We start from the raw sequence: 57671 nt of genomic DNA, 5'->3' as shown, positions 1-57671 counted from the left end.
CAGGCGTTGAGCTATGCGATCGACACCCACGCCATCATCAAGAGCGTGCTGTACGGCGTGGGCGAACCGCTCGGTACGATGATCTCCAACTACTACCCCTACGGCGCGGACCACTCGATCAAGCCGTACCCGTACGATCCGGCCAAGGCGAAGGCGCTGCTCGCGGAAGCGGGCTATCCGAAGGGCTTCGACACGACGCTCAACATTCAGGGCGACATGCCGCAGGGCGTCGCCGAAGCGATCGCGGCCTACTGGGGACAAGTCGGCGTGAAGGTCAAGCTCAATCGACTGACCTACGCGACCTTCCAGCGCCTGAATAACACGCACACGTCCGGGCCGCTCGCCTTGAGCCAGTTCACCAACGCGCTGTACGACCCCGTGCATCCGGTGAGCGGCGCGTTCGCATCGAACGGAAGCTGGTCCGACTATTCGAATCCGAAGGTGGATGCGCTGCTCGCCGATGTCTCCAAGGTGAGCGACACGGCGAAGCGCGGCGAAGTCTTCCAGCAGATCGGCCGCGAGCTTCACGACGATGCCGCCGCCTTCTTCATCTCCGAGTTCACCTATGTGTACGCGAAGAAGAAGACGCTGCAATGGCAGCCGCAACAAGGCGGCGGCTTCCTGAACTTCCGCACCATCCAGTGGGCGCCGCAGAGCGTGGCCGGGAACTGAGCGATGCTTTTTTATGCCCTGCGGCGCCTCGGCTCGGCCCTGATCACGGTCTGGCTGATGTCGGTCCTGATCTTCGTGCTGGTGCGCATGGTGGGCGATCCCGCCTATCTGTTGATGCCGCCCGAAGCCACCGAGGCGGACCGCCAGCTATTTCGCGAGCAACTGGGTCTTGCTGATCCCGTGCCGTTGCAATACGTGCGCTTTCTGGCCGGCATCCTGCGCGGGGATATGGGCAACTCGTTCCACTTCGGCGCCCCGGCGCTGTCGATGGCGCTAGGCCGGCTGGGTTCGAGCCTCGTGCTCGTGGGGATCTCGCTCGCACTGGCGCTTGCCGTCGGGCTGCTGCTCGGCGTTGCGTCGGCGGTGCGGCGCGGCTCGTGGATCGATCGCTCTGCGTCGCTCTTCGCAGTGCTCGGACAGGCCGCGCCGCCGTTTTTCGTCGCCCTGCTGCTGATCCGGCTCTTCTCCGTGCAATGGGGCTGGCTGCCCACCGGAGGGCACGGCACCTGGCGCCATCTGGTCCTGCCCGTGATGGCGCTCGCGTGGTATTCGGCGGCGGGCATCGCGCGCCTCACGCGCGCCAACTTGCTGACCGTGCTTGAAGCCGACTACATCCGCATGGCGCGCATCAAGGGCCTGCCCGAGCGTGTCGTGATCGGCACGCATGCACTCAGGAACGCGGCGCTGCCGATCGTCGCGTTCACCGCCTCGCAGTTCGGCGTGTTGATCGGCGGCGCGGTGGCGATCGAAACGGTGTTCTCGTGGCCCGGCTTTGGCAGCCTCATGGTCGAAGCCATCAGCACGCTCGACTTCACCGTGGTGCAGGCCGCCGTGATCGTGTCCGTGCTGCTGTTCGTCTCGATCAATCTGGCAGTCGATGTGCTCTATGCGCTCATCGATCCGCGCATCCGGTATCGCTCATGAGCGCACGCTTTCTTTCCCTTGACCCTGAGCACGCTGGTGCCCGCATGAGCGTGACGTTCATGGCCGGCGTGCTCGCGGCGATCGTCGCGGGATCGGCGCTCGCGCCCTGGCTCTCGAGTGTCGATCCCAACGCGATCGATCTGTCGGCCACGTTCCAGGCGCCCGGCTGGCACCACTGGTTCGGCACGGACCAGATGGGCCGCGACGTCTTCACGCGCACGCTGTTCGGCGGCCGCATCTCGCTGTCGATCGCGTTCTGCGCGGTGCTGCTGGCGGGCTTCTTCGGCGCGCTGGCGGGTTTGCTGTCGGCCTATCTCGGCGGACGTTTCGATGCGACGCTGATGCGCATCGTCGACGCGCAGTACGCGCTTCCGCCCGTGTTCCTCGCGATGCTGATCGTCGGCATCTGCGGGCCGAGCATCGCGAACATCGTGATCGTCGTGACGCTGGCGAACTGGGGGCGCTTCGCGCGCATCATCCGCGCCGAGGCGCTCAGTCTGCGCGAGCGCGACTTCATCCTGATCGCGAAGCTGGCGGGCGCGTCGCCGCTCTACGTCGCGTTGCGCCATCTGTTGCCCAATGTGCGCAACACCTTCGTCGTGCTGCTGACGCTCGACATCGGCCTCGTGATTTTCATGGAAGCGGCGTTGAGCTTCGTCGGTCTCGGCGTGCAGCCGCCCGATCCTTCGTGGGGCGGCATGATCGCCGAAGGCCGCAATTATCTCGATACCGCGTGGTGGCTCTCCGCGCTGCCGGGGCTCGTGCTGATCGCCACCGTGCTATGCAGCAATCGCATCGGTGAGTACCTGCAAGGCGGCGAACGTGCCGATGGAGACTGGCAATGAGCGGCACAGTGCTGACAGTCGACAATCTCGTGGCCGAAGCGCGCTCTTCGGATGGCCCCGTGCGTCTCGTCGATGGCGTGAGCTTCGCCGTGCGCGCGGGCCGCACGCTCGGTCTCGTCGGCGAATCCGGCTCCGGCAAGAGCGTGACGTGTCTCTCCGTGCTCGGCTTGCCGCCGCGCGGCGTGCGCATCGCCGGGGGCCGCATCCTGCTCGGCGGCCACGACTTGCGCGGCAAGACGCCCGCCGAACTGAACACGCTGCGCGGCCGCGAGATCGGCATGATCCTGCAAGACCCGATGACTTCGCTCAACCCGCTCCTGACGATTGGCCGGCAGATCACCGAGATGTTCCGCTATCGCGACGGCATCAAAAGCCGCGAGGAACGGGAGGCGCGTGCGATCGATCTGCTGCGGCGGGTGCGCATTCCCGCGCCCGAGAGCCGCTTGAACAGCTATCCGCATCAGTTCAGCGGCGGCATGCGACAGCGCGTGGCGATCGCGATGAACCTCGCGTGCGATCCGCGCCTGTTGATCGCGGACGAGCCGACCACCGCGCTCGACATCACCGTGCGCCTGCAAATCCTCGATCTGCTTCGCGACGTGCAGGCCGAGCGCGGCACCGCAATCGTGCTCGTCACGCATGACCTGCACCTGGTGCGCCGCTACTGCGACCACGTCGCGGTGATGTATGCGGGACGCATCGTTGAGCAGGGTCCGGTCGAGAAAATCTTCGCGCGGCCCCGGCATCCTTATACGAAGGGGCTGCTCGGGGCGGTGCCGCGTCTGCATGGCGTGCAGCATCGGCTGACTGTGATTCCGGGGCAGCCGCCCTTGCCGGGCAGCATCGCGGAGGGTTGCCGGTTCGCGCCGCGTTGCCCGCGCGCGCAAGCCGACTGCCTGAGCGCGTACCCCGCCACCCGCGAACTGGACGAACACCGCAGCGTCGCATGCTGGCATCTCGAACCGAACGAGATCGCGGTGGATTCTCTCCTCGCGACGGCCACCTTATGAGCACGCTGGAATCGCAGGCATCGGCCATCCGCGTCTCGGACATCGGGCGCACTTTCCCCGTGCGCGGCGGCCTCTTCTCACGGCCGAAGATGCTGCGCGCCGTGGAGAATGCGTCCTTCGTGCTGCCGCGCGGCGGCACGTTCGGGCTGGTCGGCGAATCGGGCTCCGGCAAATCCACGCTCGCCAGGATCATCCTCGGCGCGGATGAACCGACGCGCGGCGAAGTGCGCTTCGGCGAGCGCGTATTCGGCAAGCGTGCGCGTGAGAGCGACACGCGCTGGCGGCAGCGTGCGGTGCAGGCGGTGCTGCAAGACCCGTTCGGCTCGCTCGATCCGCAGATGCGCATCGGCGAGATCGTGCTCGAACCGTTGCGCATCCAGCGCAGAGGATTCGCGCGCGACGCGCTGGAGAAGCGCCTCCTCGAACTGCTCGCGCAAGTGGGCCTGCCCGCCGAATTCAGGCGCCGCCGCCCCGGCGAACTGAGCGGCGGCCAGCGTCAGCGCGTGGCGATCGCACGCGCGCTCGCGCTGGAACCGGAGATTCTCGTGCTCGACGAGCCGGTCTCGGCGCTGGACGTATCGATTCAGGCGCAAGTGCTCAACTTGCTGAAAGACCTTCAGGACGCGCTCGGCCTCTCCTATCTGCTGATCTCGCATGATCTCGCCGTCGTCGCGTTCATGAGCAGCCATATCGGCGTGCTCTATCTCGGACGCTTCATGGAGCAAGGCACGCGCGACGACATCGTGGAGCGCGCGGCGCATCCCTACACGCATGCGCTGATCGCCGCATCCGAGCCGGATGCGCTCGACGTTCAGGCGATCGGCGGAGAGATCCCGTCGCCGCTTGCGCCGCCTGCGGGATGTGTCTTTCACACGCGCTGCCCGGCCGCACGAGAGGTGTGCCGCAAGGAAGCGCCGCCCGAACATCGGCTATCGGCGACCCATCGCGTCACATGCCACTTCCCCATCACATCGAAGGCATAAAGGACTTGCGCCATGTCGAAGGAAATCCGCATCAACGCCTTCCTGGCCTTCGCGCCGACGCATCTGTCGCCTGGGCTCTGGGCGCATCCGCGCGACCGCGCGCTCGCCTACAACTCGCTCGCGCTCTGGACCGACCTTGCGCGCACGGCCGAACGCGGCGGCTACGACGCGCTTTTCTTCGCCGACGGCATCAGCCAGTACGACGTCTACGGCGGATCGAATGCCGCGGGCGTGCGCTGGGGATTGCAGTTTCCCCGGCTCGATCCGCTCCTGCTCGTCTCCGCGATGGCGCAAGTCACCGAGCATCTCGGCTTCGCCGTCACGAGCAGCGTGAGCTATGAGGCGCCGTTCCTGTTCGCGCGCCGCATGTCGACGCTCGATCATCTGACGCGTGGACGCATCGGCTGGAACATCGTGACGAGCTTCGGGCAAAGCGGCTCGCGCGCGATCGGCCAGCAGGATGCGCGTCCGCACGACGAGCGCTACGACCTCGCCGATGAATACATGGAGATCGTCTATCGGCTGTGGGAGGAAAGCTGGGAAGAAGGCGCGGCGGTACGCGACGCGCAGGCACGCGTGTTCGCGGACCCGCGCCGCGTGCATGAGATCCGGCACGAGGGCAAATTCTTTTCGATGCAGGGCACGCATTACTCGGAGCCTTCGCCACAGCGCACGCCTTTGCTTTATCAGGCGGGCACATCGAATCGCGGCAAGGCGTTCGCCGCGCGCCACGCCGAATGCGTGTTCCTGAGTTCGCCGACCGCCAGTCTCGTCGCGCGCGATGTCGCGGAGATTCGCGAGCGCGCCGCCGCGCTCGGGCGCGATCCGGCGTCGGTGTTGTTCTTTGCGCTTGCGACGGTGATCGTCGCGCCGACTTCGGAAGAGGCGCAGGCGAAATGGCAGGACATCCAGCGCCACGTGAGCCTGGAAGGGGCGCTCGCGCTCTTCTCACGCTGGAGCGGCATCGACCTGTCGAAGTACAGTCCCGATGATCCGCTGCGCTATGTGAAGAGCGAAGGCATGCAGTCGGCCATCGAAGCGTTCACCGTCGCCGATCCCGAGCGTGTGTGGACCATCGGCGAACTGGCGATCTTCAACGCGATCGGCGGCAAGGGGCCGGTGTTCATCGGCTCGCCAACCGAAGTGGCCGATGCGCTCGAACGCTGGAAAGCGCAGACGGGCATCGATGGCTTCAATCTCAGCCACGCGCTGTTGCCGGGCACGCACGAGGACTTCGTCGATCTCGTCGTGCCCGAACTGCGGCGGCGCGGCGTCTATAAGCCCGCGTACCGCCCCGGCACGCTGCGAGAGAAGCTCTACGGCGAAGGCGCCGCGCATCTCGCAGCACCCCATCCCGCCGCCCGGCATCGCGCCGCCCATCATCCCTCTGATTCCCGCACTGCACCCAGCAAGGACGAAACCCATGCTTGATACCGCTTACGAGACCATCACCGTAGAGCCGCTCACGCGCCGTATCGGCGCGCAGATCGGTGGCATCGACCTGACCCGGCCGCTCACGCCCGAGCAAGTGTCGGACGTGCGCCGCGCACTGCTCGCGCATCAGGTCATCTTCTTTCGGGATCAGCCGATCAGCCTGGACCAGCACCTTGCGCTCGGCCGCTACTTCGGCACGCTGCACGTGCATCCGAACAGCCCTGGCCCCGATGGCTACCCCGAAATCCTGCGGATTCACAGCGATGCGAGCTCGAAGGCCGTCGCGGGCGACCGCTGGCATTCGGACGTCTCGTGCGACGAAATACCGCCGCTTGGCAGCATCCTGCACCTGCACACGCTGCCTTCGCACGGCGGCGACACGCTCTTTTCCAGCTCGTATGCGGTGTACGAATCGCTCTCGCCGGGCTTGCGGGCCTATCTCGAAGGCCTGAGCGCCACGCACGACGGCGAGCCGACCTACCGGCAGCGCAACCGCCTGCGCGGCATCGACGATGCCGGGAAAAAATTCCCGAAGGCCTCGCATCCGGTGGTGCGCACCCATCCCGAGACAGGACGCCGGGGGGTCTTCGTCAATTCGAACTTCACGACGCATATCGACAACGTGCCGGCAGCCGAAAGCGAAGGCATCCTGCGCCTGCTCTTCGCACGCTTCGCGGCGCCCGAGTTTCAGGTGCGCTTTCGCTGGGAGCCGCATTCGATCGCTTTCTGGGACAACCGCGCGGTCCAGCATCTCGCCGTGTGGGACTACCACCCCGAAGTGCGCTCGGGCTATCGCGTGACGATCAACGGAGACAAGCCGTACCTATGACTTCCGCCGCATCGAATCCGAAAAAGGAAATTCGCGTCAACGCGTTCGCGCTGCATAGCCCGGTGCATCACTCGCCGGGCATGTGGCGGCATCCGCGCGACCGCTCCCTGCACTACAACACGCTCGACTACTGGGTCGATCTCGCTAAGACGCTGGAACGCGGCCTGATCGATTCGCTCTTCATGGCCGACAGCGTGGGCGTGAACGACGTGCACGGCGGCAGCATCGACACCGCCCTGCGCCATGGCGCGCAGGTGCCCAAGCAGGACCCGGTCATGTCGCTCTCCGCGATGGCCTACGCCACGCACGATCTCGGCCTCTGTGTGACGAGCAACGCCAATCACGAGCCGCCCTACGTATTCGCGCGCCGCATGTCGACCCTCGATCATCTGACACGCGGGCGCATCGGCTGGAACATCGTCACGGGCTTCGCACAGAGCAGCGTCAAGGTGCTCGGCAAGGACGCGATCGCCTCGCGCGACGAGCGCTACGACATCGCCGATGAATACATGGACGTGGTCTACAAGCTGTGGGAAAGCAGTTGGGAAGACGGCGCGAGCGTACGCGATACGGCCACCGGCGTGTTCGCCGATCCTTCGAAGGTGCATCGCGTCGATCATCAGGGCAAGTACTTCAGGGTGCAGGGCATCCACATGACCGAGCCTTCGCCGCAGCGCACGCCGGTCCTGTTCCAGGCGGGATCGTCCGCACGCGGCCAGCGCTTCGCGGGACGTCATGCCGAAGGCATCTACCTGAGCGGGCCGAGCAAGAAGGTGCTGACACCCGTGGTCGCGGGCACGCGGGCTGAAGCGGTGAAGGCCGGCCGCGACCCGCGCGACATCCAGTTCTTCACGATGGCGACGATCATCACGGGCCGCACCTCACGCGAGGCGCGCGACAAGTACGAGGACTATCGCCGCTACGTGACGCCCGAAGCCGCGCTCGCGATGTTCTCGGGCTGGACCGGCATCGACTTCTCGACCTACGATCCCGACGAGCCGATCCGCTACATGCAGCTCGACGCGGGCACGTCGTCGGCGCTGGAGGGCTTCACGCGGCTCGATCCGGAGCGCGTCTGGACGGTGCGCGAACTCGCACTGCACAACGCGATCGGCGGACGCGGGCCGGTTTTCATCGGCGCGCCCGGCGAGGTGGCCGACGCGCTCGAAGACTGGGTCGATGAAACCGGCATCGACGGTTTCAACCTGAGCTATGCGGTCACGCCGGAAGCCTACGAAGACTTCGCCGAGTTCATCGTGCCCGAGTTGCAGGGGCGTGGACGCTACAAGACGCGCTACGCGCCCGGCACCCTGCGCGAAAAACTCTCCGGGCACGGCAGGCTGCTCAACCCTCGTCATCCCGGCGCTGCTTTCCGCCGATAACCTTCCCATCTTTCGCGAATCCCGACATGAGCATCGAACCCTCCAGGCGTCTCTCCGACGCGCTCGCCACCCTGCCCGCGCTGGCGGAAGAAATCGGCGTCGACGCGGCCCAACGCGAAATTCGCCGGGAACTGCCCTTCTCGGCCTTCGACGCGTTCCGGCGCTCTGGCCTCGGCGCGCTGCGCATTCCCGTCGAACGCGGCGGACTCGGCGGCACCCTCGAAGACGCGATCCACGTCGTCACGACGCTGGCCGCCGCCGAATCCAATGTCGCGCACGCATTGCGCGTGCATTTCGACGTGGTCGAGTCGATGCGCCTCGCGCCGCATACGCCCTTTCACGACCGGCAAGTGAGCCGCATCGTCGAGGGTGCGCTATTCGGCGGCGCGTCGGGCGAACAAGGCACGGCGCGCGCGGGCGAGATCGAAACCGTCCTGCGGCGCGACGGCGACCACTTTCGCGTTACGGGCAAGAAGTACTACACGACCGGCACCGCTTACGCCGACTTCGTGCGCACGAACCTCGTGGACGAACAAGGCCACGGCGTGACGGCGGTCATCCCCGTACGCTCCAAAGGGCTCGAGGTGCTCGACGACTGGGACGGCATGGGCCAGCGCATGACGGCGAGCGGCAGCGTCGTGTTCGACGACGTCAAGGTCGATCCGAACGAAGTGGTCGCGAAAGGCTACGCATCGCTCGTCGGACGGCATGGCGGCGCGTATCGGCAACTGCATCTGGTGGCGGTGGCCGCGGGCATCGTGCGCAATATCGTGTCCGATGCGCGTGCCTACGTCACGGCTCATGGCCGTCCGGTGTTGCACTCCACCGCGCCGACGGCCCGCGAGGACGTGTTCATCCAGCAGGTCGTGGGCGAGCTCTCGGCACTCAGCCACACCATCGACGTGCTGGTGCGCGACAACGCACGCACGCTCGGGATTTCGTCGGATGCGATCCTGCGCGGCGATGCGGCGGCGGACGAACTCGCGCTGCAAGGCGCACTCGCAACGGCGCGCACGCAGATCATCGTGGGCAAGCTGGCGCTGCAAGCGGGCGAGCGTCTGTTCGATGCCGGCGGCGCATCGGCGACCTCGCGCAAGCATAACTTCGACAGGCACTGGCGCAACCTGCGCACGATCTTCAGCCACAACCCGCTGCATCACAAGGCCAAGGTCATCGGCGACTATGTGCTCAACGGAGTGAAGACGCACCTGGTGGAAGGGCGCACGTTCTAGGCCGGTGACGCTCGGGGGGTGTTGCTTGCCCCCCGGCAACACCTCGGAAAAACAGCAGCGTGCGCAACTCGATGCTGCGGCGAGGCCGCGCATCGGACGGCGAGGTCGGATCGTCGAAGGCGGTATGCGCCGTGAGACGCACGATGCCGTCGCCCGCTGAATCGTAGATCTCTCTCGATGGCTTGGCGATCAAGCGCGGGCACGAGGCTCCAGAGAAGGCGGTTCGACCATGAAGTCATAGGGCAGCACGGACGTTTGCCGCAGGCATTCGGCCAGTCCACAGGCATCCGCGAAACGCGTAGGTGCTTGCCAGGAGCAATCGGATGCGATCCCGGATTCGGCGCGCGGTGGAGTCGCTGATCCCGACGCTGAGTTGTCTATCGACTGCCGCGTGACGTCGGAGCGGAGCTCACCGGCTTCCGGTTTTGGACAGGCGAAAGACCGCTTTCTCTGGTATGTCGCTTGGTGAGTGATTAAGCGCTGCCAGGACAATGTCTTGTCGAAGAGTGTCACCCACCTCGTGCGCAAAACGGGGAATGTGTTACCGCGCATGGCGCCGAAGAGAACACGCTCAGCATCAAGTTCACGAAGTTTCGAGATGATGCTGGGGTAGCAGGACCGTCACGCCGTACACGCCACCCTCTTTCCACGAGACCCGATCACTCACCGCGACGTCGACCATCCTCAACGGGTGGATCAACGGGTCAACGAGCAGTCGCCACCCGCGCAAGGTCGCATCCGACGGACGCATGACGCGAAACATCGATGTCAAGTTTTGCCACCAATCCAGCCTATTTAAGACTTATCGCATGGACGCATTCAAGGCTTGACTAACACCGTTTTCGACGTGTTGCATTCATGCCCGGATTGCTTATTTAGGATGGCGTAGTCCATTACAATACGCGCCTTGAATCTTTGCCCGTTCGCGGGCGCGGGGGAATTGCCATGTCTTTGCTCGACGTGGACTCCATCGATTACATCGGCGTCAACATCCTTTTAAAAAAAATAGGAATAAAGGCCCGTTAATTATTATAGTTCAATGACTTAGCCATTCTTCTGGCATCGTTAAAACCAACAATCCTGCACACTTACACACACGTAAAAACAACGACTTACAACGTGGTTTTGGACCGTTGAACGGACCATCGAACAAGTCGCCCGACTCGAATTTCTGCGGCCTCTCCCGGATACGATTCAAGCTTTAGAGTTTCTCGGCCAGTCAGTTCCGGATAATTCCGATATCGGCAAACAAAGCTGATAAGCCACCGGCAGGATTACCTCTTCGGTGGCCATCGACAGGCTCACGGCCATCTGGCAATTATCCTGCCTCCCAATTGCCCACAGTATTCCCGCGCCAACGCCGACCGATGCTTGACCTTCTTCGGGAAGCCCGTGTGGTCGACAAATCAGTACAAGCTCTTTGCCGAATCCATGTGCGGCAGCACCCAGCGACGCACTTGCTCGTGTAACGTGGCGTCAGACCATTCCACTTCGACACGAAGTGATGAAGTGATTGATTCCGCGCACGCAAGCGCGGAGGTTCCAGATGTGCCGCCAACAGCTCCACCTCCTACGCCGAATCGGCAGCATCAACCCCTGACAATAGCCAACCAACCCGAGTGGCGATCGCTATGCTGACTGCCTCACCTAGATGTTCCAGATATTCGTCGAACGACGTCTCCCAGTCCATCACTTCCTCATGCAAAGGATGAAGAAGTGCCTACCCTGACACAGTAAGGCTAAAGGCGTCACGCTGGCCCCCTCTCCTCCCTGAACAGATAAAGCGCCTCCTGAACAGGCCGATCTGAAAACGAAAACAATACGCTGTCTTCGTCAGCCTCGTGGCTCACCTGATGCCACGACGGAACCACGAAGATATCCCGCTTGCTCCACTCCACGATGATGTCTTTTCCGATGCGGCTACGGCCCCGTCCTTCGATAGGCACAAAGACTGTCGCGTCGGTGGAACGGTATGCGGCAGTGGAAAAGCCCCGAGGCAGCAATTGCATGAAAGTTGCCATGGTCGTCATCGCATACTTGCCGTTACTCGGGTTGACGTACCGCATTTTCAGCCCGTGACAGGGATCCCACGCATTCGTACGGCGCATCCGTTCCAACGCCTCGCGCGTTCGCGCGTACGGATAGTTGAAGATCGGCGAAGTGCCGCCGTTCGGATGATGATCTACCGGGAGGAGGTTTGCGCCGTAGCGGACATCACTGTCGCCGATGGGTCGCGTAATCGGTTGCTCGTCCTCGCCAAGATGCTCGGCGAACGAGGTATCCAGGAACTGCACCATGGGTATGTCAAGACCGTCGAGCCAGAAGATCGGCCTGTCGCTTTCATTGCCATGGTCGTGCCACGCCATCGGTGGCGTGATGATGAAGTCCCCTTCGTTCATCATGGTGCGCTCGCCATTCACCGATGTGTGGGCGCCACCGCCTTCCATCACAAAACGCAAGGCCGTTTGCGCATGACGGTGAGCAGGCGCAACTTCGCCGGGCAGGACGAGTTGCACGCCCGCATACAGATCGGTTGTGATCTTCGATCCGCCGCGCAGGCCGGGATTCTCCAGCACCAGCACGCGTCGCTCAGCCTCTTTCGCCGTAATGATGCTGCCCGCTTCCATCATCGCTTCGCGGACATCCGCGAAGCACCAGTGTGCCGGCACGCATTTGCTGCGAGGCTCGGGCGTGATCAGGTCGTTGAGCGAAGTCCAAAGCGGCGCGAGATTCTTCTGACCGATTCGTTCGTAAAAAGCCTCGCGCTCGGACGTCTCCATCAGGTCTGCCGTGCCGGTGTTATCGGACATCATGTCCTCCTTTCTCGCCCGGCTCGCTCACGCGCTTACCGCATATCCGGGCAGGAGCGGTTTCCTTCAACGCTACGACTGCGATGGCTCCCGCGCAGATCGTCCAGAGCGGCATGGTCACCGCATGTTCGATGCCGAAATGCTTCGCCAGATAGCCCGCATAAGCAGGCGCCGCGCCGCCGCCAAATACTTCGCCGATACCGATGATCATGCCCGATGCGGTGGACATCAGTTGCGCCGGCACAGCCTCCGCCGCGACCGGACCGACGGTCAGTGTGATCAGGCTATACAGACAACCCATCGCGACCATCAGGCAGACGAACAACGGAACTGGCGCCGCACCCGTTCGCAGGAAGATCCACAGCGACAAAAATACGCCCGCGGCCGAAAGCAGCATGACGGGCTTGCGGCCGACGCGGTCTGACAGCGCCGGCAGCACGAGTGCGCCGATCGCGCCGCCAAAGCCGAGCGACGAAAGAACGAAACCCATCTGCTGCATGTCGAGATGCAGATAGTCGACAAGATAGTTGGGAAACAGCGCAGCAATGACGATCTGGCAAGCGAGCCAGCACAGCATGCATATGATGCCAAGCGGCACATTGCGATAACGAAACACTTCGTACCAGCGATGTTGGGAAGTGTCGTGTGTCGCCGTGTGCTTTGCGATATCAGCCGGCGACGGCCGGCGCAATACCCGTTGTGCAAGGAACGCGACGATGAAACCCGGAAGTGCCACCAGCAGGAAAATCCATGGCCAGTTCATCACCTTGAGAAGCTGCGTCACCACGATCGGTGTGAGACCGAGCCCAAGCAGGGCCGGCATCATTTGCTGGATCCCCACATTGCGCCCGTGCCGGCTCGGCGGTGACGCATCCATGGTTGCAATGATGCTCGCCGGCGTGAACGCACCCTCCGCCACCCCCATGAATGCGCGGATGGCGATCAGGCTGCCGACCCCCGTCGCAAGTCCGCCGAGGCCTGCCAGCAACGAAAAACCTATCATCGCCGGTACGATGACTCGCTTGAAGCCGATCCTGTCCGAGAGATTGCCTGTCAGGAGCGCCGACAACCCCCATGCGAGTGCCAATGCTCCGGTGATATGGCCGAGATCCTGATAGTCGAGCTTCAGATCGCGCATCAGTACCGGCATCAACGGCACGATCAGGAAGCGATCGATGCCGACCAGCCCCATTCCGAAGGCCATCAGCGTGACGGCCTTCCATTCATAGCTCTTTGACGGCTCGACATGTGACGGCGCATCCGTAGAGGGCGTCAGCGGAGGGTTGATGTTCATTCGAAATCCTTCTGGTTGGAGGGCATCGCGCGTTCGAACTCAGGCAGTGCCAACGCCGCATCCGAGGTTCGCTGCAAGGTAGGAAAGGGAGTCATGTCCAGATCGAAATTGCGGGCATTGAGCACCTGAGGAACGAGGCAGGTGTCCGCGATGGTGACCTTGTCGCCGTGGCAAAAGCGATCATCTTCGTCTCCTGCTCGTATTGCGTTGCTACCCACTATCGACGCTGCCGTAATCACTGTCCAACGATATAAATCGACTACATGATCTCGACAATCGATTACCGGATATCCGAACTCAACGCGCATTCATCGCGATAGCGATTTGTAGCGAACCTCGCGATTACCGCTCTATTGCATACACACTGAGCCGATTGTCGACCGACGAAACTCCCGGAACGCTCCTGGCGATCTCACCAGCGCGATCCACCTGATTGCTCTTCGGCACGGAACCCGACAACGTCACAACGCCGCCCTTCGCGTAGACGAATAGTTGCGTCATGTCGATTCCCTTTGCCTTTGCCATTGCGGTACGCACGCTCTTGGCGAGCCTGCGGTTGGCCTCCCTGACCGACTTGGCGCTCGGTGCGCTGCCTGCGTCCGCCGACGCTACGACCCCGCTGCTATTGCCGTCCTGCGCGAACGCTGCGAACGGTGCGATAGCGACTGCCAATGCGACAGCTAATCCAATCTGTACGACTGCTCTCATTTGGGTTTTCTCTATGTTGGAGATATTGGGAACCGGCTTGATTCACGCGGCAGCTTGCGAGCTCAATGCCTGTCTTTTTCGTGAGGGAGGCGCCGCCGATGCAGCACCTCCCTCAAAACAGGCCACCATTCGTCAAGCGATGTGTCCGACCTCCTTGTTCCTTAGAACGTATGCCGCATGCCGATCTGCACGCCGGTCTGACTGCTATCGGAAGACGCCGTCCTATACGCAGCAGCCGTTCCGTTGTAGGAGTCAAAGTTAAGTGCCGAGTGCCGCGAATAGCCCACAACCAGGTACAGGTCGGTGCGCTTCGACAGCAAGTAATCGCCAACGGCCATAACCTGCTGCGGGCTGGCGGGCCTCGTCACCTCGCCATTGGCACCGGTCGCTGTGCGGATGCGGTCGTAGTAGTACGCAACGGTCAGAGTCTTGTCGACCGCGAACAGGTAGCGCGCGCCCACCCAGAAGTAATCGTCGCGAGCGGCGTACCCGGCGAGCGGATCATTCTTTCCATAGCGATACCCTCCCATGAGCTTGAGTGCGGCGGTCGAATACGTGACACCGATGGCCGCTTTTTCGAAGCGCGTATAGCTGCCGTCGACACCGTCCGAGCGATGGAAGTTGTCGTATCCCACGCTTACGGTGAACGTGCCGTTATCGAATGAGGCAGCACCGCCATATCCCGAACCATTCGAGAACTGCCCTGCAAGGTTGCTAAAGGAATAGTGGCCGATCAGCGTCACCGGCCCGAAAGCGTTCTTGTATTTGACGACGTTGCTTTCCCAAAGGTTGGCGCCGACTTCCGCGACGACGGGTTCATATGTGCCCGAGAGGTCCGTAGGCGACGACGGGTAAAGTGCATCCACGAGGGACGTGTACTGCCGCCCAAAGCGAAGCGTGCCAGCCGTCGGCGATGTCAGACCGAGCCACGCGCTACGACCGAAAAATTCCTGCATCAGAGCGCCGTTAGGAACCAGAAACCCGCTCTCCAACTGGAATTCCGCCTTAAGACCCCCTCCGAGGTCCTCATTGCCCGTCAAGCCCCAGCGGGAGCCACCGGAGCGAGCCCCGTCCGCCATCGACCAGCGGTTGCCTGACGCCGAGGGCTGGTCGGGATTGGTTGGCCAATGATTGGTGAACTCAATCGCGGTGTCGAGAATGCCGTAGAGCGTTACACTCGATTCGGCATGTCCACAAACCGCAAACGCCCCGGCCACCAAACCAGCTAACATCTGCCTCTTCATCAAAAGTCCCCTCCATTTAGAATTGCCAACTCGAAACTTTTCGTACCCCACGTATTTGTTTTTTTGTGGCGGGCGCTCTTTCGGTTGCCTGAAACTTTCGGCAGTAGTAGTGCCTGCGGCAAACCTTCGTCGCCGGCCTCTATTTCAGGCGCGCAGGGACCTCCCGGACATCGTCGGATGCCGGCATTCAAGGATTCTGGAATTTGTCGCGATTGGGGTTTAAGGCAGAACTGAAGCGCCAATCATGGGAGGGCTTCCGATCGTCTTTGTCTCCGCATTGCGTTTTGCATTGCTGCAAACTATCGGGGTAGCCGTGATCGCTGTCTAACGATTAAAATTAACCACGTGATCTCGATGAATAATCACCGCATCCCGATTTCGGATGGAAGAGTCGAATTGAACTAAAGGGCGTAGAGGCTACAAGAGCATCTGACCGGCGATCCCGGCTGCGAGTTGGCGAAAGTTCGCGACTGCCGGATTGTCCGTATTGGGATTCCATGCGACGATCAGTTCGTAAGGCGTGACAAGATCGTCGAGGGGTATGTAGATGACGCCGAGTTGCTGAACGCGTGCAACCCACTGAGGCACCAGCGTAACGCCAAGGCCCGCGCTAACAAGCGCAACGAGCGTATGAAGCTGTTCGGCTTCCTGGACGACGCGCGGTGTAAATCCGGCCGAAGCGCAGCACCCGACGATGATCTCGAGAATCCGACTGTTCATGCTTCGGGGAAACAGGACAAACGGCTCGCTCTCAAGATCGACGATCGCCAGCGTCGACCGTGCGGCAAGCGGATGACCCTCCGGGATCGCGGCCATCAAAGGACCCGCGGCGAGCGCTGCAGACTTGAGCGCATGGCCAGGGAACGGCGAGGGCATGATACCGATATCGATGACTGACGTCCGGAGCGCCTCGATCTGTGCGCTTCGATCGAGCGGATGCAAGGTCAACTCGACTTGCGGCCACCTCTGGCGAAAGTCCCGGAGTATCGGCGGCAGTATGGACCAAAGCACATTATCGACGAAGGCGATCGCTAGCCGCCCGACCGTACCCTCCGCCGAAGCGCGGGCGCGACGCATGGCCTCATCCGCCCGACGAAGCAGGTCACGCGCTTCAGGCAGGAATATCTCACCCGGAACCGTGAGCCGAACGTTGTGGCGTGAACGCTCCAGCAGCGAAAAGCCAAGCTCTTCTTCAAGCAGTTTCACCTGGTGGCTCACTGCTGACTGCACCACATGCATTCGCTGTGCGGCCCGGCCGAAATGCAACTCCTCGGCGACTGCCATGAAATACCGAAGTCTACGCAGGTCCATGATTGAGAGCGACACAGGTCGCCGAAGTCCCGTCGAAGTTGAATTCCGTAGACCGCCCAAGCAGGATCACCGGGTCGCGTCGAGCACGACCTTGCCGCGCGCATGACGGGTCAAGCTCTTTTTCAGGGCATCGGCGGCACGCGAAAGCGGAAAGACCGTCTCAAGTTCAACCTTGAGATCGCCCGATTCGAAGTGTGCTGCGAGTGCAGCCAACTGCTTGCCGTCGGAGCGGGTTGCGAAATGCCTTGCCACTACACCGGTTCGTTTGGCGCGCTCGGCGTCCGGCGGACTGACCGGCGACACCAGGGTGCCGCCCGCCTTTATCAGCGACCACGAACGATCCTGCGTTTCGCCGCCAACCAGATCGAGGACGATGTCCACCGACGATAGGGCCTGCTCGAATGACTCCGTCCGGTAGTCGATGACCTGCGTCGCGCCAAGCCGCCTGACGTAGTCGAGATTGGCGGACGACGCCGTTCCGATTACGTTTGCGCCAGCGATTCTGGCCAACTGCACCGCCATGCTGCCAACGCCGCCCGCCGCGCCGTGAATCAACACGTGCTGACCCGGCTTGACGTTAGCGTGCTCATGCAACGCCTGCCATGCCGTCAACGCGGTCGCAGGCACGCCTGCCGCTTCAAGCAGCGAAAGTTTCTTCGGCACTAAGGCCAGGCGCTCCGTTGAGGCGACCACCTTGGTCGCGTACCCGCCGACGATCCCGATGAAACCGAAGACCTCGTCGCCCAAGGCGAAACCCGTGACTCCGGCACCCAATGCCGAAATCTTTCCCGACACTTCGACGCCAGGGGTGTAAGGCATTGAGAGCGGCAGGAATGCTTTCATCCTGCCTTCCAGGACTTTCCAGTCGACCGGGTTGACGCCGCTTGCCGCGACGTCGATCAACACCTCGCCTTCTCCCGGTACCGGGTCAGGGATATCCTCAAGCGTCAGGACTTCGGGGCCGCCATAGGCGTGGGCAAGTATTGCTTTCATGGGTAACTCCTGATTAAGCGACCGTACAGGCACAGTTGCTTTGATATGTCAGATCACCGAGAGCAGGCCGCCATCGACGAGCAAGGCGATACCGGTGACATAGCTCGACATGTCCGAACCGAGCCACGCAACGGCGTCGCCAATTTCGGACGGCTTGCCCAGGCGGCGCAATGGCGTCCGCTGTCGAAAGCCTTCGGAGGCTGCGGCAATGCCGGGATTCGTGCGCAGCAAGTGTGTGTCGATCGTGCCGGGGCAGACCGCATTGACGCGGATACCGTCGGGGCCGAGTGCGTCCGCCAGCGCCTTGGCCATCAGCACGACGCCCCCTTTGCTGGTCGAGTAAGCGACGGTCATGCCGGCGCCCGAGATACCACCCATGCTCGCCATCAATACGATGCTGCCCGGCTTGCCGCGTGCCTTCATCTGCCGTGCCGCGGCTTGCGCACCGAAAAGCACGCCGTCGAGATTGACCGCCATCAAGCGCCGGTAGTCGCTTTCGGCGACCTCGGGACCGTCCTCGCGCAACGTGATGCCGGCGTTGCAAACCATCACGTCGACGCCGCCAAACTCGCTCGCCACGTCGACGAGCGCGTCGACTTGCGCGTGCTGCGTTACGTCTGTGCGTTGAAATCGCGTGAGCACGCCCAGCGCTTCGATCTCGGCAGTCGTCTGTGTACCGCCCTCGTGTGGGGTTTCAGTGACGTCGGAGACGATCACTGCCTTCGCTCCGTGCCGAGCCGCACTAATTGCAATGGCCCGACCGATCCCGCTGGCCGCGCCGGTGACCAGCACGACCTTTCCTTTGAGAACGTCACTCATTTTGTCATCCCTAGTAATTGGCAAGCTTCATCGCATGAACTGGCGCCACCGTGTGGGCGCGGCCCGTCCTTCACGCCTTTTTCTCGCCAGCAGCAAAAGCGCCGAGTTGCTGCATCAGCGAGAAGAGATTGGCGACACCCCAGTGCTCGGCAATCTTGCCGTTGCGCACGCGCATCGCGTCGACCGTTTCAAAATGGATCTTTCGACCGGTGGGCGGCACGCCAAGGAAGGTGCCTTCGTGCGTGCCGTGATACGTCTTGTAGGTCGTCACCAGATCCCCGTCTGCAACCTGCCAATGAATATCCGCGTGGAAATCGGGGAACGCGGCGCGCAGCGCGTGATAGAGGCCACGTGCACCATCCTTGTCCGGAGTGCAGTTCGGTTGCGGCGTGTGGTCGACGAAGTCGTCTGCGAAGAGTTCTTCGAATACGGCGAAGTTACCCCCGGCTTGAACCTCTTCGGTATTGCGACGAACTACAGCCTTTGCTTCTTCGCTTGTGTTGCCATGGGTCATGTCATGCTCCAGAACGGTTCAAATGTGCCGATAAGCGTTAGCCGAACAGCTTGGCCGCCGTCTTTGCGACCAGTTCGCCCTGATGGCGAGCGCCGGCCAGATCGATCTCGCTTGGCTGACGCGAGCCGTCGCCGGAAGCGACGGTGGTCGCGCCGTAAGGCGCGCCGCCGACGATCTCGCTCATGTTCATCTGCCCCTGATGGCTGTAGGGCAACCCGACGATGACCATGCCCAGATGCATCAGGTTCGTGATGATCGAGAAAAGCGTGGTTTCCTGGCCGCCATGCTGCGTGGCGGTCGACGCGAACGCACCGCCGACCTTGCCGTTCAATGCGCCACGCATCCACAAGCCCCCGGTCTGATCGAGGAACGCTGCCATCTGCGACGACATGCGGCCATAGCGCGTGCCAGTACCCACGACGATCGCATCGTAGTTCTCGAGGTCATCGACGGTTGCAACCGGAGCCGCCTGGTCGAGCTTGAAATGCGCGCCCCTGGCGACGTCTTCAGGCACCGTTTCCGGTACGCGTTTGACGTCGACCTGCGCGCCCGCGCTGCGAGCGCCCTGTGCGACGGCCTCAGCCATCTGCTCGATATGTCCGTAGGACGAATAGTAGAGAACAAGAACCTTAGCCATCGAAATCTCCTGAGAGTGATGAAGCGACCATCAACGCGCCGCGGGTGTGCTGCTGATGTCTTATCAGGACGACCCGAGGCCGTCCCCAACGTCGTTACTGCGTGATACCGGCGACCGGCACCTCGCGACGGCTGTCGAAGCTGAGTGCGCCTGCGCCATAAGCGACGACCTGGATCAAGCCACCGGCCATCGCGACGTTCTTGAGAAAGTGGAACATCTGATTCTGGTCGCCGAGTGCGTGGTGGAAGATCAGCGCGGTAACAATCGAGTACGCTGCCAGCAGCACGGCAACGAGCCGCGTACGATAGCCGACGATCAGCAGAACGCTGCCAACCAGTTCAAGTCCCATCAAGCCGAGATAGCCGAGCAGAGGTACGGGCAATCCCAGCGAGCCGATGTAGCCGATGGTCGCCGCCGGAGCCGTGAGTTTGCCAAGGCCGCTAACCAGAAAAATGGCAGCGATGAGGATGCGGCCGATCAGCGGAAGAGTCTGGTAAGAAGTTGCAGAGGTCGAGTTCATGACGATTTCCTTAAGGTTTGGATAAGAAGTTGCGAAGATTAAATGGACTGCTTGTGCGACTATCGGATGCGGCCGCGAGAGCGAAGCTGCTCGCCAATTCGTGCGATCTGGTCTTCTCCTGCTTGCAGCGCGGCCTCCGATGTGTGGACCGAGTAGTAGCCGAGCACCAGGTCGTGCGGGTGTTTTACTGCTGACGCGAATATGAATTCGGCGTCGCCGTCCGCGGTAAGGTCGATGGCGTCTTCGGACTCGCTGAATACCGCGAGTTCGTCAAGCAGTCGTTCGCCGGCAACATGAAGCTCGCCCCGATGCACATGAGTCCAGGCCACGGTATGTCCAGCGGGCGGCACATAGCGCCAGTGCTCGCCCGCGTTGAGCCGCACGTGCAAATAGTTGATCCCTTTCGGAGCCAGCACCGGGCTGTGCGCACTCCCGTAGCTGCCCAGAATGACGCGCGCAGGACCGACATGCGGAATAGCCCGCGCGGGAAGGTACTGTGTTTGGGGTTCCCCGTTTTCGAGTTCTCGCGGCAACGCGATCCACATCTGGTAACCGTGAAAGCGCTCACGGTCCGCAGGGCTGGCGTCGTGCCAGACACCGTTGCCCGCGTTCATCCATTCGACGCTGCCCGCGGACAACACGCCCGACGCCCCCGTCGTATCTTCGTAACTCAGGTTGCCCGAGAGCAGGACCGTGATCGTCGCGATGCCCGAATGCGGGTGCATCGGGAACAATGCGTCGCTCGACGGCATGAAATCGAAGTAGTCGAGAAACACGAACGGCTTGATCAGTTCGCCCAGGTCGCCGGGGCTGACGATGCGTGTCACCGGCCCGTGGTGGCGCCCCTGAGTACGCGCCACAATGGAGCGCGAAAAACGGGCCGGCGTGGTAACGGGAACGGTCGCTTCGAGTAGATCAGTGACTGGCGCCATGACGATTTCCTGGTGGGGATGACATGGCTGGAGATTAGAGAATGGTCAGCTTCCGCGGAAGCCTATATATTTCGATGGAATCCATCGTCTTTACCGATGGGTCCGCTGCGACGGGCGTCGCGGAGCGGCGGTTTACCTCGTTTCTTTCTTGAGCGATTGCGTGCTTGTCGTTGGAGACATCCGGCGGCCGGCCGGCTCGAAGAGCACGTGCCGGCCTTGTGCCGATGCCGCTCGGCATGTCACGTCCCTACTCGGCGTAGTCGACGTTGGTTGAGGTCGCCAGCCATGCCTGCAAGTCCTGCTGGACCGTTTCGATCTTTGCACGGCCCAGATCGAACGCAATCTTCCCGAGAAAAAGATGCACAGGGGGCCGCGCCGATGCGCCGACATCGATGATCGCCTGCGCCATCTTCTCCGGGTCACCGGCCTGCTTGCCTGCCAGCTCGTAAAGGTGAAGGTCGAGCGACGCCTTGGCCTGCGTGTATTCGCCGATTTGCGTTTTCGCTACCAGCAGCGAACCGCTCGACAGGAAGTCCGTTCGAATCGGTCCGAATATCGGTCATGGATTGGAAAGCCTGACGTGACTGCCAAGCTCAATGAATTGAAGTGCCCCACGCTTATATTGCACGGCGCCGACGACCCGGGGGATCGATCCGGAGCAGGCTCGCAATATGCATGAGAACATCGCGGGCGCAAAACTCTGCCTGATACCGAGTTGTGGCCACGCTTGTACAGAGGAAGCGCCCGAGAAGGTGAACGCGCTGCTTATCGAGTTCCTGGATCAATTGCAACCTTGGTAAAAAGCGTCAGGCCGAGTGCGACCGTCATCCTTCGCTTGAGGTTTGCTTTAGCCGACCGAGGAACCAGCGGCCCGCCGGGCCGGGTGGCGTATCTTTGCGATAGATTGCAAACATGGCGATGGGCGGCGTTCGGGGCTGGAAGTTTTCGATTCGCAGCGGTACCAGGTCGCCTGACACAAGATCGGCGTGTACCATCGCGGCCGGCATATGCCCCCAGCCGAAACCAGCGCGTAAAAACGCATGCTTCGCGCCGAGATCCGCCAAGCGCCAGATCTGCGGCGAGAACACGCCGAACGACTTCCCGTCGGTCAGAGCCGTGCGATCAGTCAATACAAGCTGCACGTGTTCTTCAAGCTCGCGCGACCGGACCACCCGTTTGAGCGATGCCAAAGGATGCGTCGGAGCGGTGACGGTAACCATCGGCACGTCGAGCAGTTTCTCGGCATCGACCGTTTCGGGCACGGCTGGCATGGAACCGCTGATGCCGAGCCTGCACGCCCGTTCCAGTACTCTCTGCACTACCGCGCCCAAAGCTTCGACATACAACCGCAATGGCGTGTGCGGAAATGCTTCACGGAAATCTCCGACTGCCACCGTGAGCGATGCCATCGGATACATCACGTCGACCACGACGGAAAGCTCGGGTTCGAGTCCGTCTGCGATCGCTCGCGCCTTCGACTTGAACCCGTCCATGCCGCTGACGACGAGACGCGCCTGCGAAAGCAGCGCAGTACCTTGCTCCGTCAATCGCGGATAGCGGCCGCTTCGGTCGAACAATGGCACATTGATCTGGGCTTCAAGATTGGCGAGCGTCTGGCTCACGACGGACTGTGCCCTGCGAAGCTTGCGTCCTGCCGCGGAAAAGCTCCCCTCGTCGGCGGCAGCGATGAAGGTGCGCAGTTGATCCATGGATACGCCGTCGAGCATATATCGATATCCCGGATGGTATTGGTCGAGAAATATCGCCTTCCAGGCGTCGCGTCAAGTGGTTAAACTCATCCGAGTGCTTGCGGTCAATATTCAGATCATCAAAAGCGGCGATGCCATGGTTCAGAAAGAGCCGATCGGGTCGTGCATGTTTTAAGCAAACCCATTCGCTTAAGACAATGCGGCGATGCGCTATTAATCGTACCTTCGTCATGATACGTTCCGCGTATCACAAGTGCGATGCTGGACTTCCACATGCAAGCGATTATCGACGATCACTTCGAGGGAGTCTTCCGCACCCACGGCTTTAGTCCCCGGCGAGTCGCGGAACCGGCTGACCACCACGTGCTCCTCAGCCTGATCGCCGACGGTCAAGGTGTTGCGCTGATTCCTTCGTCGCTGAAATCCATTGCGCGCGACGGCGTGATCTATCGTGAGCTCCGCGAGCGCATGGACTTGCGGATCGAGGTGGCAATCGCTTACATGCCCGATGCTCGCGATGCGTCCCTGCAGCACCTGATCGATGTCCTGCGATCGCACTATCGCACAGGCATCGATGCAAGATCGACTGCGTGAAGGCCACGCCGCCATAAGCTCGCAATCCACCCGAAGCGAGGCGTGGTGATCTGAATTCGAGATCACGGTGTCTATATTCATCGTTGGACGCAGACGCAGCGCGCAACCATACTTCCTGACACTTGATACGAACACAACTGCGTTCGTGAGCCCTCATCGATCAGCGGCTTTAAAAGCCAGGAGTTGCCGTTATGCGTATGGAGATCACTTTACCCACGCCAACCGTCTTGATACACGGCAGCGACTCCGTCTTTCCGGTTCGACGCATCTACTGCGTGGGCCGCAACTATGCCGCTCATGCTCGCGAGATGGGCTTCGACCCGAACCGTGAACCGCCTTTTTTCTTCTGCAAGCCGGCAGATGCCATCGTGAACGTTCCGTCTGGTGCGACCGTCGCGGTTCCCTACCCGCCGCAGACCAGCGAGTACCAACACGAAATCGAACTGGTTGCAGCGATCGGACGCGCTGGCAGCGATATCGCGGTGGAAGATGCTTTGGACCACGTCTTCGGCTACGCGGTCGGTCTCGACATGACCCGCCGCGACCTGCAACTCGCGCTGCGCGACAAGGGGCGGCCGTGGGAACTGGGCAAGGCATTCGACCAATCGGCGCCCATCGCGCCGCTGCGCCGGGTGAGCGAAGTCGGCCACATTGACCGTGGCGCTCTTTGGGTACAGGTCAATGGCAAGGATCGTCAACGTACCGACCTCAGCAAGCTCATCTGGTCGGTACCGGAAATCATCGCCAACCTGTCCACGTATTTCGAGCTGCAGCCAGGCGACCTCATCTACACCGGAACGCCAGAAGGCGTAGGGCCCGTGCACCGCGGGGACACGCTGACCGGGGGCATCGCTGGCCTCGGCGAGTTGAGCGTGAAGGTGCGGTGATCTTGTCCGACGCAGCGGAACGTCACGTGCTTTCGCGAGCCGATGGCCCGCGCATCTTTTGAATCTGATCCTCACAACGTATAGGAGACAATCATGCAATACGCCACCCTGGCGGCGCCAGGCAGAGAAATGCCCACGGCCGACGCGCTGACATTGATGCACGTCCCCACAAACTTCGACGTAACGAAATGGCCCCGTGAAGTCGAAGCGTTTCTCCACAAGACCACCAACCCGCATCACCGGGCCATGCTAAAGAACTACCTCCGCCATTTGCTGCTGGAAGTGGCCGGGTACTGGGATCAAATCATCGTTCCAGAACTCACCGTCGACGAGCCCATGTACCGCGTCGGTGACCGACGCCAGATGCACGTTCTGACGGGCAAGACAGCCGTCGAAGGCTTCTATCGCGAAGCCGCCGAAACGCGCCAGAACGTGATGGGCGCGCGGACCATGAACATGGGCGTCGACGACTACGGCATCACGACTGAAGCCGTCTGGACCCACGTCGTGCCCGGTGTCTGCCTGGAGGACCACGGCATCGACGCGGACCCCGAGGCGCACTATCTGATGACGCACCACCTCTTCCAGATCTTCACGTACACGAATGAGCCAAAGCCAAAGCTCATCGCGGAGCGTATCTACGACGACCCGGAAAGCTACACCTATGAAAAGCTTGCACCCGCCGACGTCGTGACTCCAGAGATCGCCCGGGAACTGCTCGCCCCCTTCCTGGCTCGAGCCACGCTGGACTGATGCGCTGCGCGTCTTGGTCAGTTGAGTGACGCCGTCTTCAGAACGACGTCCACCCGAAGTAGCCGTTCCAGGAATTCCTTATTCCCAGCGGGGATCCAGATACGAAACCGCGCCCGCATCTACAAACAAGGCCCAATGCAATGATCAATTTCTTCGAGGACGGACTCGACCGGAATCGCGTCAACGATTGCCCCTTCACCCCGCTGAACGCGGTCGCGGGTTCGTACTTCGGCTACAACGATCAGGTTGAGCTGATCGGCGACATCGATTACGAAACGCTTCTCGGGAGCGGCGATCCGAACTTCGCCCGCATCGCGTCATCCGAAGACCACAACCGCGACTAAGCTTCACTCATGGACGCCAGATATTGATGAAGAGACTGAAGAACCGCAGCCGCAAGATCTCCCGGTCCTGCACCGACCACGACGACATCGAACCTCTCGTCGTTCAGCCTGTCGGGACTTGAATCGGTCACATGGGATCGCTGCTTGCGCCGGTGATGACGACGACTTTTCTTTCTATGCATTCATTGTGTCGGAGGGCCGACCTTGCGCAGCCAATGCGCCAAAGTTCGCGGTCCATTAGGTCCTCACGTTCTTGTCCTCTAACCCGATGGGCATTCGTTAGGATATCTACAAACAATTTCAACGTGTTACTCACACACCTCCATAAGGCGACGACGTATGAAAAGACTTACTGACAAGGTGGCAATCGTCACAGGAGCGTCAATGGGCATGGGCCGCGAGACGGCGGAGCTGTTCGCCGCAGAGGGGGCGCAAGTCATTGCCACAGACATTGTTCAGCCAGCTACGCCCTATGCTAATGAAACGATTGTGTTCATGAGCCACGACGTAACGAAAGAGAGTGACTGGCAGTCAGTTGTCCATCAGACGCTTCAGAAGTTCGGTCGCGTCGACATTCTGGTCAACAACGCTGGCATTGGCGGCTCTTACAATGCCATTCATGAATTCACCCTGGAAGACTGGAATCACGTTATTTCCGTGGATCAAACGAGTGTTTTTCTAGGGATGCGCGAAGTAATACCGCATATGCGCAGCGCAGGTAAAGGGTCTATTGTCAATATTTCCTCAATCTGGGGCATCGGCGGCGTCGTAGGCGCGGCCGGTTATCAGGCGGCCAAGGGGGCGGTGCGGTCGTTGACCAAGAATGCTGCGATCACCTATGCCAAGGAGAATATCCGCGTCAATTCGGTTCATCCGGGGATTATCCACACACCCCTTATCGACCGACAGGCTGGCGAGATCACCCAGGCTGTAATTAGCGCCACGCCGATGGGGCGAGCGGGTACACCGCGCGAGGTGGCTTACGGCAGTTGTTTTCTCGCAAGCGATGAGGCGAGCTTTATCACTGGCAGTGAGTTGATAATCGATGGCGGGTACTTGGCACAATAAGGGGTCGACGGGCCCGCCGGCCCGGCATCATGGGCTCGATACCTATCGTGCCGGCCAGCGTAGAAGTTCGGTCTGCAATGACGCGACGCTGAATGTGATCGTCAAAGGTACCCGTTCCACATCGACGGACGTTCCGGCCCGGGCGGGAAAACCCGCCAGGTGCCATCGCGGTGCTGAAAGAAGAAAATTGCGATTGAACTTTCCAGTGGCAGCGCCTCTACCCGTACAACACGGTTACCGTTCGACCACGTTCGACCAAAGCGCGACAGGCGAACTCGTGACACTGTGGTTGGGTCAAACCATTTATCGATCAGCAAACGCAAAGACTTCTCAACGGTGCTCACCAGCTTCTCCTTCGCTAAAGGACCCTCTCCGGAAATTTTCCATGACGCGATTACTTCGGATTACTGATCTATATCTGCCCCGCGACTGCCGAGAATCTCTTGCGCCAACTATGTCGATATCACGCACAACCCGCGTGCGGCCGTGCGGACACTGCGACATCGATAGCTCGCAGCATCACGCAGATGACCGTACCTGGGCGCGACCGCGCACTGCACCATCGTTCTTTCCGGCCTTTCCGTGAGCGATGTCCTCGAGCACCAACTCAGTCGTCGCGGCAAAATGCTTCGTCAACAGTTCGCACGCGCGCTCAGCGTCACGCGCAAGCACCGCCCTTACGATCGCCTCGTGCTCTCCCGCAACGTCGCGCGAAGCCGCATGCGGGTTATGGATCGACTGATGCCGGTAGCGGGTCGTCTGGATGCGCAACGTCGCCGCAAAGTGCTTAAGCCACTTCGATCGACACCCCGCCAGCAAGGTTTCATGGAACTTGTCGTGCGCGCGTTCCCACACCGGGTTTACCCGGTCCGGATCCTTAAGGATCGACGGCAGGCTATTGACCTGGTGATAGGCCGCCAGCAACGCTCCCTCCCATTCGAGGTTTCCACTCTCGATGGCGTCACGCAGTGCATCGCATTCGATGCGCTGACGTACGGCCGTGATGTCTTCCAGGTCAGCGCGAGAAACTTTCGTCACACGAAAACCGCGTTGATCCTCAGCTTCGACAAAACCGCTCATCGCCAGCCGTGACAGCGCCTCCCTGATCGGGATCACGCCCGCTTGATAGCGGTCCGCCAGCTCACGGATCTTAAGCTTCGAGCCAGGCGGCAGTACGCCCGCGACGATGTCCTCGAGGATCGCTTCGCTCAACACTGAGGCCATCGAGCGGGAAGTTGCGCCTGGCGTGTCGTACGTATCGTCCACAAAGTCCTCCCGTTTTGACGAATTATAGGCGAAGCAAAGTTTATATTCAATATCAGGGTTAACATGCAAAGACAGAAATATATATTTTTTCTACATTTGCATCACTGGCGTTTGACGACGAACGTCCTCTGGAACCATGGAGATGTGATGCGATACGTACATTTTTCGCCCGACGGGCAACAACGACTGCTCGGCGTCCTGCAGGGCCCGACGATCACTTCTTTGGGCGATTTTTCGCTCGAAGCGTTGCTCGCGGCCGGCACGGACTTGACCGCATTTGCAAACGCGAGCATCGGGGCCGGCACGAAGTACCCGGTCGACTCGGTGACCTGGCTGCCTCCTCTCACCCGTCCGGGCAAGATCATCTGCGTGGGCCTGAACTACGCAGACCACACGAAAGAAAGCAAGTTCGAGCCGCAAACCTACCCAACCTTTTTCCCCCGCTTCGACAGCAGCCTGATCGGACATCTGGCGCCGATGATCCGTCCGCTCGTGTCCGACTCGCTGGACTTCGAAGGTGAATTGGCGGTCATTCTCGGGCGCGGCGGCCGCCACATTTCCCGGGCGCACGCGTTGGATTGCGTTGCAGGATACTCGATCTTCAACGATGGCTCGGTTCGCGAGTACCAATTCAAGGCACCGCAGTGGACCATCGGAAAGAATTTTGATGGCACAGGCGCTTTCGGACCGACTTTCGTCACTGCGGACGAGTTGCCCGCCGGCGGAGCGGGATTGAAGTTGGAGACCCGGTTAAACGGAAAGGTCGTGCAGACGGCCAACACCAGCGACCTGGTGTTCGACGTCGCAAGTCTCATCGCCATCATCAGCGAGGCGATTACCCTCGCACCGGGCGATGTCATCGTCAGCGGCACGCCGGCCGGTGTCGGTTGGGCGCGAGATCCGAAGCTGATCATGCGTCACGGCGATGTTTGCGAAGTCGAGATCGAAGGGCTTGGCGTACTGAAAAATATCGTGCAAGACGAGCAGCCGACGAACTGACCGGCCGGCATCCAGGAATCGGAGGAACTATGAGACAAATTCGCGTACCGGTATTGGTTGTTGGTGCCGGCCCCGCAGGACTGACGACCGCCGCACTGCTGGCTAAATACGGAGTCGAAGTTCTCGCCATTACGCGGTACCCGGGCACCGCTCATTCGCCGCGCGCTCACATCACAAATCAACGAACCATCGAAGTGTTTCGCGACCTGGGCATTGAAGAGCGCGTGCGCGGGATCGCCACCTCGAACCAGTTGATGACAAACAATGTCTGGGCTACGAGTTTCACTGGCACCGAACTCGGCCGCCTTCAAACCTGGGGCACGGGTGAAAAGCGAAAGGCCGACTACGAGATGGCCAGCCCGTCCGAAATGTGCAATGCGCCCCAGCATTTGCTGGAGCCCGTCATACTGACGGCCGCGCGGGAATTCGGGGCCCAGGTCCTGTTCAACACCGAACTGGTGTCGATTCGTCAGACTGAGGAGGCGGTGTTTTCCCGTCTTGTCGATCGCGTGACGGGGGAAGAAATCGAGGTGATTTCCGACTACGCGGTCGGCGCCGACGGTGCGCAAAGCGTGGTGGTCAAGGATCTCGGCTTTGAGCTCGAAGGCGAGATGGGTCTTGGATGCGCGCTGAACTGCTGGCTCGAAGTAGATCTGAGCCAATACTGCGCGCACCGTCCGGGCGTGCTGTACTGGATGTATCAGCCCGGCCGCGACTACTGGGTCGGAAGCGGGGTTTGGATCAGTGTGCGGCCGTGGAACGAATGGGTGATGGTGTCGATGTATAACCCCGACGAGGGCGAACCCGACCTGAGCGACGAAGCGGTTATCGCCCGCGCTCGCGCCACGATCGGCGACCCCGATATCCCGGTACGAGTGAAGTCCGTATCGAAGTGGACGATCAACCGGATGTATGCGCGCAGCATGGTGAAAGGACGCGTCGCGATCGCGGGTGACGCTGCGCACCGCCACCCCCCGGCAAACGGTCTCGGGTCGAATACGTCGGTTCAAGACGCTTTCAATCTGGCATGGAAGCTCGCGTTGATCGTCAAGGGACAGGCCGCGCCTTCGTTGTTGCAGACCTACTCCGACGAGCGGCAACCGGTTGCGGAGCAGGTCGTGACGCGGGCAATCAAGTCTGTGGGAGAGATGCTTCCGATTTCGCAAGCCTTGGGTTTTAGCGATGGCCAAAGCGTGCAAGACGGACAGGCCGCATTGACCGAGCTCTTTTCAGATTCGGACATCGGCCGAAAACGCAGGAAGGAACTTGCGTCGGCGATCGACCTGCAGAACTACCAGTTCAATTGCCACGGTGTCGAACTGGGCCAGCGGTATACCTCATCTGCAGTCGTGCGAGATGGCGCGCGCTTCCCTGAGCCATCGCGCGACGCGGAACTTTACTATCACCCGACCACCACGCCGGGCGCGTACATCCCCCACGCATGGATTCAACAAGGCACCGATCGCCTCTCCACGCTGGATCTGGTGGGCCGCGGCTCTTTTGGCCTCTTGACCGGCGCCGGTGGACAGCCTTGGGTCGACGCACTTCAACAAGTCGGCGATGAATTCGGCGTTTCCACGAACGGTGTCGTAATCGCTCACGGCACACCCAACCTGGACGTGTATGGCCGTTGGGCCGACCTACGCGAGATCGAGGACAACGGTTGCATACTTGTGCGGCCGGACCGCTTTATCGCCTTCCGGGCAAATGAGTTGGTCGCCGACCCTGTCGGAGCCTTGCGGCGCGTTTTCGCGCAGATCCTCGGACGACAGCCGCGAGGCGCTTCCGCCCTAACCTCCCGCGCTGCGGCCCAAGCGCTTGTCGAGAGGGAGTGAACCATGTCAACGACAATCACTAGCGCGGGAGTCGCTGGCGTGCACTCAATCGATCACTTCGCACTCGAAGTTCCACAACTCGAAGAAGCGAAGGAATTCCTGACCGCTTTTGGGTTTCAAGTCGAAGAAAACAAAAGCCAGCTATTGCTTCGCGCTGCCGGAAGCGACCACGTCTGGGTGCGGATTTTCGCCGGCACGCGCAAGCGGTTGGCCTATTTATCGCTGAATTGCTTCAAAGACGATTTTTCCACGATTCGCACCCAGATCCTCGAAGCAGGCGGCCGTCCAGCCGAGCCGCGGTCCGACGCTGCGAACCGTGAAGGCTTCTGGTTCGAAGATCCGGATGGCAATCTGCTGCAGCTCAAGGTCGGACCTAAGACGTCGCCCAACTTCAAGCCGCCCCTCAATCCGGGGAACGGGTTGCCACGACTGCGCGGAGCGAACGCACGCAAGGACGCGGAGCCGATTCGCCCAATGCGTCTCTCCCACGTCCTGATGTTCACGCCGGACATCCAGCGCACAGTCAGTTTTTATGAGCGCTCGATTGGAGTGCGCCTGTCCGATGGCGCAGAGGGCATTGTCGCGTTCATGCACGCGCCGCACGGCAGCGACCACCACATGATCGCATTTGCTCAGGGATCGGCAAAGGGATGGCATCACAGCGCGTGGGACGTTCCCGACATCAATCACGTTGGACTCGGCAAGATGCAGATGCAGCGGGCCGGCTACTCAAAAGGTTGGGGCGTCGGCCGGCACGTGCTCGGCTCGAACTACTTTCATTACGTCCGCGACCCGTGGGGATCGTACTGGGAGTATTCGGCCGACATCGACTTCGTCGCACCCGGCGGTCGGTGGCCTGGCGGAAATCATCCGCCTGACGATTCGCTTTACCTGTGGGGGCCGGACGTGCCGGACTACTTCTTCGAGAACACGGAAAGCGAGGCCTCCAAGTGAACAAGGTCATCGTTACCTGCGCCATAACGGGCGCTATCCATACCCCGTCGATGTCGCCTTATCTTCCCGTTACGCCAGACGAAATCGCGCATAGCGCAATAGAAGCAGCTCAGGCCGGCGCCGCGATCGTACACTTGCACGCGCGCGATCCCAATGACGGCCGCCCCTCACAGGACCCTGAGCTTTTCCGCCGCTTTGTGCCCGCCATCAAGGAGGCGTCGGACGTTGTCATCAACATCACCACCGGTGGCGCACCGACGATGACGGTCGAGGAGCGGTTGCAGCCCGCGCTTCAACTGCGACCTGAACTGGCGTCACTCAACATGGGATCGATGAACTTCGGGCTGTACGAAATGCTCGGGCGGTTCAAGACGTTCAAACACGACTGGGAACGCCCCTATCTCGAAGGAAGCGACGATCGCATATTCAAGAACACGTTCAAGGATATTGCCTACATCCTGCAGTCGTGCAGCGAGAACGATACTCGCTTCGAGATCGAGTGCTATGACGTTGGTCATCTCTATACGGCCGCGCACTTTCTTGACCGTGCACTCGTCAAGCCGCCCCTTCTTATTCAGTCAGTGTTCGGGCTGCGCGGCGGCATTGGCGCACATATGGAAGATCTGATGCACATGCGTCGCACGGCGGACCGGTTGTTTGGCAAGGATTACGTCTGGTCCGTGCTCGGAGCCGGGCGCAGCCAGATGCCTTTCGCGGCTATTTCTGCCTCCGTCGGCGGAAACGTGCGGGTGGGACTCGAAGACTCGTTGTGGGATGGCCCCGGCAAGCTCGCACCGGACAATGCTACCCAGGTACGGCGCGTTCGCAGCATCATCGAAGCGCTTTCGCTTGGAGTCGCGACTCCGGATGAAGCACGCGCGCTCTTGAATCTCAAAGGGCGGGAAAACGTCGGATTCTAAAGCGAGGGCGGAAAGCCCTTTGCGTTGACGTGGCCGTCGCGCCGTTGCTCTACGGATTCGCATCCTTACGACAAGAGACCGAAAAAGCGTGGTGTTGCCGATGCATTTCATTTAGTACTACGACTTACGATTACATGTTCGCGTTGCTTTGAACATTTCTGCCTGGCACAACCGTGGCGTACGCGTTTCGACAGCGCGAGGCGTCGATGACGTAAACAAGGAGGAAGACAATGCAGAATGCAAAACAATGGGCGCTCCGCGAGAATGCTGCTCCCGCGTCAATTGAGCGGCTGGATCGCGATTCAATTGAAGCGTTCGACGCCGTATTCGATGTCGTTGTTGTCGGGGCTGGCGGCGGAGGGTTCCCCGCTGCGCTTTTTTCTCGATGGCTTGGGAATTCGGTCGCGCTCGTCGAGAAGGCAGCGACCGTCGGTGGCACCGCCAGGAAAGCTGCCTTCTGGTACTGGGTACCGAACAATCGACCTATGCGCGAGGCAGGAATCGAAGACCGAAAAGAGGACTGCCTGCGATATATGGCACGCCTCGCGCGCCCCGAACACTACGATCCCACGGATCCGCATCTCGGACTCGAGACCTGGGAATTCGAAGCCTTCAGTGCAATCTACGACAGTGCGTCTCCCGCGGCCGAATTGCTTCACGAGCGCGGCGCGCTGGAGTATCGGCATTTGCCCGGTGTCACGGACTATTGGGCCGAGCTGCCGGAAAACACCGCGCCCCAAGGCCGCGTGCTGGTGCCTGCGAATGCTTGTGAATCCATGTCCGACGGCGGAAAGGTCGCAATTCATTCCATGCACGCCGCCGCCCAACGCGACGGCGTAGACGTTCGTACAGGTCTCAGGGTACAGCGTGTCATTCTCAACAAGGCCAACGAAGTGGCCGGCATCGAAGCGACCGATGTTGAAGGCAACAACGTCCGCCTCGGCGCCCGAAAAGCGGTCATCTTCGCGACCGGCGGCTTCACACACAATAAAGATCTGCGAAGGAATTTCCTGCACGCACCGTTGTTCGGTGGTTGTGCCGCGCGCTCGAACGAAGGTGATTTCATCCACATCGCGAGTCCATTGCGCACGCAGTTGCGCAATATGAACTACGCCTGGATGTGCCCTGTGTCGCTCGATCGCGTGGTCGCCGGTGCCGACGATTTCACCGGCACGTTCTCTGTCGGCGGCGACTCGATGCTTTGGGTGAACAAGCACGGCAAGCGCGTAGTCAACGAGAAGCTCGCCTACAACGAGTTGGCCCAAAGGTTCTTCGAATGGGACGCACAGCGTGCCGAGTACCCTAACCTGGTTCTTGTCTCCGTTTGGGATCAGCGCAGCCAGGACCATAGCGCGAGCACGGAGTACGGACGCCTGATCCGCCCCGACTCTGCCCAGCAGGGGTATGAGATCAGCGGCGATACGCTGGAAGAGCTGGCTGACGCGGTCGCGGAGCGCCTCAAGAAGTTTGAGCATCTCACGGGTCATCTCCGGCTTGCCGACGATTTCCTGAACAATCTGCGCGACACCATTCTCCGCTTCAACACATTCGCCCGTGCGGGCGTCGACGGCGATTTCGGTCGTGGCGATCGACTTGTCGAGCAGATGTTCAATGGGCTGGTCCATGACGAACCCGCCTCGGAAAACGCGACGATGTTCCCGCTTTCGGATAGTGGACCCTACTACGCGGCATTGGTGACGGGCGGCACGCTGGATACCAAAGGCGGCCCGCTAAGTAACAGTCACGGTCAGGTTCTCGACGATACGGGCGCACCGATACCCGGCCTGTACGGCGTCGGCAACTGCGTAGCCTCCGCGTCCGCGCGCGCGTACTGGGCGGGTGGCGGAACACTGGGGCCGATCCTCGCCTTTGCACATCGCGCCGCGAACGCCGCACACCTCGAACCGAACAAGACCACCTCGATCGAAACAGCCTCCGCTTAGCTTCCCAAATGACGCGGACCGCGCCCCTGCGTCCGCTTTCGAGAACCCGTCGCGCCGACGTGATAGACGCCGGCGTCGACGTCCCTTTGTCATGGAGACAACGATGCAGATTCAACCGATGACCGACGAACAACGTAAAGCGATCGCGCTTGAGTACTTCAAACGGGTGGACCGCGGTGAGGACATTCTCGATCTATTCGACGAGCACGCGGAAGTGTATTTTCCGAAGTGGGGAATCGCGCGCGGAAAAGGACAAATCGCGAACCTGTTTGGAGACCTCATGGGCATCATTGCCGAGATCGCCCATGACATTACCTACGCGAACGTGGTACAGCAAGGCGACACTGTCGTGGTCGAAGCGGCCTCGCGTGGCAAATTGAAAAGCGGCCAGTCGTGGCGAGCTGGCACTTCGCACGCCGGTCGCTGGTGTGACGTCTTCGAGATCCGCGATTTCAAGATTCAGCGCTGCTTTGTCTACCTCGATCCCGATTACGCAGGAGACGACACAGAGCGGTATCCGTGGCTCAGGAATGCCCCGACTGACCGGTATTGAACTATCTCCGCTCTCGAGCAGGGCATACACTTCTATTAATCGGAGACTCCAAAATGGCGAGATTCGAAGGCAAGACAGTCGTGATCACGGGTTCGGCGCGCGGTCAGGGCGCTGCGGAAGCGCAGCGCTTCTTCGAGGAGGGTGCCAACGTTGTGTTGAACGACGTGCTGTCAGAGGAAGGAGAGGCGCTCGCCGCGAAGATGGGCAAACGAGCCATCTATGTCGCACACGACGTGACCCGCGAGGACTCCTGGCGTACGCTGTTCATCGAAGTCGAGCGCGCGTTCGGCCGATGCGATGTGCTGGTCAATAACGCGGGGATCTACGCGCCCGCTACGATCGCCGATACGACGCCCGAGCTGGCGGAAAAGACCTTTCGGGTCAACCAGTTGGGCACGCTGCTTGGCATGAAGCACGCCATCGAGCCGATGAAAAGGAGCGGCGGTGGTTCGATCGTGAACATTTCGTCAAGCGCCGGGCTCCGAGGTTTTGCCAATGCAATTGCCTACGGGGCCACCAAGTGGGCGGTACGAGGCATGACCAAGGTTGCGGCTGCAGAGCTGGCTCCTTATCGCATTCGCGTAAATTCGGTGCATCCCGGGTTCATCGCCACTGAAATGCTCAGGGCGAACAGTGAAGAGACGAATCGGTTCGGTGCAGATGCGGCACCGTTAAAGCGGCACGGCACCGCCGAAGAAGTTGCCGCTCTCGTTTGTTTCCTTGCCAGCGATGAAAGCGCCTTCATTACCGGCGCGGAAGTCGCAGTCGACGGAGGCTGGGCGATCTGATCGCCCTTTTTTGAAGCAAGAAGGCCGGCGCGCATCGCCTGGATGCTCGCTGGCCTTTCTTCGTAATCTTTAGAAGGACGTGTGCATGGCCTCAAACGTCAACCGCCAAGTGCTCTTGAAGTCACGCCCAGAGGGCATCCCCGAGAGCGAGCATTTCCACATAGTCGAAGGCGTCGTGCCCACGCCGGTCGGAAACCAGGTGCTTGTGCGCAATCTATATCTGTCTGTCGAGCCGGCGATGCGCGGCTGGGTCAGTGCTGTGAAGAATTATGCTGAACCGGTGCCCATCGACGGCGTCATGCGTTCGTTCGCCGTCGCGTGCGTAGAGGTGTCGTGCCATCCCGACTATCGAGTGGGCGACATCGTCACCGGCCTCTTCGGCTGGCAGGAATTCGCTGCGGTGGACGCAGAAGCAATCCAACGCAAAGTGAGCGACGCCGATCTTCCGCCTTCGACCGCGCTAGGCGTGCTCGGCCTGAACGGCATAACAGCGCACTATGGCTTGCTTGAAGTCGGCCAGCCCAGGCCCGGGGAAACGGTGGTCGTCTCTACGGCTGCCGGATCCGTGGGTTCTTGCGTTGGACAAATCGCAAAACTCAAAGGATGCCGCACGGTCGGCATAGCAGGCGGTCCAGAAAAGACACAGCTATGCACGGAATATTTTGGATTTGAGGCAGCCGTTGATTACAAGGCAACAGACTTCTCGCAACAGCTCGCCGCGGCCTGCGCGGGTGGCGTGGACGTCTACTTCGACAACACAGCCGGCCCTATCAGCGATGCCGTCTACGAGCACCTGAACATCGGAGCACGAATCGTGGTCTGCGGAACAGCGTCCGTCGCGAACTGGGATCCTCCGCCACATGGACCACGCGTTGAACGGCACCTGCTCCTCAAGCGGGCTCGCGTCGAGGGATTCGTCGTCCTCGATCACCCAGAGTACGAGGTCATCGCACTCAAGGACCTGGCGGATTGGGTACGCGCGGGCAATTTGCGTTACCTTGAGGACGTGCTCGACGGTATCGAACAAGCGCCGGGTGCGATCGCCGGCCTCTACCGCGGAGACAACCGCGGAAAGCGCTTGATCCGGCTCACCCCAGCGTGAGGCTATAGTCGCACTACGGCACTTGAGATCGTATGCCTGACTTTGACATACAACTGGCGCGGTCTGGCCAAGCCAAGCGACGCGGACCCGGATCGGACGTAGCACCACGAGCCCGCTGAAATTGACGCGCAGATTCCGATCATCGCTCCAAGGCGTAGACGCTAAGTCGATTGTCGAGCGCTCCGACTCCGGGGACGGCTTTCGCGACCTCGCTGGCACGTGCAACCTGACTACTCTCCGGGACCGATCCGGACAAAGTCACCATCCCGCCCTTCGCGTAGACGAAGACCTTGGTCAAATCAATTCCTCTGGCTTTCACGAGCGCAGAACGCACGGCCTTCGCCAACGCACGATTGCTGGATCTCACTGCCTTCGCGTCCGGCGTGCTGCTGGCGGATGATCCGGCAACAGCACTGATCTCAACGTTCTGCGCGAGTGCCGGCGTGATTGCCATGACGAGCCCAAGAGCGGCTCCGATACGACGGGCTTGTTGCATTGCATTTTTCCTTATATTGAAGACTGGAAGGTTCATCGATGAAAAGGTGGCCGGACGAGCGCCATCATTTGCAATATCGACGCATGACCCAGGTCAATTTCTACGCCTGTCGGGCCTCAGCGCGGGCTTGCGCACGAATCCGGAACCACCGTGTTGAAGCATTGAATGAAGCAGCGATGCAGACATCGCGACCTTCCGACGCGTTATGCGCTCCTTGGTGACGGACCTCGGGCTGATTCCCTGGCGCGACGCGTGGGGGCGAGCTTAGAATGAGTGCCTCAGTCCAATCTGAACACCAGCCTGGCTGCTTGCGCCAGGCGCGATATGGTATGCCGCGGACGCGCCGTTGTAAGAATCGAAGTTGAGCGCAGAATTCCGGGAGTAGCCCAGTACCATATAAAGATCGGTGCGCTTCGACAGCAAGTAGTCTCCAATAGCCATGACCTGCTGCGGGCTGCTCGGTTTGGTCACCACCCCACCCTCTCCCGTCGCGCTGCGGATATGGTCGTAGTAGTATGCGACCGTCAGTATCGTATCCGCAGCGAATAGATAGCGGACTCCCGCCCACCAAAGGTCGTCGCGCGCAACGAAACCGGCGACCGGATCGTTCTTTCCGAAACGATACCCAGCCATCAACTTGAGGGCTGCGGTCGAGTACGTCACGCCGAGTGCCGCCTTTTCGAAGCGTGCATAAGCACTTCCGATGCCGCTTGAGCTGTGGAAATCGTCATAGGCGGCGCTAAGCGTTACCGTCCCGTTGTCATACATGACAGCCGATCCGTATCCGGAGCCATTGGAAAATTCGCCAGCGACATTACTGAACGAGTAGTGGCCGATAATCGTGACGGGGCCAAATGCATTCTTATACTTGACAACGTTGCTCGACCAAAGGTTAGCGCCTGCCTCCGCCACTATCGGCTCATAGGTCCCGGAAAGATCGGTCGGAGAAGAGGGGTAAAGAGCGTCCAACAGCGAGGTGTATTGTCTCCCGAGCCGAAGCGATCCGAATGATGACGACGACAAGCCAACCCAGGCGGCACGACCGAAAAAGTTCTGACTGAGCGCACCATTCGACACAAGAAAACCACTTTCGAGCTGGAACTCCGCCTTCACTCCACCGCCGAGATCCTCGTTGCCCGTTAAGCCCCAGCGAGAGCCACCCGACCGGCCACCATCCGCCATCGACCAGCGGTTCCCTGTTGCCGTCGGGTTTGCCGCGGTGGTCGGCCAATGATTCGTGAACTCGATCGCGGTATCGAGGATACCGTAAAGCGTCACGTTCGATTCCGCGTGTGCACCAGTTACGAACATCCCTGCTGCCAGTCCCATCAGCATCTGCTTCTTCATCAATACCCCCTCCATTGGAAAACTTGCTAACAGACCGCCAGATGTTGGGGCGATATGCTTGTTCGGTGACACGCTGCCTATCGGGTAATGTCGGATTGATTCGTTATACGAATTTATTGAGCCGGTTGACGAGTATTCGTCGACACCAAAATCTCGACGCAATGTCGTGATCTCTGTTTTATGAAATGCGTGATGGTGCGTCGACTTGACGCGCGCACCCCGCCAGACATGAGTTCAATCTCCGGCGCGTTCGCGGGCGTCCTTCGCGGGATCTGGCATCCTTCCGAGCAACATGCAGGTCATCCAATAGGATTGCTAAATGTGTGGATTTTCCAGGCTCGTTCGGCCAACACATAGACATCGAGCGCGACGCCCCGGCCCGAAACGTCGTACCAATCGCTTGCTAGGCCCTCCCGTTTGTCCAATTATAGGAAGGTGACTTTATATTCAATATTGGGGTTAACATGCAAAATTGGAAATATATATTTTTAGTTGTTTTATATCCTATGAAGAAATGGCCAATCCGCCGATGGCCCCGCGGGGATGCCGACGGGAAACCCACGTGGTATGTGCTGCCTTGCGGTTTCAGGGGCTTTCTTCGTGGCGCCCCTTTGGTAATTGCGTTCACTGCTTCGCGACGACGGCCTGTCGTCCAACTCCGCGTCGAGCCGGTGTGCACCCGCCAAGCGTCACCGTACCGTGTTTCAGGTACATCTCGATCCGGCAGGCCGCGTACCGGAAGACGGCTTCAATCGCATTCAGTTCCCGTGCACGGAAATGGCACTGTTCGAGATAAGGATGCAGTGGCGCCGGAACTTTCGGGAAATGGATTGCACGCATTCGAACGGCGCGATGCGCGCGGCGCGCGGATATGCCAGAACAAGCGCTGGCGAGTCGCCCCGCTCCTGAGCCGCTCGGAAAAGAATTTCGCCACCCTCTTTCCACGAGACCCGATCACTCACCGCGACGTCGACCATCCTCAACGGGTGGATCAACGAGCAGTCGCCACCCGCGCAAGGTTTCGGCACCGCGGAGGAAGCCCGAGCATGGTCGCGGCGCAATCCAGACTGGCGGGTTGGACATTGGGCATGTGACTTATTTGGCGGAATGTGGCAAATAACATTAGCTATTTAGAACAATATTCAACTATATAAGTACGATAATTAACATTATTCGTATAATGTCGATACAATTTGCAAATTCTGAACATGAAACGCGTCGGAGTTCGACATGCCCGCCGTTAGCCCCAGCGACCCGTCCGGTCATGCGCTCGCCCCGCTCGAACGCGCGAAGTTGCCGCCCGAACTCGACGGCCGTCATGGGCTGAACCGCGCGATCGGGGTGCGCGCGCAAATCGCCGCCGATCACGATATCGACGCGATCAAGGCGTGGCTCGCGCGCTTCGTCGAGTCCCAAAGCCACCTTCGACAGCTATCGCAAGGAAGCCGAGCGTCTGATGCTGTGGTCGACCGTCGAGTTGCGCAAGCCGCTCTCCTCGCTCACGCATGAGGATCTGCTTGGCTATCAGCACTTTCTAGCCGACCCGCAACCCGCAGCGCGCTGGGTGATGCGCGGCCGCAAAGTCGCGCGGGCAGAACCCGAGTGGCGGCCGTTCGCGGGACCGCTGTCGCCGGCCAGCCAGCGGCAGGCGTTCGTGATCCTGAATACGCTGTTTGCGTGGCTCGTCACCGCCGGCTATCTGGCGGGCAATCCGCTGTCGTTGTCACGCCAGCGGGCGCGCAAGGCGAAACCGCGGGTGGCCCGCTACCTCGAGGACGATCTGTGGCAGGCGCTCAAACACTCGGTCGAAGCGATGCCGCGCGAGACAGCGCGCGAGCAGGAGCACCACGCGCGGGTGCGCTGGCTGATCTCGTTGCTGTATCTGATGGGGCTGCGGATTTCGGAAGTCGTCACCAACCCGATGGGCGGGTTCTTCAAGCGACGCGACCGCGACGGCCAGGAGCGCTGGTGGCTCACGATCACCGGCAAGGGCAACAAGGAGCGCTTGCTGCCGGCGACCGCGGAGTTGATGGCGGAGCTGGCACGATACCGGCAGCACTACGATCTGCCGGCGCTGCCCTACCCGCACGACCCGACGCCGCTGCTGTTGCCAATCGGCGGCCTGCATCGGCCGATGACACGCGGTGATTGTGAAGCAGGCTTTTGAGAATGCGATGGATCATCTCACGTCGAGCGGCGAGCCTCGCGAGCGCGCGGCGGACCGCCTCAGACAAGCATCGGCCCACTGGCTGCGCCATACCGCCGGTTCACACATGATGGACGGCCAGGTTGACCTGCGTTACGTACGCGACAACCTCGGTCACGCATCGATCTCCACCACCAGTCAATACCTGCACGCGGACGGCGATGATCGCCATCGCGCAACCGAAACTGAGCTCAAACTGAATTGGTAAAGGCCGCACTCAACGGCCGGTCTCACGTTGCGGCGGCCGTATGATTTGCAACTCGGTGGCGCCTTTCCATCTTGCCGACATCCAGGCATCGGTCTTTGTGAGGCAGCTACGAATCACTTTTTCTGCCATTCGCCCATTCGCCCACAGGTAATCGCGGATCCCAGATCTCATCGTCAGCGAATGCGCTCACGACCCACAAGAGACAGACGAGCGGCTCGATAGCGGCCATTCACGGCAACGAATAGCCGCTCGCCTTTCATCTAGTTGTGAAACGCGCTGCTTTTTCTCCTCCCGCTGGCATCGTCGGTTACCGTGTCGCCACGATAAACAACCGAGGGAATGGCAGCAGCACCGTGCCGTCGGCCAGTGCTGGATACGCCTGCGCTACGGCATCCCGATAGCGCTCAAGGAAAGCGATTGTTTCACCCTCGTCAAGCAGTTGGAGAAATGGTCTGAGGGCGCTGCCCTTGAACCACTCGACGACCGCGTCCGCCCCACCCGGGAGGGCATGATAGTAGGCCGTGCGCCAGACATCGACCCTCGTGCAAAGGGGTTTGAGCAAAGGGTAATACCAGTCGGCGCCATATCGCTTCGTGCGCTCTACACCCTGAAGTTTGCAAGCCCAAGGCCCCGACGCAGCAGTATCGCGCAACAGGCGATGGGCCGGCTCATCTAGGTTGTCCGGCATTTGCACGGCTAGGTTCCCGCCGGGAGCGAGTTTGCTTATAAGTCGCGGAAACAGCGTCTCATGGTGGGGTACCCATTGCAGCACGGCATTCGCGAAAATCAGATCGTAGGGTCCTGCAGCGTCCCACGTCGCGATATCAGCCACATCAAATTGAAATTGCGGCAAGCGCTTGCGTGCCGCCGCGATCATGTCTGCGGAACTGTCCAGACCGCTGACCGTCGCGCCCGGCATCCGGGCCGCTAGCACTTCGGTAGAGTTTCCGGGACCGCAGCCAATGTCCACCGCAAGGTGTACCGGCGTCGCCGGCACGGCCGCTAGCAGGTCCCCGACCGGGCGGGTCCGCTCGTTCTCGAACATCACATACTGCTTCGCATACTGATCTTTCACCGAATTCATCTCACGCTCCTTTATTCGCCAAAGCTCGCATCCATACCCACAATCCACGGGAGAATTCCATATCGACCCGATCATTTTGTGTGCCGTCGAGGTTGGAGTAAAATTAATTTATTTATTCGATTGATTCATTTTTCTTATGAAGATCGACACCCTCGGTGTGCAAGCCTTTATCGCCATTGCTGATCGAGGTAGCTTTCAAAGCGCCGCTGATGCATTGCACGTGACCCAAACTGCGATCACGCAACGTTTGCGCAAGCTCGAAGACTTTCTCGGCGTGACGCTGATCGAGCGCACGACACGTTCAATCACCCTCACGGAAATTGGGCGGGACTTCCTCCCGCAGGCGCGGCGACTGCTCGGCGAACTGGCCGACGCCTTGGTCGAAATCCGCGAAACCGGTATCGCCCGGCGTGGCGACGTCTCGATTGCGTGCGTTCCGACCGTGGGCGTGCAGTACCTGCCCCGAATCATGCAGGCGTACTCTGCGCGCTATCCGCACAATCGCATCAAGATTCTCGATCACGCCTCGTCCGCCGTCGTGGAGGCGGTGCTGCGCCGTGAGGTCGAGTTTGGTATCAATATCGCTGGCGAACATCACGCTGATCTGGTCAGCGCGCCGTTGACCCAGGATCGGTACGTATTGATATGCCATGAGGATCATCCTTTGGCAAACCGGCGACGCATTGCTTGGAAGCAGTTGCAACCCTATCCGCTGATCTTTGCCGGCGAGATGAGTGGCAACCGCGCGTTGCTCGATCTTGCGCTGGAGACGAGCGGTCTCTCGTTGCGTTCATTCTACGAAGTGCAGCGCAGTTCGACAGCCGTGGGACTGGTTGCACAAGGCGTGGGCGCTGCCGTGGTTCCGCAGTTGGCTATCCAGAAGGGCGCCTATCCCACCGTTCGTACCATCGAACTCACCAATCCAGACGTGTCGCGAACTCTTGTCCTTGTTGCACGCAAGACTGCTCACCTGTCACCGGCGGCACAGGCGCTTTACGACATGATCCAGGAGCAGGCCACACTCAAAGCTTGAAAAGCGATTGGCTCCGGCCCCTCACACTTTCTATGCGATAGTTGGAAATCGTTCACGCAATCTGGGCCCCTTATCCGACTGACCGCTTGTGGCCGATGGCCGCTTGTCGATTATTGATTCGTCGCCTCAGCCGCAGGCGACGTGGTTGATTCGCGGTTATTTGTGCGCTCGACCCAGACCCAAGACTCCTCGCGCCAAGCGCACGAATGAACAATGAGCCCAGCAGATAAAAGTCGCGCTGATCACCCATTGTGGTCCATGCGGTCCATCCCTCATGGATTTCACCAGGATTACGTCGCCACAGGGGACGACGACTGGGCGGCATTGGAGTTCACGATGTTGGCGCTCATCGACGCATCATGCCTCCACTTACCACCGCACGCGCTGCTGCCACGCGTTGCCGATGAAAACATCGACGGATCGAAAGGCATTTCGCGAACCCTGGCGATGATCCCGCAGTCGTGGCTGCCAACCGCTCACTTCATTCCACCGCGCCGAAGGAAAAATCACACCGCATCCCTCAATGCGCGCTCGCGGCCGCATCGCTCGCGCCCCCGGCCTTGCCTGGCTTCGTAATCCATATCAGCGGAATGATGAGGATCATGATGATCGCTGCTCCATAGAACACGTCGTTCAGTCCCAGCATGGCCGCCTGCGTCTGCACCGTATGATCGAACAGCGCATACGATGCATCCCTGCTCACGCCCAGAACGGAATGGTAGGTGTTCAACTGCGCGTTGAAGATCGGGTTGGTCGGGCTCGACTGCTGCGTCAGGATTTCATGGTGCAGGATCGTCCGGTTGTTCCACACGACGCCTGCCAGCGACGTGCCGATGCCGCCAAAAAACACGCGTCCGAAGGTGGACAGGCCGGCAGCGGCGGGCACTTTTTCGGGCGGCTGCCCCGACAGGATGATCACGGTCAGCGGCGCGAAGAACAATGCCATCGGAATGCCCTGCAGCAGAGTCGGCAGGATGATGTAGCCCTCGCTGAGATCGGTAAAGAAGAACGTGCGCATGAAGTACACGGCCGCAAAGCCGATGAAGGCGAAGGTGCCGATGATGCGCGCGTCGGAACGCGGCAGGATCTTGCCCATGATCGGCGCACCGATCACCGCGAAAATGCCCAGCGGCGCCGTTGCAAGCCCCGCATCGACCGCCCGGTAACCCAGATACTCCTGCATCCACTGCGGAAGCAGCACCAGTGTTCCAAAGAAGATGGCATACGCGACGGCAATGGAGATCGTGCCGCCGAGGAAGTTGCGCTGCTTGAACAGCGTGAGATCGACGATCGGGTTCTTGTCCGTCAATTCCCAGACGATGAACAACGCGAGTCCCACGGCGGCAACGATGGTCAGGACGATGATCGTGTTCGAAGAAAACCAGTCGAGATCCTTGCCCTTGTCGAGCATTACCTGGAGCGACGCGACCCAGACGATCAACAGCAGCAGCCCGACAAAATCGACGGGAAGCTTCCGCGTCGGCGTGTCGCGATGGCGATACAGAAGCCAGACCATCGTGGCGGCGAACAGCCCGACCGGGATGTTGATATAGAAGATCCACGACCAGCTATAGCTGTCCGTCACCCAGCCGCCGAGTGCCGGGCCCACGATCGGTCCGGTGACCACGATCATCGAGAATAGCGCGAGCGCCAGCGAGGACTTCGCCTTCGGCCAGGAGCTGAGCAGAAGGGCCTGCGACATCGGAATCAGCGGTCCGGCCATGGCGCCTTGCAACACGCGCGCGAGCAGCAGGGTCGGCAACGACGGCGCGATGCCGCACAGCCACGAGGCCAGCGTGAACAGCAAGATCGAACCGACGAACAGGCGGACCTGGCCCAGCCGCTGCGTCAACCAGCCGGTCAAGGGGATCGCCACGGAGTTGGCGGCGGCGAAGACCGTGATGACCCACGTGCCTTCATCGACGGATACGCCGAGGTTGCCCGAGATGGTCGGAATCGCGACATTGGCGATCGACGAGTCGAGCACGGTCATGAAGCCCGCGAGGCCCACGCAGAGCGAGCCTAGCGCGAGTGTCGCTCCCGTGAGTGGGGGATGATTCGTTTGTTGAGTGGTCATTGGTGAGATTCCGGCGAGGGTGTCGGGCAGATACGGTCATTCGTTCGCGGCGACAATGCGCGCGATCGCGGCATCCGCTTCGTCGCCGTAGCGGGCGAAGACGTCGGTCTTGTAGGTCGCGGCGGTCCAGTTCTGCGGCTGGTCGCCGGAGGTGTTCTTGACGTCGACATCCACGTTCATCGAGAGGCCCACGCGCAACGGATGTCTTTCCAACTCCGCAGGCGGAATCTCGATGCGCACCGGAAGCCGTTGCACCACCTTGATCCAGTTGCCGGTCGCGTTCTGCGCGGGTAACAGCGCCAGCGCCGATCCGGTGCCCGGCGTGAAACCCACCACCTTGCCGTGATAAACGACGCGCGAGCCGTAGACGTCGGCGATCAGCTCGACGGGTTGGCCCACACGGATCTGGCGAAGCTGCCACTCCTTGAAGTTCGCATCGACCCAGACCTGCTCGAGCGGCACCACGGACATCAGCGCCGTGCCGGGCGACACGCGCTGCCCGACCTGAACCGTGCGCTGCGCGACATAGCCGGTTACTGGCGCCGGCAAGGTCGTGCGCGCGTAGGCGAGGTAGGCGTCACGCACGCGAGCGGCGCTCGCCTGCACGTCCGGATGCTGCTCGACCGTCGTGTTGGCCGTCAGTGCACGATTGGCGCCGAGTTGCTGCTGGGCAGCGTCGAGCGCAGCCTGCGCCGACCGGACGGCATCGCGGGCATGCGCGATTTCCTCGTCGGACACGGCGCCTGTCATGCCGGTGGAAAGCCGGCGCCGCAAGTCGTCCTGGGCTTTAGCGAGATCGGTCCGGCGTTGCGCGACTTCCGCCCGATATTTGTCGTCGTTGACGTAGAGGCCGTGAATCTGGCGCACGGTCTGCCCGAGGTTGGCTTCTGCCTGCTGCAGGACGATCCTTGCATCGGCGGGGTCGATCTGCACGACCGGCTCGCCCTTCTTCACAATATGCGAGTTGTCCGCCTGTACCGCGATCACGGTACCGGTGACCTGCGGCGTGATCTGCACGACGTTGCCGTTGACGTAGGCGTCGTCGGTATCCACGTGAAAGCGGGCGTCGAGGAAATAGTAGAGACCGTATCCGGCGCCCGCCAGCGCGAGCACGGCGACGAGCAGCGCGAGCAGCAGCGTGCGTCTGGACGACTTCTTGACCGGCGCATCGGCCGATGATGACTGAGGTGTGTTCATCGATAACTCCAACGAGGATTGAGGATTGCCGTTCTGCGTCGACGCGTGACGGCAGATGGGTCATTCAGCGTGTGGTGCAGTGCCGTCGGATGGCGCGGGAATCGGCGTCTGCGCGTTCGTCGCAAGGCCGGCGCGGGACGCTTCGAAGCCGCCGCCCAGCGCCTTGATCAGGCCGATCTGCGTGTTGCGACGGTCCATCTCGAGATTGACGACGGCCGTTTCGGCCGCGAGCCGGTTGTCGTCCGCGTTCAGCACCTGCAGTTGCTGGTTCAGACCGGACTTGTAGCGAACCAGGGCCAGTTGATAGGCCTTCGTCTGCGCATCCAGCGCCTGCTGTGCGTCGACGAGTTGTCGGTCGGCCGAATGGATCTGCGAGACTTGCGTGGCGACGTCGGACAAGGCGTTGATCAACGTCTGGTTGTACGTTGCGACGTCGTAATCGAAATCCGCATAGCGGCCCTTCAACTGGGCGCGCAGCGCGCCGGCATCGAAGATCGGAAGATGGATCGCGGGGGCCAGTTGAAGCTGACGGCTGCCGGCGGTGAGGAACCGTCCCCAGCCGAACGCGTCCAGTCCCGCCGCCGCCGACAGATTGACGTCCGGGAAGAACTCGGCCTTCGCTTCCTTCACGTCGTGGGTGGCGGCATCCACCTGCCAGTAGGCCGCGACGATGTCCGGGCGACGCGACAACAGGTCGGCGGGCAGGTTGTCGGGAAGCGCGACGCTGGCGCCTTCGCCGAGCGACGGCTTGGCGATCGAGAGGCCGCGATCCGGGCCGCCGCCGAGCAGCGCACCCAGTTGATAGCGCACGGTCGTGATTTGCCCGTCGAGGTCGCTGACGCTGGAGCGGCTCGTCGCGGTTTCGCCGTAGGCGGTCTGCCGTTCGACGTTGGTGTCGAGTCCCGCGCTCACGCGCCCATCCGTGATGTGCCCGATGTCCTCGCGATTCTTCACCTCGCGAGCCTGGATATCGCGCAACGCATAGAGCTGCGCGAGACGGTTGTAGGCGCTCGCAACCGATGCGGCCAGCGAGATGCGCACCTGTTCGGCCTCGGCGTCGGCCACCTTCTCCTGCGAGACGGCCTGACGCAGCCGCTCCCGGTTCTTGCCCCACAGGTCGAGGTCCCACGACGCGCTGGCGAGCACGGTGTTCTCGCTCTGCCAGGTGCCGGCGAAGGGCGGCGGAACGATGCCGTTCTCCGTGTAACGCTGACGCGTCCAGGCGTAGCTGCCCGTAACATTCGGATAGAGCGCCGATTTCGAGCTGCCGACATACGACGAGGCCTTCTCGATGCGGGCGCGCGCCTGCTCGATGGTCGGATTGCCCTTCAACGCCTCGTCGATCAGCGCGGGGAGTTGCGGGTCGCCGAACTGCGTGGCCCAGTCCATCGCGGGCCACTGTCCGCCTTCGGCCGGCAGACTCTCTTTCGTCTCGAACTGCGCGGGAGGCGCGATCTGCTGGTCGCTGCCGATGCCGGCGTAGTTGACGCATCCGGCGAGGCCGATCGCCACCGCTGCCGCGGCAATCGAGGCCACCCATACGCTCACGCGCGATCCGGGGCGGGAGTGATTGATCATGGTTTCCATTTCCTTTTTGGCACGTCTGAGTAATGAGACTTTCCAACGGCAAAGTGCATATGCACACAATGATGTCCATGCGGTCGTGCATCAATTCGCTCGATGCATGAGTGCGTTGCTTGTGATTACCTTTCGAACGGGTCGGTCGTCATGCGAAACAGCTCGCCGCGAAGACGTGCCGCCTCTTGCCGTCCAAAACTGTGTTCGAAGCTGGCCTGCGCGGCTGCCCAATGAGCGGCGGCCTGGTCGAGCCTCGTCGATCCTTGTTCGGTCAGCACGACGCGCAGCCGTTTGTTCTGCCCTTCCACGGGCGCGGCCACGAAGCCGCGCCGCAGTAGAGGCTTGAGCGCGCGCACGAGCGTCGTTCTGTCCATCACCAGCGTCCGGGACAGATCGGCCATCGTCAGGCCCGGGCGCCGGCTCAGCGTCCTCAGAATGCTGAATTGCGTGGGCGTGATGCCGGCCTCGGACAGATGCCGTTCGTAAAGCTTCGAGATGTGTCGAGCGGCCTGACGCAGGGCGAAGCAGTCGTCGTTGCGAAGATCATCGGAGTGCATATGCACATATTAATGCGACGTCCGGCGCGAAGCGATGCGGGCGGCGTCATCAGTTTGTTGTCGTTTCGCGCACCAATTGGCCGGGGAACCGTTCTTCTCAGCGAGAGGTCGGTGACTGCGCGAAAAAGACGGCCGCATGGTCGATGAACGCGCGCACCTTGGCGGGCAGCAATATCCGGTTGCTGTAGGCGAGCCAGATTTCGATGCTGTCGTCGACGAGCTCGAAATCGGCGAGCAGGCGCACCAGCTTTCCCGAGGCCAGGTCGTTGTCCACGAGATCCTTCGGCACGACGCCGATTCCGAAACCCTGCAATACCATCTCGCGGTTGAAGATGGGACTGTTCGACGAAACTTCGAAACGAAGCGGAACGCTCAGCTCGTCCGCGCCATTCCTGAAGCTGATGCCGGGCCGGCGAATCGATGGCGACATCGGCACGAACAGATGATCGGCCAGTTGCGACGGGTCTAGCGGTGTCGACGACGCCTGCAGATATCCCGGCGTCGCGACGATGACAACGGGAACGCGTTCGAGCAGACGCACCACGGTCGTTTCGCTCGTCACCATGTACGGAACGATGATGCCGATGTCGAACCCGTCGGCCACGAGATCGACGGGCCGTTCGGTCAGGGTCACGTCAAGCGCGACTTTCGGATGGTCGCGCTTGAACCTGGCGATCAGGGGCACCAGGCGGTTGATCGCCGCCGTCGTGTGGGCGACGAGCCGCAGCACACCGCCCGGTTCGCGGGTCTGACTCGCCACGTCCGCCTCGAGCGCATCAAGATCATCGAGAATGCGCACGCAGCCTTCATAGAATCGCTCGGCCGCTTCCGTGAGCGAGATCTGCCGCGTGGTCCGGTTCAACAGACGGCAGCCCACCCGCTCTTCCAGCGCCGCTATCGCCCGCGACACTGCTGGCCGCGACAGTCCATGAATCTCAGCGGCCCGGGTGAAGCTTTTCGATTCGACCACCGAGCGGAAAACGCGCAGGCTTTCGATATATTCCATGGCGGGATCTCGTTTCTGACTCGCTGCCATCCTGGGCGTTTCCCGCCACATCGTTCCTGTTACCGGCTTTCGCGACAAGAACTGAGACAAACAGGTCGAGATTAGAAGGCAAACGCAACCAGGTACGAAACGGCTCGGACCGGATTTGCGGCAATGCGAGTATGTCTGAGGCGAGCCCCTCCAACTCCAGCTTGACAAGATACGGGAGACTGCCCTCGTTGGCGAAATCCTCACCATCCATTGCCGTCCGACTCACGCCCGCCCGGATGAACCGGTCGACGCCCCATTGCTTTAACTTTGGCCAAGCCCAACCAGCCACGGTCTTCACCCAAACTGGTAAACCGATTGGCATTCCCATACCTATTAGCTGACCGGCCCGTTAGACCACCACCGGCCTTTAGCATCCAGCCTCGCGACTCAGTGGGCGACATCTGTTTGTTGCGAATGGAACGATTGGAGCACCGGTCAGGGATTGGGTCAAGGACGCTCTGGATACGCCCGATTCTCGCAGTGGTTTTGCTCAAGCTGCGCGGCAAACCACAGCGCATGAAGCACGCGTCGCCGTCTATAAAACTAAGTGCAATCACTTTCACCTGAATAACGCCGATGCACGGCGTTGACCTCGACCGTCCACGTGGTCGAAAGGCAGATCGGCTTTTCCACAGACGCGTTGTCGGCCTTTGCAGTCGTTCATCGCTTGGGGGCGGGTATGGCCGTTCAACCCGCCATACCGGCCCTTCAAACCGCAGCCGCGTCGAACAGTTGCCCCTTCGCGAACTTCGGCAAAAAGACCTCTCCATGGGTTCACGATGTGAGTCACCTGCGTCGAGCGATGAAACAAGCGGTGCCGGCTCTACGGAATTAGCGGTCAAGCGACTTGTGGGCTTGTGGCGGATCATGGACCGCACCAAATAGCGCGTCAGGGCCAATCGGCTTGCGCAGAATAGTGGCATTTCCGATCCGATCGAGCGCGGGCATGTCAGCGTAACCGCCTACGAAGATGATTGGCAAGGTGGGCGCTTTGCGCGGGCGAGGCGCGCTACTTCGTGAATGCACCTCACCACAACCCCAGACCTTTTGCCCGCCAAGGCGGTTGGCCAATCACGAATCAGCCACTCTGCCCGAGCCTCATGTTAGACAGTCGGTCGTACATGTCCACAAGACCATCCGCCCCACGCGGAACAAGCTCGTGTACTCTGTGCCGGACGTTAGTACTCCGGCATTTGCGACTCAAGAACTCCGCCTTCGAGTTGTCGTGTGTCGATAGAATGACTTGTTAGCCAAGAACATTCACCAACGGACGGAGCAGATCCATGAAGGCACTCGCGTAGATTAAATCGTGAGGGAGGCAAGCGCCTCAGCTACATGTGCCTCTACTTCCTGCAGGGAGTTGCGAGCAGCCGCGGCGAGATCGCCTCCCGCGTCGCTCGCCTAGCGCAGCTTTTCCCATTCTGTGATCGCGGCGCGCAGGCCACTCGTCACACCGAGCCCAGTCTTTATTTTTCAAATACCATATGGTATTCTACAATCAGGATGGTTTCGTTTCCCAAATCAGAGACCAGATATTGTTTTTGTCTGGACGAGAAGACGTACTAGCGACGGGGCAAGCCACCCTGCGATCGATCAAGATCCCGCACGGGACCAGAGCGCAAGATGCCTGCGCCCGCGCGAGTCAGTCGGCCGCCCCCGCTCTTCGGGAACAAGTTAAATATCGATCCTGGTCCTTACTTGGGAGGAAACAATGGGGCAGCAGGAGTCCGCGCGACTCGTCCGCCTTACTCGAGCCGAACGACATGCGCTCACGCGCCAACGCCTTCTCGACGCTGCGAAGTCGGTCTTCGTGCGAGTGGGCTATGGGGGCGCATCCATCGAGTTGATCGCAGCCGAAGCCGGCTATTCCCGAGGCGCCGTCTACGCGAGCTTTCTTAACAAAGAGGCTTTGTTCATCGAACTGCTGCGCCTGTGCATGGAGCGCGAGACAGCGGAGCTGGAAAAGATCGCCAGCTTGGAGCCGGCTCGAATCGTCGGCGCGCTGGCAGATTGGCTCAAAACGACGCACGCGGACGTTGGCTTCACGCAACTGCTCGTCGAGCTTCAGCTCCACGCGTGGCGAAGCCCCGAGTTCGCCGCGCGCTACAACGCGCTGCGCGAAGGCTTTACCCAAACGCTGGGGAAGATCCTCCAAACCTATTTCAACGCGTGCGGCAGGCAGCGTGCGATCGACGCGCTGGACATGGCCGGCTGCATGACAGCCCTGTCGCTCTGCCACGGCCTCCAGCAGCATGCCAGTAAACCTGACTCGCCCGACAAGTCGGGCAGATTCATCGATGAAATGCTGCGGGCCCTGATCCACGCGTAGTCGACCATAATCCGCGCTCGGCGCGGACGATATTCCTCGGGAACTCAAGACGCTCAGCGCGATGCCGAGGCGTCGTGCATGGCGGGACGACACTGAACGCAACTGTGGCATTACCGGCGGGGAGCATCTAGAATACCGAGCACACTTTGAAATGCAGGAGTATTCCGTGGTCCAGACCGGATCCGCACGCCCTATCCGCCTATCTCGCGCCGAGCAACAAGCGGCCACCCGAGAGAGCCTTCTCAGAGGCGCCGAGACCGTCTTTGCGCGGCTGGGCTACGGCGGCGCATCCATCGAGCTGATCGCGGCCGAGGCGTGCTATTCCAAAGGGGCCGTCTTCTCGAATTTCGCATCCAAGGAGGCGCTGTTTCTCGAACTGCTGCGCGTCTACATGGATCGCGACCTGGCCGAGCTTGAGAAAATCGTCAGCCTCGCACCCGCGCAACTCTTCGACGCGCTTTCAAACTGGCTCCAGACGATGCATGCGGACGCCCACTGCCCGCAACTGGTGGTGGAACTTCAGCTTCACGCGCGGCGAAGCCCCGAGTTCGCCGGGAAGTATTACGCGCTGCAAGAGCGCCATACCCGCACGCTGGCCATGATTCTCGAAACCTACTTCAAGGCGCACTCGAAGGCCATTCCGATCGACGCGCTGGACCTGGCAAGCTGTCTGACGGCGCTGGCTCATGGCATTAGCCTGCAAAATCCGGTCGGGAAGCCGGGCACCTCCGACGAGGCAGGACGAATCATCGACGAGCTTCTGGGTGTCTTGATCCAACGGTAATTGCCTACCACGCAACTCCAGACGGGCGCGTGAGAAAACGCGCATTATCGTGGGCCGTCAGTGAACCGACCCTAGCCTGCATCCCTGGATACCTGTTGCAACTGAGCCGCAAGCCTCCGATCCCGGGCAATCGGAGGCGTCACGATCTCCTCTCTACCCGCTCAATTATGCGCGACGCAAGACTTGGTCGAAGACGTATCTGAAATTTTCTTTGGCGACGCCTTTGGCGATACGTCTTTCAACAGGAAATGCGACAGCGCCGGAATCAGGAACAGTGCTCCGATCATGTTCCAGAGGAACATAAAGGTAAGCAGGATCCCCATGTCGGCCTGAAACTTGATCGGCGACCATGCCCAGGTCACCACCGCCGCGGCCAATGTGACGCCAATCAGCGCAATCACCTTGCCGGTAAAGTTCAGCGCTCCGAGATGTGCCTCCTCCAGGGACATGCCGCGCCGCTGCATCGCCAATTGGACGCTCAGGAAATACAGAGCGTAGTCCACGCCGATACCGACGCCGAGCGCGGTCACCGGTAGCGTTGCGACCTTCACGCCGATACCCAGCATCACCATCAGGGCTTCGCAAAGGATCGACGTGATCACCAGCGGAACCACCGCGACGATGACGGCACGCCAACTCCTGAAAGCCACCAGGCACAGCAAGGTCACTGCGCCATAGACCAGGAACAGCATGCGTCGATTCGCGTCCCGGACCACGAGGTTGGTCGCGGCCTCGATACCCGCGCTGCCGGCCGCCAGTAGGAATTGCGTATCGCCCGTGGAATGCGTGGACAGGAACTTCTGCACGGTCGTCACGACGCGTTCAAGGGTCTCGGCCTTGTGGTCGGAAAGAAAGGCAATGATGGGCGCCACGGATCGATCGTTATTGACGAGTTCCGGGTTCGCGACATAAACGTTGTTGATCACATCGTTCATGATGTCGGGGTCGCGGTTGATCGTCATCCATCGCGGATCGCCCTCGTAACCCGAGGCAGTGTAAAGACGCGCGAGCGTGCTCGCCGACGTCGTGGTTTGCACGCCGGGCACGTCGCGCAACGCTTCCTCGAGCCTGTCCATCTCCAACAGTGCCGGGAAGCGGGTCAGCCCCATTTGCGGAGTCTTGACGACAATGGCGAACTGGTCGGTCGACAGTCCGTAGTGGCTGGTGACGTAAGCTGTGTCGCGGTTGTAGCGCGAATCGGAACGCAGCTCCGGCGCACCTGGATCGAGATCGCCGATCTTCAGGTGCTCGCTGACGACAAAGCCGCCGACCGCCAGTCCTGTCGCGATAAACAGGGCAATGCTGGCCATGCGACGTTGTGAGAACGGTGCCAGCAGCCGCACGAACGGGTGGTGGGTGCTGGCCCGCAGACTGCGTACCGCCGCTGCCTGGCTCACGCCCGTGTATGACAGCAATACCGGCAGCAAGATCAAGTTCGTGAAAACGAGCACCACCACGCCGATACAAGCCGCGAGAGCGAGCCCGCGGATCACGGGAATATCAATGAGCATCAGCACCGCGAAACCGACCGCGTCCGCCATCAGTGCGGTCAGGCCCGCCGCGAACAACCGGCGAAACGTATAGCGCGCTGCGACATAGCGGTCCGTACCCCGCCCGATATCCTGTGTGACGCCGTTCATCTTCTGCGCGCCGTGCGACACACCGACCGCGAAGATCAGGAACGGCACCAGTATCGAATAGGGATCGAGCTTGGCCCCCAGCATCCGCATGATGCCCAACTGCCACAACACGGCAGCCAGCGAGCACAGACTCACCAGCAACGTACTGCGTGGACAACGCGTGTACAGGAAAACGATCCCCATCGCGATCGCCGCGGCGACGCCGAAATAAATAAGGACCTGCCGCAAACCGTGAATCAGGTCGCCCGTGAGTTGCGCAAAGCCGATCACATGAATGGAGATGCCGTCATTCGAATAATCGGTACGGATCTTCTCCAAGGCGTCCCGTACAGCGAGATCGTTGATCGGCGCGCCGCTGTCGCCGTATTTCGTCAGCAAGGGAACAAATATCGTGCTCGAGCGCTGGTCATTGGCGACAATGGAACCGGTTATGCCTGCGCGAGCGATATTGACGCGAAGGCGGTCGATGCTGGCAGCCGAGCCGTCATAGTCATCCGGCATGACCGGGCCGCCCTGATAACCGTCGGCCGTGACTTCAGTCCAGCGCACGACGGGCATCCAGAGCGACTTGACGAATGCGCGGTCGACGCCACGAATCACATATACGCGATCATTGATTTCCCGCAGGGTCCGAAGGTACTGAGGGCTATAAATGCTGCCCTTCTTGTTTTCAACCACGATGCGCACCGAGTTACCGAGACTGCGCAGGGAATCGGCATTCTCAAGGTAGTTCTGAATGAACTCGCTCGATTTCGGCATCATGTCCTGGAAGCTCACACCTATAGTGAGCTTCGAGGCCTCAAAGCCTAGAAAGGCGATCAACAAGGCACTGATGGTCAAGATCATCCATCGGTGATTGAAGATCAGCCGTTCCACGAGGGATCCCGAACGACGATCGAAATCCTTTCGCGAACGGATCACGGGCATCGCCTCAACGTTTTCGATATCGCTTTGCATAAAAAACCCTCAAGATCCTGAAGCAATGGCCCTGCTCGGGTAGGTGAGTGGATGCAGTCAGCGCAGCGTCATGACGCGCGCACCATCCAGTCCGGACAGCACTGCTTCGCCATCGCCCAAGGCATGAACCGCCGTGAAAACAGTTGGCTTGCTGACTTCCAGAGAGCGGAAATTGCCGCCCGCGTCGTCTGCGACCGCGATCTCCCCGGCGCTTGTAACGAACACGAAAGCGCGGCGCTGTTGGAGATACGCCGCGCCTGTAATCGCAGCGTGTACGGGCGTGGAGACGGACGTCCACGTCGCCCCCGCGTCTGAACTTCGATATACGGTGCCGCGCAAGCCAAAGGCCAACAGCACCCTGGAGTTGCCGACGATGCCGAAGAAGCTTCCCGCGTAGCCGGTAACCGTCGGGACGAATCGTCCGGACTGGCGGTCGAATCTGAAGATGGTCCCTTTTTCGGCCGCAATGTAGACGTTGCCGCCGATATCCTGAATCGAATTCAGATGCAGGAACTGCGGGTCGTCGATGTGGTCCAGAAACGGTTGCCACGTCCTTCCGCCATCGGTCGTCGCCGCGATCATTCCAAACGAGCCGACCACGAACCCCCTGCTCGCGTTCTCAAACAGCACGCTCAGGAAAGGCAAGGTCGGCCCCGCCTTGTAGTTGAGCTGCAACTGATCGAGATAGGGCTTGACCGATAGATCGCCGCCCGCAATCGCCTGCTGGTAGATGTCAGCCAGGCTATGGGCTGCGATGCGGCCGTCAAGTTGCCGGCTCCATGTCTTGCCGCCATCCGCGCTGTGCAATACCACGCCGTCGTGTCCCACCGCCCAACCTTCCGAGGCCGTCGGGAAACTTAACGCCAGCAAGTCGCTTTGAACCGGAGCGGACGCCTGCGCCCACGTCTTGCCGCGATCGTCGGAGAGGGCGATCAAACCGCGCATACCCACCGCAACGAGTCGCCGGCCGGCGCCCACAACCGACATTAAAGGCCGGCTACCCGGTGACGTACGCATCAGCGCCGGCGCGTCTAGCGGATCCGCGAAAGATCCTTTGGGCGCACTCTCCTGCGCCGCTGTCTGCCCGCGCGCCACTTGAACGTTCAATCCGCCAACCACAGCGGCAAATGCCAAAGCAACCGCCAGACACCTTTTCATACCGCGATTGTCCGGCACCCTCTTGACGATGATCATGTGTAGACCCCATTCAGAAACCGAACCAGGATCCGGGATGCGGCATGCGATCCCGATCCATCCTTGAAGCGACGCCGAGGCGGGAGCCTAGGCGTCATTCCGGCCTTCTTCAGTGCATACCCGTTCCGGACATGCCTGCTGGGGTAAACAAACTTTCCTTTTGATGCGTATCGAAAGGCCTGATAAAGGGCCGGCCGTTAGCGGGGCCGCCGGCATTCGTACCGAAATAATCGCCCTTCTGCAAATCGTAGATGTTATAGATCGCGTTAAACGTTCCTCCGCCTCCATCGTAATAGTTGAAGGTGTACATGAATCCAACCTTCCACAGTTTCCCTTCGGGATCGTAGGCATCCGCTTCCACGATCGCCCAAGTGTCTTCGTCGATGTACAACGTTCTCTTGGAATAAGCATGTCGCTCACCCTGCTTCAGCGTCGCCTCGACAACCCAGACACGGTGCGTCTCCCAGCGGATCGCATCCGGATTCAGATGCTGCTTGCCAAATAGCTGGTCCGGCGACATCGACAGATACTTGTACGAGCTGTACGGAACGATCATTTCCTTCTTGCCGATCACTTTGAAGTCGAAGCGATCCATGCGGCCATGATAAAGACCCAGGTCATCCCAGAACATCACGCCGCCGAATTGAGAAATCGGAGTGTCGTACTTGTAGTCAGGCGCCATTCGCGTCCGGCGCTGTCCCGGCATGTAAAGCCAAGTGACCTGTTCGTCGGTCGCATTATTGATAGGCGTGTAGACGAGCACTGCAGTGCCTACGCCAGTCGGCGGCGAAACCTGAACAACGTGATAGACGTCGTACGCGTTATGCGGCGCCTTTCCTTGCGCTAGCGCCCGATCGTAGTACGGTCTGTAATCGTTCGCATCGTTTTCAGGAAGTTCGCTTCGATTTCCCGCGCTGTCGACCAACCAGGCCTTGGCCTGGTTCTCGTACTGCGTGCGCTGGAAATTAAGCGCGCTATTGAACATCACTTCATAGCCGTCCTTGGGAATGGGGAACGGAATGCCGCCGAACGCTCCCTCCACGCCATCCCCTTTGACCTTGCCTACCAGCTTGGCGGTGGTCGCATTCTTTACCGTGTTGTCGAGCACCCATTGCGGGTAGTGCATCGTTCTATGCGTCG

Annotated in this window: 53 protein-coding genes and 2 pseudogenes (2 of these 55 cut by a window edge); 26 read left to right on the top strand and 29 right to left on the bottom strand. The window is 60.8% G+C overall.

The genetic code is table 11. From position 1 onward, the window contains the following. The 9 genes in view from AWB68_RS04470 to AWB68_RS04430 are tightly spaced (at most 44 nt apart) and all read left to right on the top strand, a layout consistent with a single transcriptional unit that may run on beyond the window. A protein-coding gene (locus AWB68_RS04470) for an ABC transporter substrate-binding protein (RefSeq protein ID WP_235028200.1) crosses the window boundary here: on the top strand, nucleotides 1-672 show its 3' end. Its footprint begins 861 nt before the window's first position; the window shows 672 of its 1533 coding nt (coding positions 862-1533); its start codon lies beyond the left edge, outside the window; it ends in the stop codon at nucleotides 670-672. A 3-nt stretch (nucleotides 673-675) separates the two neighbouring features. Next, nucleotides 676-1596 (top strand): ABC transporter permease, encoded by a 921-nt coding sequence (locus tag AWB68_RS04465; protein WP_087643150.1) that lies wholly within the window; start codon nucleotides 676-678, stop codon nucleotides 1594-1596. Between the two features lie 44 nt (nucleotides 1597-1640). Then, nucleotides 1641-2441, top strand: a complete 801-nt coding sequence (locus AWB68_RS04460; protein ID WP_160109967.1) for an ABC transporter permease — start codon at nucleotides 1641-1643, stop codon at nucleotides 2439-2441. Then, nucleotides 2438-3451 (top strand): ABC transporter ATP-binding protein, encoded by a 1014-nt coding sequence (locus AWB68_RS04455; protein ID WP_087643148.1) that lies wholly within the window; start codon nucleotides 2438-2440, stop codon nucleotides 3449-3451. The genes AWB68_RS04460 and AWB68_RS04455 overlap by 4 nt, the downstream gene beginning before the upstream one ends. Further along, complete coding sequence (locus AWB68_RS04450; protein ID WP_235028199.1) at nucleotides 3448-4434, top strand: ABC transporter ATP-binding protein; 987 nt, start codon at nucleotides 3448-3450, stop codon at nucleotides 4432-4434. The genes AWB68_RS04455 and AWB68_RS04450 overlap by 4 nt, the downstream gene beginning before the upstream one ends. Nucleotides 4435-4446: 12 nt before the next feature. Further along, the gene (locus tag AWB68_RS04445; protein WP_087643147.1) at nucleotides 4447-5865 is read left to right on the top strand and encodes an LLM class flavin-dependent oxidoreductase; all 1419 of its coding nucleotides are present in this window, start codon (nucleotides 4447-4449) and stop codon (nucleotides 5863-5865) included. Then, nucleotides 5858-6697: a TauD/TfdA dioxygenase family protein gene (locus AWB68_RS04440; protein WP_087643146.1), complete on the top strand. Its 840-nt coding sequence runs from the start codon at nucleotides 5858-5860 to the stop codon at nucleotides 6695-6697. The genes AWB68_RS04445 and AWB68_RS04440 overlap by 8 nt, the downstream gene beginning before the upstream one ends. Then, a complete protein-coding gene (locus tag AWB68_RS04435) occupies nucleotides 6694-8079 on the top strand; it encodes an LLM class flavin-dependent oxidoreductase (protein ID WP_087643145.1) in 1386 nt (461 codons plus the stop codon). Before AWB68_RS04440 ends, AWB68_RS04435 begins: the two co-directional genes overlap by 4 nt. A gap of 26 nt (nucleotides 8080-8105) precedes the next feature. Further along, entirely contained in the window at nucleotides 8106-9311 is a 1206-nt protein-coding gene (locus AWB68_RS04430) for an acyl-CoA dehydrogenase family protein (protein ID WP_087643144.1), read from the top strand. A 46-nt stretch (nucleotides 9312-9357) separates the two neighbouring features. On the opposite strand, the pseudogene AWB68_RS49275 reads toward AWB68_RS04430, so the two are convergent. The 16 genes and pseudogenes from AWB68_RS49275 to AWB68_RS04350 form a co-directional block, all read right to left on the bottom strand. Continuing rightward, nucleotides 9358-9483 (bottom strand): annotated as a pseudogene (locus tag AWB68_RS49275) (CmcJ/NvfI family oxidoreductase); the annotation flags it as partial. Nucleotides 9484-10505: 1022 nt separating this feature from the next. Then, a complete protein-coding gene (locus AWB68_RS51320; protein ID WP_374729551.1) occupies nucleotides 10506-10646 on the bottom strand; it encodes a hypothetical protein in 141 nt (46 codons plus the stop codon). Between the two features lie 413 nt (nucleotides 10647-11059). Further along, the gene (gtdA, locus tag AWB68_RS04410) at nucleotides 11060-12121 is read right to left on the bottom strand and encodes a gentisate 1,2-dioxygenase (RefSeq protein WP_087643141.1); all 1062 of its coding nucleotides are present in this window, start codon (nucleotides 12119-12121) and stop codon (nucleotides 11060-11062) included. Continuing rightward, nucleotides 12111-13415: an MFS transporter gene (locus tag AWB68_RS04405; protein ID WP_087643140.1), complete on the bottom strand. Its 1305-nt coding sequence runs from the start codon at nucleotides 13413-13415 to the stop codon at nucleotides 12111-12113. The genes gtdA and AWB68_RS04405 overlap by 11 nt, the downstream gene beginning before the upstream one ends. Next, on the bottom strand, nucleotides 13412-13723 hold the full coding sequence (locus AWB68_RS04400) for a glutathione S-transferase family protein (protein WP_125482871.1): 312 nt from the start codon (nucleotides 13721-13723) through the stop codon (nucleotides 13412-13414). The genes AWB68_RS04405 and AWB68_RS04400 overlap by 4 nt, the downstream gene beginning before the upstream one ends. A 34-nt stretch (nucleotides 13724-13757) precedes the next feature. Next, the gene (locus AWB68_RS04395) at nucleotides 13758-14123 is read right to left on the bottom strand and encodes a BON domain-containing protein (RefSeq protein ID WP_087643138.1); all 366 of its coding nucleotides are present in this window, start codon (nucleotides 14121-14123) and stop codon (nucleotides 13758-13760) included. Between the two features lie 161 nt (nucleotides 14124-14284). Beyond that, nucleotides 14285-15367 (bottom strand): porin, encoded by a 1083-nt coding sequence (locus tag AWB68_RS04390; RefSeq protein ID WP_087643137.1) that lies wholly within the window; start codon nucleotides 15365-15367, stop codon nucleotides 14285-14287. 417 nt (nucleotides 15368-15784) lie between these two features. Further along, nucleotides 15785-16678: a LysR substrate-binding domain-containing protein gene (locus AWB68_RS04385; RefSeq protein WP_268810916.1), complete on the bottom strand. Its 894-nt coding sequence runs from the start codon at nucleotides 16676-16678 to the stop codon at nucleotides 15785-15787. Nucleotides 16679-16744: 66 nt separating this feature from the next. Next, nucleotides 16745-17584, bottom strand: coding sequence for an NADP-dependent oxidoreductase (locus tag AWB68_RS04380; protein ID WP_235028198.1), 840 nt, complete (start codon nucleotides 17582-17584; stop codon nucleotides 16745-16747). 135 nt (nucleotides 17585-17719) lie between these two features. Then, nucleotides 17720-18490, bottom strand: a complete 771-nt coding sequence (locus tag AWB68_RS04375; RefSeq protein ID WP_087643134.1) for an SDR family NAD(P)-dependent oxidoreductase — start codon at nucleotides 18488-18490, stop codon at nucleotides 17720-17722. A 70-nt stretch (nucleotides 18491-18560) separates the two neighbouring features. Next, nucleotides 18561-19004, bottom strand: a complete 444-nt coding sequence (locus AWB68_RS04370; RefSeq protein ID WP_087643133.1) for an ester cyclase — start codon at nucleotides 19002-19004, stop codon at nucleotides 18561-18563. Nucleotides 19005-19041: 37 nt separating this feature from the next. Continuing rightward, nucleotides 19042-19641 carry an NAD(P)H:quinone oxidoreductase gene (wrbA, locus tag AWB68_RS04365; RefSeq protein WP_087643132.1) on the bottom strand — a complete coding sequence of 200 codons (600 nt, stop codon included), beginning with the start codon at nucleotides 19639-19641 and terminating at the stop codon, nucleotides 19042-19044. 94 nt (nucleotides 19642-19735) lie between these two features. Next, a complete protein-coding gene (locus AWB68_RS04360; RefSeq protein ID WP_087643131.1) occupies nucleotides 19736-20161 on the bottom strand; it encodes a DoxX family protein in 426 nt (141 codons plus the stop codon). A gap of 59 nt (nucleotides 20162-20220) precedes the next feature. Beyond that, nucleotides 20221-21093 (bottom strand): pirin family protein, encoded by an 873-nt coding sequence (locus tag AWB68_RS04355; RefSeq protein WP_087643130.1) that lies wholly within the window; start codon nucleotides 21091-21093, stop codon nucleotides 20221-20223. 247 nt (nucleotides 21094-21340) lie between these two features. Next, the gene (locus AWB68_RS48115; RefSeq protein WP_160109965.1) at nucleotides 21341-21502 is read right to left on the bottom strand and encodes a hypothetical protein; all 162 of its coding nucleotides are present in this window, start codon (nucleotides 21500-21502) and stop codon (nucleotides 21341-21343) included. A 415-nt stretch (nucleotides 21503-21917) separates the two neighbouring features. Continuing rightward, a complete protein-coding gene (locus AWB68_RS04350; RefSeq protein WP_087643129.1) occupies nucleotides 21918-22820 on the bottom strand; it encodes a LysR family transcriptional regulator in 903 nt (300 codons plus the stop codon). 255 nt (nucleotides 22821-23075) lie between these two features. Here AWB68_RS04350 and AWB68_RS04345 point away from each other — a divergent pair, with 255 nt between their 5' ends. The 5 genes from AWB68_RS04345 to AWB68_RS04325 all read left to right on the top strand — a co-directional run bounded on the left by AWB68_RS04345 (nucleotide 23076) and on the right by AWB68_RS04325 (nucleotide 26448). Beyond that, a complete protein-coding gene (locus tag AWB68_RS04345) occupies nucleotides 23076-23396 on the top strand; it encodes a LysR substrate-binding domain-containing protein (RefSeq protein ID WP_235028197.1) in 321 nt (106 codons plus the stop codon). A gap of 191 nt (nucleotides 23397-23587) precedes the next feature. After that, nucleotides 23588-24283 (top strand): fumarylacetoacetate hydrolase family protein, encoded by a 696-nt coding sequence (locus AWB68_RS04340; RefSeq protein ID WP_087643127.1) that lies wholly within the window; start codon nucleotides 23588-23590, stop codon nucleotides 24281-24283. A gap of 93 nt (nucleotides 24284-24376) precedes the next feature. Continuing rightward, nucleotides 24377-25036, top strand: a complete 660-nt coding sequence (locus AWB68_RS04335) for a hypothetical protein (protein WP_087643126.1) — start codon at nucleotides 24377-24379, stop codon at nucleotides 25034-25036. Between the two features lie 140 nt (nucleotides 25037-25176). Continuing rightward, nucleotides 25177-25380: a hypothetical protein gene (locus tag AWB68_RS04330; RefSeq protein WP_087643125.1), complete on the top strand. Its 204-nt coding sequence runs from the start codon at nucleotides 25177-25179 to the stop codon at nucleotides 25378-25380. Between the two features lie 339 nt (nucleotides 25381-25719). After that, nucleotides 25720-26448 carry an SDR family NAD(P)-dependent oxidoreductase gene (locus AWB68_RS04325; RefSeq protein ID WP_087643124.1) on the top strand — a complete coding sequence of 243 codons (729 nt, stop codon included), beginning with the start codon at nucleotides 25720-25722 and terminating at the stop codon, nucleotides 26446-26448. 101 nt (nucleotides 26449-26549) lie between these two features. Here AWB68_RS04325 and AWB68_RS46295 read toward each other — a convergent pair whose 3' ends face one another. Then, on the bottom strand, nucleotides 26550-26792 hold the full coding sequence (locus AWB68_RS46295) for a hypothetical protein (RefSeq protein WP_125482869.1): 243 nt from the start codon (nucleotides 26790-26792) through the stop codon (nucleotides 26550-26552). A gap of 175 nt (nucleotides 26793-26967) precedes the next feature. Further along, the gene (locus AWB68_RS04320) at nucleotides 26968-27714 is read right to left on the bottom strand and encodes a GntR family transcriptional regulator (RefSeq protein ID WP_327381868.1); all 747 of its coding nucleotides are present in this window, start codon (nucleotides 27712-27714) and stop codon (nucleotides 26968-26970) included. Between the two features lie 147 nt (nucleotides 27715-27861). On the opposite strand from AWB68_RS04320, the gene AWB68_RS04315 reads away from it, so the two are divergent. The 8 genes from AWB68_RS04315 to AWB68_RS04280 all read left to right on the top strand — a co-directional run bounded on the left by AWB68_RS04315 (nucleotide 27862) and on the right by AWB68_RS04280 (nucleotide 36808). Continuing rightward, nucleotides 27862-28713, top strand: a complete 852-nt coding sequence (locus AWB68_RS04315) for a fumarylacetoacetate hydrolase family protein (protein ID WP_087643122.1) — start codon at nucleotides 27862-27864, stop codon at nucleotides 28711-28713. A gap of 29 nt (nucleotides 28714-28742) precedes the next feature. Continuing rightward, nucleotides 28743-30548, top strand: coding sequence for an FAD-dependent oxidoreductase (locus AWB68_RS04310; protein ID WP_087643121.1), 1806 nt, complete (start codon nucleotides 28743-28745; stop codon nucleotides 30546-30548). A 3-nt stretch (nucleotides 30549-30551) separates the two neighbouring features. Next, nucleotides 30552-31502: a VOC family protein gene (locus AWB68_RS04305; protein WP_087643120.1), complete on the top strand. Its 951-nt coding sequence runs from the start codon at nucleotides 30552-30554 to the stop codon at nucleotides 31500-31502. Beyond that, complete coding sequence (gene kce / locus AWB68_RS04300; protein WP_087643119.1) at nucleotides 31499-32422, top strand: 3,5-dioxohexanoate:acetyl-CoA acetone transferase; 924 nt, start codon at nucleotides 31499-31501, stop codon at nucleotides 32420-32422. Before AWB68_RS04305 ends, kce begins: the two co-directional genes overlap by 4 nt. 230 nt (nucleotides 32423-32652) lie before the next feature. Next, the gene (locus AWB68_RS04295; RefSeq protein ID WP_087643118.1) at nucleotides 32653-34365 is read left to right on the top strand and encodes an FAD-dependent oxidoreductase; all 1713 of its coding nucleotides are present in this window, start codon (nucleotides 32653-32655) and stop codon (nucleotides 34363-34365) included. A gap of 103 nt (nucleotides 34366-34468) precedes the next feature. Next, nucleotides 34469-34918, top strand: coding sequence for a nuclear transport factor 2 family protein (locus AWB68_RS04290; RefSeq protein WP_087643117.1), 450 nt, complete (start codon nucleotides 34469-34471; stop codon nucleotides 34916-34918). A 53-nt stretch (nucleotides 34919-34971) separates the two neighbouring features. Beyond that, complete coding sequence (locus AWB68_RS04285; RefSeq protein ID WP_087643116.1) at nucleotides 34972-35706, top strand: SDR family NAD(P)-dependent oxidoreductase; 735 nt, start codon at nucleotides 34972-34974, stop codon at nucleotides 35704-35706. A gap of 85 nt (nucleotides 35707-35791) precedes the next feature. Next, nucleotides 35792-36808: an NADP-dependent oxidoreductase gene (locus AWB68_RS04280; RefSeq protein WP_087643115.1), complete on the top strand. Its 1017-nt coding sequence runs from the start codon at nucleotides 35792-35794 to the stop codon at nucleotides 36806-36808. Between the two features lie 139 nt (nucleotides 36809-36947). On the opposite strand, the gene AWB68_RS04275 is transcribed toward AWB68_RS04280, so the two are convergent. Both AWB68_RS04275 and AWB68_RS04270 read right to left on the bottom strand, forming a co-directional pair. Next, on the bottom strand, nucleotides 36948-37304 hold the full coding sequence (locus AWB68_RS04275) for a BON domain-containing protein (RefSeq protein ID WP_160109964.1): 357 nt from the start codon (nucleotides 37302-37304) through the stop codon (nucleotides 36948-36950). A 264-nt stretch (nucleotides 37305-37568) separates the two neighbouring features. Further along, on the bottom strand, nucleotides 37569-38651 hold the full coding sequence (locus AWB68_RS04270; RefSeq protein ID WP_160109963.1) for a porin: 1083 nt from the start codon (nucleotides 38649-38651) through the stop codon (nucleotides 37569-37571). Between the two features lie 1230 nt (nucleotides 38652-39881). Between AWB68_RS04270 and AWB68_RS04260 the strand changes: the two are divergent. Beyond that, a pseudogene (locus AWB68_RS04260) lies at nucleotides 39882-41065 on the top strand (tyrosine-type recombinase/integrase). Between the two features lie 307 nt (nucleotides 41066-41372). Here AWB68_RS04260 and tam read toward each other — a convergent pair. Beyond that, nucleotides 41373-42149, bottom strand: coding sequence for a trans-aconitate 2-methyltransferase (gene tam, locus AWB68_RS04255; protein ID WP_087643111.1), 777 nt, complete (start codon nucleotides 42147-42149; stop codon nucleotides 41373-41375). A 136-nt stretch (nucleotides 42150-42285) separates the two neighbouring features. On the opposite strand from tam, the gene AWB68_RS04250 reads away from it, so the two are divergent. Continuing rightward, nucleotides 42286-43182, top strand: a complete 897-nt coding sequence (locus tag AWB68_RS04250) for a LysR family transcriptional regulator (protein ID WP_087643110.1) — start codon at nucleotides 42286-42288, stop codon at nucleotides 43180-43182. A 520-nt stretch (nucleotides 43183-43702) separates the two neighbouring features. Here AWB68_RS04250 and AWB68_RS04245 read toward each other — a convergent pair. The 5 genes from AWB68_RS04245 to AWB68_RS04225 form a co-directional block, all read right to left on the bottom strand. Continuing rightward, nucleotides 43703-45259 (bottom strand): DHA2 family efflux MFS transporter permease subunit, encoded by a 1557-nt coding sequence (locus AWB68_RS04245; RefSeq protein ID WP_087643109.1) that lies wholly within the window; start codon nucleotides 45257-45259, stop codon nucleotides 43703-43705. 36 nt (nucleotides 45260-45295) lie between these two features. After that, complete coding sequence (locus AWB68_RS04240; RefSeq protein WP_087643108.1) at nucleotides 45296-46456, bottom strand: HlyD family secretion protein; 1161 nt, start codon at nucleotides 46454-46456, stop codon at nucleotides 45296-45298. A gap of 60 nt (nucleotides 46457-46516) precedes the next feature. Next, nucleotides 46517-48043 carry an efflux transporter outer membrane subunit gene (locus tag AWB68_RS04235; RefSeq protein ID WP_374729550.1) on the bottom strand — a complete coding sequence of 509 codons (1527 nt, stop codon included), beginning with the start codon at nucleotides 48041-48043 and terminating at the stop codon, nucleotides 46517-46519. A gap of 116 nt (nucleotides 48044-48159) precedes the next feature. Next, a complete protein-coding gene (locus tag AWB68_RS04230; protein WP_087643107.1) occupies nucleotides 48160-48591 on the bottom strand; it encodes a MarR family winged helix-turn-helix transcriptional regulator in 432 nt (143 codons plus the stop codon). Between the two features lie 97 nt (nucleotides 48592-48688). Further along, nucleotides 48689-49597 carry a LysR family transcriptional regulator gene (locus AWB68_RS04225; protein WP_087643106.1) on the bottom strand — a complete coding sequence of 303 codons (909 nt, stop codon included), beginning with the start codon at nucleotides 49595-49597 and terminating at the stop codon, nucleotides 48689-48691. A gap of 1741 nt (nucleotides 49598-51338) precedes the next feature. Between AWB68_RS04225 and AWB68_RS04220 the strand changes: the two genes are divergently transcribed. Next, on the top strand, nucleotides 51339-51956 hold the full coding sequence (locus tag AWB68_RS04220) for a TetR/AcrR family transcriptional regulator (RefSeq protein WP_087643105.1): 618 nt from the start codon (nucleotides 51339-51341) through the stop codon (nucleotides 51954-51956). A gap of 166 nt (nucleotides 51957-52122) precedes the next feature. Then, nucleotides 52123-52740: a TetR/AcrR family transcriptional regulator gene (locus AWB68_RS04215; RefSeq protein ID WP_160109962.1), complete on the top strand. Its 618-nt coding sequence runs from the start codon at nucleotides 52123-52125 to the stop codon at nucleotides 52738-52740. Between the two features lie 161 nt (nucleotides 52741-52901). Here the strand turns inward: AWB68_RS04215 and AWB68_RS04210 are convergent, their stop codons facing one another. From AWB68_RS04210 to AWB68_RS04200, 3 genes are all read right to left on the bottom strand, one after another. Further along, on the bottom strand, nucleotides 52902-55337 hold the full coding sequence (locus AWB68_RS04210) for an efflux RND transporter permease subunit (RefSeq protein WP_087643103.1): 2436 nt from the start codon (nucleotides 55335-55337) through the stop codon (nucleotides 52902-52904). 57 nt (nucleotides 55338-55394) lie between these two features. Continuing rightward, complete coding sequence (locus tag AWB68_RS04205) at nucleotides 55395-56531, bottom strand: YCF48-related protein (RefSeq protein ID WP_087643102.1); 1137 nt, start codon at nucleotides 56529-56531, stop codon at nucleotides 55395-55397. 109 nt (nucleotides 56532-56640) lie between these two features. Then, on the bottom strand, nucleotides 56641-57671 hold the 3' portion of the coding sequence (locus tag AWB68_RS04200; RefSeq protein ID WP_160109961.1) for a DUF1329 domain-containing protein. The gene runs 352 nt beyond the window's last position; only the last 1031 of its 1383 coding nucleotides appear in the window; its start codon lies off the right edge, out of view; the stop codon is at nucleotides 56641-56643.

This window comes from Caballeronia choica (genome assembly GCF_001544535.1).
Taxonomy (GTDB): domain Bacteria; phylum Pseudomonadota; class Gammaproteobacteria; order Burkholderiales; family Burkholderiaceae; genus Caballeronia; species Caballeronia choica.
The sequence above is the reverse complement of the archived record's forward strand: the minus strand, read 5'-3'. Positions and strand labels throughout refer to the sequence as shown.

Coding starts and splice junctions, on each gene's coding strand:
- AWB68_RS04205 (WP_087643102.1), bottom strand. CDS start 56,531: ATGATCATCGTCAAGAGGGTGCCGGACAATCGCGGTATGAAAAGGTGT.
- AWB68_RS04395 (WP_087643138.1), bottom strand. CDS start 14,123: ATGAGAGCAGTCGTACAGATTGGATTAGCTGTCGCATTGGCAGTCGCT.
- AWB68_RS04390 (WP_087643137.1), bottom strand. CDS start 15,367: ATGAAGAGGCAGATGTTAGCTGGTTTGGTGGCCGGGGCGTTTGCGGTT.
- AWB68_RS04430 (WP_087643144.1), top strand. CDS start 8,106: ATGAGCATCGAACCCTCCAGGCGTCTCTCCGACGCGCTCGCCACCCTG.
- AWB68_RS04315 (WP_087643122.1), top strand. CDS start 27,862: ATGCGATACGTACATTTTTCGCCCGACGGGCAACAACGACTGCTCGGC.
- AWB68_RS04225 (WP_087643106.1), bottom strand. CDS start 49,597: ATGGAATATATCGAAAGCCTGCGCGTTTTCCGCTCGGTGGTCGAATCG.
- AWB68_RS04465 (WP_087643150.1), top strand. CDS start 676: ATGCTTTTTTATGCCCTGCGGCGCCTCGGCTCGGCCCTGATCACGGTC.
- AWB68_RS04305 (WP_087643120.1), top strand. CDS start 30,552: ATGTCAACGACAATCACTAGCGCGGGAGTCGCTGGCGTGCACTCAATC.
- AWB68_RS04400 (WP_125482871.1), bottom strand. CDS start 13,723: ATGCGCGTTGAGTTCGGATATCCGGTAATCGATTGTCGAGATCATGTA.
- AWB68_RS04230 (WP_087643107.1), bottom strand. CDS start 48,591: ATGCACTCCGATGATCTTCGCAACGACGACTGCTTCGCCCTGCGTCAG.
- AWB68_RS04245 (WP_087643109.1), bottom strand. CDS start 45,259: ATGACCACTCAACAAACGAATCATCCCCCACTCACGGGAGCGACACTC.
- AWB68_RS04385 (WP_268810916.1), bottom strand. CDS start 16,678: ATGGACCTGCGTAGACTTCGGTATTTCATGGCAGTCGCCGAGGAGTTG.
- AWB68_RS04345 (WP_235028197.1), top strand. CDS start 23,076: ATGCAAGCGATTATCGACGATCACTTCGAGGGAGTCTTCCGCACCCAC.
- AWB68_RS04340 (WP_087643127.1), top strand. CDS start 23,588: ATGCGTATGGAGATCACTTTACCCACGCCAACCGTCTTGATACACGGC.
- AWB68_RS04325 (WP_087643124.1), top strand. CDS start 25,720: ATGAAAAGACTTACTGACAAGGTGGCAATCGTCACAGGAGCGTCAATG.
- AWB68_RS04460 (WP_160109967.1), top strand. CDS start 1,641: ATGAGCGTGACGTTCATGGCCGGCGTGCTCGCGGCGATCGTCGCGGGA.
- AWB68_RS04370 (WP_087643133.1), bottom strand. CDS start 19,004: ATGACCCATGGCAACACAAGCGAAGAAGCAAAGGCTGTAGTTCGTCGC.
- AWB68_RS04445 (WP_087643147.1), top strand. CDS start 4,447: ATGTCGAAGGAAATCCGCATCAACGCCTTCCTGGCCTTCGCGCCGACG.
- AWB68_RS04360 (WP_087643131.1), bottom strand. CDS start 20,161: ATGAACTCGACCTCTGCAACTTCTTACCAGACTCTTCCGCTGATCGGC.
- AWB68_RS04435 (WP_087643145.1), top strand. CDS start 6,694: ATGACTTCCGCCGCATCGAATCCGAAAAAGGAAATTCGCGTCAACGCG.
- AWB68_RS04350 (WP_087643129.1), bottom strand. CDS start 22,820: ATGCTCGACGGCGTATCCATGGATCAACTGCGCACCTTCATCGCTGCC.
- AWB68_RS04235 (WP_374729550.1), bottom strand. CDS start 48,043: ATGGAAACCATGATCAATCACTCCCGCCCCGGATCGCGCGTGAGCGTA.
- gtdA (WP_087643141.1), bottom strand. CDS start 12,121: ATGTCCGATAACACCGGCACGGCAGACCTGATGGAGACGTCCGAGCGC.
- AWB68_RS04455 (WP_087643148.1), top strand. CDS start 2,438: ATGAGCGGCACAGTGCTGACAGTCGACAATCTCGTGGCCGAAGCGCGC.
- AWB68_RS04330 (WP_087643125.1), top strand. CDS start 25,177: ATGATCAATTTCTTCGAGGACGGACTCGACCGGAATCGCGTCAACGAT.
- AWB68_RS04310 (WP_087643121.1), top strand. CDS start 28,743: ATGAGACAAATTCGCGTACCGGTATTGGTTGTTGGTGCCGGCCCCGCA.
- tam (WP_087643111.1), bottom strand. CDS start 42,149: ATGAATTCGGTGAAAGATCAGTATGCGAAGCAGTATGTGATGTTCGAG.
- AWB68_RS04270 (WP_160109963.1), bottom strand. CDS start 38,651: ATGAAGAAGCAGATGCTGATGGGACTGGCAGCAGGGATGTTCGTAACT.
- AWB68_RS04290 (WP_087643117.1), top strand. CDS start 34,469: ATGCAGATTCAACCGATGACCGACGAACAACGTAAAGCGATCGCGCTT.
- AWB68_RS04250 (WP_087643110.1), top strand. CDS start 42,286: ATGAAGATCGACACCCTCGGTGTGCAAGCCTTTATCGCCATTGCTGAT.
- AWB68_RS04210 (WP_087643103.1), bottom strand. CDS start 55,337: ATGCAAAGCGATATCGAAAACGTTGAGGCGATGCCCGTGATCCGTTCG.
- AWB68_RS04335 (WP_087643126.1), top strand. CDS start 24,377: ATGCAATACGCCACCCTGGCGGCGCCAGGCAGAGAAATGCCCACGGCC.
- AWB68_RS48115 (WP_160109965.1), bottom strand. CDS start 21,502: ATGGCGCAGGCGATCATCGATGTCGGCGCATCGGCGCGGCCCCCTGTG.
- AWB68_RS04220 (WP_087643105.1), top strand. CDS start 51,339: ATGGGGCAGCAGGAGTCCGCGCGACTCGTCCGCCTTACTCGAGCCGAA.
- AWB68_RS04280 (WP_087643115.1), top strand. CDS start 35,792: ATGGCCTCAAACGTCAACCGCCAAGTGCTCTTGAAGTCACGCCCAGAG.
- AWB68_RS04405 (WP_087643140.1), bottom strand. CDS start 13,415: ATGAACATCAACCCTCCGCTGACGCCCTCTACGGATGCGCCGTCACAT.
- AWB68_RS04440 (WP_087643146.1), top strand. CDS start 5,858: ATGCTTGATACCGCTTACGAGACCATCACCGTAGAGCCGCTCACGCGC.
- AWB68_RS04450 (WP_235028199.1), top strand. CDS start 3,448: ATGAGCACGCTGGAATCGCAGGCATCGGCCATCCGCGTCTCGGACATC.
- AWB68_RS04285 (WP_087643116.1), top strand. CDS start 34,972: ATGGCGAGATTCGAAGGCAAGACAGTCGTGATCACGGGTTCGGCGCGC.
- AWB68_RS04240 (WP_087643108.1), bottom strand. CDS start 46,456: ATGAACACACCTCAGTCATCATCGGCCGATGCGCCGGTCAAGAAGTCG.
- AWB68_RS04355 (WP_087643130.1), bottom strand. CDS start 21,093: ATGGCGCCAGTCACTGATCTACTCGAAGCGACCGTTCCCGTTACCACG.
- AWB68_RS04295 (WP_087643118.1), top strand. CDS start 32,653: ATGCAGAATGCAAAACAATGGGCGCTCCGCGAGAATGCTGCTCCCGCG.
- AWB68_RS04275 (WP_160109964.1), bottom strand. CDS start 37,304: ATGCAACAAGCCCGTCGTATCGGAGCCGCTCTTGGGCTCGTCATGGCA.
- wrbA (WP_087643132.1), bottom strand. CDS start 19,641: ATGGCTAAGGTTCTTGTTCTCTACTATTCGTCCTACGGACATATCGAG.
- AWB68_RS04375 (WP_087643134.1), bottom strand. CDS start 18,490: ATGAGTGACGTTCTCAAAGGAAAGGTCGTGCTGGTCACCGGCGCGGCC.